Raw genomic sequence first — 47,636 nt, 5'->3', positions numbered from 1 at the left:
CCCCTGAAATCAGAGACGCCGCATGAAATCGGCGGACAACACCTTTGACAAACACTGCCTCCTCTGCACCACTGATGCGCCGCTTATCGACACCCCCGTCGCCGGCGGCCCTGCGGAGGCCAGCATCCAGATTTGTGCTTCCTGCGCTGACCCTGACACCCCCGCCGATCACTTCCGCCCCATCGCCTCGACCATGTGGAGCGAGGACGCCTCGCTGCAAGTCTACGCCATGCGCACGCTCAAGCGGCTCGATACCGACTGGTCGCGCGATCTGGCCCAACAGCTCTACCTCGACGAAGAAACGCAGGCTTGGGCCGATAACGAGGCGGCGCAGACCAACCACAAAGACAGCACCGGCGTCCCCCTCGCCACAGGCGATACCGTGGTCCTGATCAAGGATCTCAAGGTCAAAGGTGCGGGCTTTACCGCCAAGCGTGGTACGGCGGTGCACCGGATATCACTGGTGCACGACAATGACGCCCACATCGAAGGGCGCGTGGAAGGCCAGCGTATTGTCATCCTGACGGAGTTTGTGAAGAAGCGCTGATAGCTTCCGCTGCATTGACCCACATCAAGGTTTCTTACCCACACCAGCGTTATGGTCGCCAAGACCAAACCGGCGTGAAAGGAACGCACCATGCTCCGCCTTGCTTCTATTCTGTATTCGATCATAGCGACGACCCTCAGCGGGATCGGCATTATCGGCGTTCTGACGGCGGGCTATGTCTCGCCCACCGCGATCATTGTCGCTGCGGCGATCGGGGCGGTGCTGGCGGTGCCGGTGTCCTACCTCGTGGCGCGCAAGATCAAGGCGCTGACCGCGGCATAGCGTGACGGTTTTCTGCGGCGGGATGTGCTGCGGTGGTATACGAAGGGCGCAGGCGTGGTATAGACCGGTTAACATGTTCTTCAGCTGATCCGAGGCCCCCCATGACCCCCTGCATCCTATGCGTCGCCATCACCGGCTCTGTGCCGACCAAAGCAGCAAACCCCGCTGTGCCGATCACGATTTCCGAACAGATCGAGAGCACGCATGCCGCCTATGAAGCAGGTGCCAGCATTTGCCACGCCCATGTGCGCAACGCGGATGAGACGCCTTCGTCAGACCCGGAGAAGTTCGCGAGGCTGCAAGAGGGCATCAAGGCGCATTGCCCCGATATGATCATGCAGTTCTCGACCGGTGGCCGGTCGGGCGCGGGGCATGAACGGGGCGGCATGCTGTCGCTGCGCCCCGATATGGCGAGCCTGTCCGTCGGGTCAAACAATTTCCCCACCCGTGTTTACGAGAACCCGCCACAGTTGGTGGACTGGCTTGCGTCCGAAATGCGCACCTATGACGTCAAGCCCGAGATCGAGGCATTTGATCTGAGCCACATCCACAAAGCCGCCGAAATGAACCGTGATGGTCGCATCTCTGGCCAGCTTTATATCCAGTTCGTTATGGGCGTGAAAAACGCCATGCCCGCTGACCGTGAGACGTTTGATTTCTATATCAAAACAGTCGAACGGCTGGTGCCCGATGCGCTATGGTGCGCGGCGGGTGTTGGCCCGAATCAAATCGTGTTGAACGATTGGGCCATTGCGGCAGGCGGTCACGCCCGCGCGGGGCTTGAGGATAACGTTCGTCTGGATAAGGATACGCTCGCACCCTCAAACGCGGCGCTTATCAAACGCGCGGCGGATCTGTGCGAGAAATATGAGCGTCCGGTCGCAACTCCGGCTCAGGCGCGTCAGATGTTGCGGCTGCGTCCTGCATAAAGCGATGCGCGTAGGTCGGCGAGGATTGCTCCGCCGTCCAGAAGCGCCAGCATAACATCGCGGCTAAAATCCCAGACATCGTCTGTGTGAACCAGATGGTGAGTGAGAAGGCCTAAAGGCTCGGTCGCATCAGCACGCCCTTCGCGCCGATCAATCAGAGTGGTGACAAGGTCGGTCAGCAGCTTCTCTGGCGGTACTAGCCCGCGATGGCCGCTCCAGAAAATAGGATCAATGTGCGTATTTATCTGCACCAGATCAGTGGCGGCAAAAGCCGCTTTGCGCGGTCCGTAGGTAGACACGCCGACATAACCCGCATCGGCCAGAACAGGCAGTAGGCTTGGCTCAATGCGGTTCCACGGCGGCACAAACAGCGGCAGTAGGTGTGGACCGAACTGCTCTTTCAGGCGGGCGATGGCATGGCGCAACTCGTCCTCGGCGTCCGTCCGTGGGTGGCCGAACTCGGCATTTTTCTGGCCCGTCGGTGCGTGGCTAAGGTGACGCCAGCCGTGGATCACCGGGATAAGCGAAGGGTTGTCCGCCAGTGCCCTGACTAGAGAGCTTTCGGCCATATGGGGGATCACCGCCAGATGTACGGGCAGGCCGGTCTCTTTGGACAAAGAGCTCAAACGTTCCAACGCAGGGGTGGCAGCAACGGCATCATCGTCGCGCCACCACACAGGCAAGGCAAGGCCAGCGCGGCGCCAAAGCGCCAGCTCTACCGTTAGGGGGGTCCAGTCAATTTCCATTTGTCCTCCGCGCGTGGGTAAAATTAACTGCGCGGGCAGCACCGTCAAACGAGGTTCCGTTGGTTGGACGACGTGGATCAGCGATCACCGCGTCCAAAGTTGCACAAAGGCTTTCAGCCGTAAGCTCCGCGCGTGGTAGCGCGGCAATCCCTGATTGCGTTGCCAATGCAGTTGCACGCAAGCCTTGCTCAACCTCGCCCCCCTCGTCAAATGGCACGAACACGGCGGGCGTTCCCGCCTGCAATATATCGAGCGCGGTGTTGTATCCGCAAAGGGAGACTGAGGCCGATGCATGATAGAGCATTTGCCGGAAGTCGGGACGTGCCGCTTCGACAATGACATGTGCTGGAGCGTGACGGCGTAGGTCTTCAATGCGCGAGTGGGCGAAGGCTCCACCGACGAGCAGGCGCATGGGGCGATCCGTCAACGCTGCAACGGCAATAGCCGCTTCATAGACTGGGCCACCGACATCGCCGCCGCCGGCACTTACGATGATCTCGCCAAGACCCGTCTGGGCGGGGTGGGCCGTGGCAGGGGCGGGGGCCACAAATCCGGTATAACGCAGGAAGGGGCGCAACCGTTCCGAAACGGGCCAGCTGAGATCCAGCGGCGTGAGGTCTTCGTCCGAGTGGACCAGCGCAGCATCGTAGAATTCAGCGATCATGTCGTCGGCAAACACAGCCTTCTTCGGTTTTGACGGAGGCGCAAGGATGTCACGGATCGAGGCACAGACAAGCGGTGGCTGCGGTAAGGCGCGGGCCGCGCTCAGCAGGGCAATAAATTCAGCCTTCAGAATCCGGCGGCCAAAGGGGAAAAGCTCGGTTATAAGGATGTCGGGGGCAAACGCAGCGAAGGCTTGCAGCAGGGCATCTCGCCGCTCCGCCAGATACGTCTCTTGTACCACTGATCCGTCAGCATCCAACAAGCGTGAGAAATCCACCCCGTCCGAGCGTACCGGCGGTAGCTGAACTACGGAGACGTCGCCGCGCAGCAACAGGGGTGCTGGCATCCCGCCGGAGACGACCAGCAAAGTATCACCTGCCGCAATATACGCGCGGGCCAATGTCAGGGCGCGGGCCAGATGGCCTGTCCCGAGTAAATGGGTGACAACGATCATCACCTTCACGATGTTGCCCTCACCAGTCGAACTGGGTCGGGCAGCAAGCGCCAAGCATCCCCGTCTATTTCTATGATGAACAGGCGGTTGCGCTTGACCGTAAAGGGAGCAGGGCAATCAAAATTCCAACCTGAGGCATGGGCCATCAACACCCGCATCACACCGATATGACAAACCGCAACGCTGTCTGTCTTCAGCGCTTGCGCCCAAGGCACCAGCCGTGCGCGCAATGCAGCGGGGCTTTCACCGTTTGGAGGCGTATAGTTCCAACCCCACGTCTCGATATCCCGATGATCGCATGCTGGATCATCGCGCAACTCCTGAGCAAAGCACCCCTCCCAATCGCCCCAGTTCATTTCCGTCAGCGCAGCGTCGGTGCGCGGCGCGCGTAACGCGACCAATTCGGCGGTCTGCGTCGCCCGCTTGAGAGGGCTAGACCACAATGCGGCCCCATCCCATGGCGGGGGCAGGCGGAACGTGCTCAGATCAAATTCTGCGTCATCGTCCAGCGCGATATCACTGCTGCCCTGCACGCGGCCTGCGCGGTTCCAAGGCGTGTGACCGTGGCGCAGCAACGCAAGGCGGATCACAGCACACCTGCCTGTGCCAATCCGGCACGAAGGGTATTGGCTGCAACAGGCAGCAGGTGTTTTGCGCGAATGTAGTCTTGGATATCTTGTGGGGCTGGATGTTGAGAAAGCGCCAAGGCGGCAAGGCCTGCGGCCCCCTCATCAACTCCAGGATAGGTGCGTGGATAAAGTACGTCCCTCACGCCGGGGCGGTCTTGGGCGATCACGGGTAATCCGTGCGCCTGTGCTTCGAGATATGTCATGCCAAACGCCTCATCAACACCGGGCCAGATCAGGGCGCCCGCCCGCCCATAAGCCTGCGCCAAGGTGTTGGAACCCAGTGCGCCAAGAAACTGGACACGCGTACCAAATGGCGCCATCAGCGCCTCGACCTGCGCGCGTGCAGGCCCGTCGCCTGCGATATCTAACTTCGTCTGCGATGGCAGTAACGCGAGCGTCTCGGCTATGAGTTGATAAGACGGTAGCTTTGCTGCGGCGCGCATCATGCCCACTGCCAGAAGATGTGTGCCGCTGGCCATTATGGGCAAGTCCGCGCGGGGCAGAAACGGCGGGAGGTGGACAAGATTTTGACCCGATGGCGCATAGGCCGCTAGCGCTTCGTGATCGCGTTCGGTCAGGTAAAACACAACGGCAGCCGCGTCGCTGGCGGCTTCTGCTGCGCGCGCGAAGGCGTCCCAAGGCCCCCCCAACCGTTTGCGCGCGCGGGTGGCTTCGATCAGCAGATACGGAATGCCAAGTGCGCGGGCAGCGGCAGGACCAATCAGATCGGGGGCCTTGTAGTAGTTGTGATAGGTGATCCAAGCTTGCCAACCGGCAGCGCGCCCTTGATCGACAATGTCGGGCAGTAGATGATCGACCTGATCCAACAGCGATCTCTGAACCGCCACATCCCCGCTCCCATCTCTGCTGCGCAAACTCGCAGCCAGATCGACCTGCGAGCCCATGTGGGTCAACGCCAGCAGCAAAGCACGCGCCATGGCGCGGTCACCTGAAGGGACGGGATGCGCCAGTGGTTTTAGCGGAGCGTAAAAGGCCAGCCGCATCAAACGCTTTTCAGGATGCCGCGCAGGCGGGCAGCCAGATGGGCAATGCCCGGCGCCATGGTGAATTCTGCGTGCAACCGTTTGTGCGCGGCATCGGCAAGGCGGGGACCCAGCGCTGGATCAGCGGCGACCCGCTCCATCGCAGCTGCAAAGGCTTGCGGCGTGTCTTGGGCCAGCAGGCCGTGCTCTCCGTCGGTGATAAATTCGGGGATGGCTGAGACGGGCGTGGACAGGATGGGCAGCTTCTGGCTGGCCGCTTCCATCAGAACATTTGGCAGGCCGTCACGGTCACCGTCTTCGGCGATGCGCGAAGGCAGAACAAACAGATCGGTAGCGCGCATCGCAGCGATCACATCGGGCTGGTCACACGCGCCACGCCATGTGATGCGCCCGTCCACATCGGCAGCCTGCGCCCGTGCCTGCATAGGCTCGTCCAACGGGCCACCCCCGATATGTGTCCAGCTCCAGTCCATGTCAGCAGGCAACAACGCCAGCGCATCAATCAGGGTGTCAAAGCCCTTCTTCTCAACCAGACGACCGACAGACATCATGGCCAAAGGGGCTCCAGCGGTGCTTAGCTTGCGGCTGGGGGCCTCGGGAAAACGGGCAAGGTCCAGTCCATGGTAAACCAGATCAACGCGAGTCGGTGTGTCTGCCAAGGATTGCAGATGTTCTGCGCCAAAACCTGTGCATGTGGCCCCGAAGGCCGCGCCATAAGTGTCTGCCGACAGCTTTTCACACAGTTCCCAATCAGGCGAGGTCCAAATATCCTTAGCATGGGCCGAAAACGACCACGGCAGGCCGCGCAGGATGGCGGCATAGCGTGCAACGGATGAAGGCGTGTGCAGGAAGTGCGCATAGAGCGCTTCGAGCCCCTCTCCGGCCTCATGAGCAAGGACGCAGGCCTGACCCCAGCGGCGGCGGCGGTTGGCGGTGTCGTCACGCTCCAGATCGCGGGCATAGGCTTCGGCGGCGGCGTCAAAGCCGGGTAGGGCGGTTACAGCGCCCATCGCCTCATGCACGCGGCGGGGTTCTTGATGCAGATATTCGGGCAAATAGCGCACCTTCGCTTGCAGGCGGTCATGCAGCGGATGGGTTTTGATATCGGTGGGATGACGTAGGGACCACAGCTCAAACTGCAGCCCTGCTTCTTCCAGCGCGACAAGTTCTTGCGCGATGAAGGTCTCTGACAAGCGTGGCCAGCCTTTCACAACGATGGCGAGGGGGGGCGTGCTCATGTCGGTTCAGTCCTTTTGGTCCATAAGGGCGCGGCCGCGCTGTACCACCACATCAAGGCCATCAAGCAGCCCATCGGCACCTGCATCGGAGGGTTTTTGCTGTGAAGGCAGTGCGTGGATCGCCTTGATCATCGCCTCAACGGTCATGCCGTCACGGCCATCGTCCAGCATTCGTACCAGCCCAAGCTCTTCTGCGCGGCTGGCCCTGATCCACTGCTCAAGCCGCGGCACCGTGCGCGGCACGATCACCGCGCGCTGGTCAAAGCTGAGCACTTCGCAAAATGTATTGTACCCGCCCATGCAGACGACACCCTGCGCGCCGGCAAAGAGCGCTTCGATCCGGCTGTCAAAGCCGGTGGCTGTGACGCGACCGCCCAAGGCCTCGACCCGCGCATCCATCGCATCCCGTATGTCGCCGGACAGGAACGGGCCGTAGACCAGCATGGCGTGCGGCCCCAGATCGGGATCGGCCTCGTAGGCATCTAGCACGAGCGATACCATCGCGGCCCCGTCGCCGCCGCCGCCAGGGGTGATCAGGATGTAAGGCTCATCCGGCACATCAGCGCTGTCGGTCATCGTGCGGCGCAGATAACCGGTGTAGTGCATGCGCGCGCGGGTCGAATCGCTCAGCGGTAGGCCCTTTGTCGGGTCATATACATCTTCTACACCGTAGACCCAGAACTCGTCGTAATAGGCTTCTGCCGCTTCAACGGCGCCTTTACGGGCCCATTCTGCGGCCAGCACTTCCGGTTCGTCCAGCACATCACGGAGGCCCAGAACAATGCGGCAGTGGCCTTGTTCCTGAAGCCATTCAAGCGTGGTCAAAAGCTCTCCGCGAAAGCCCGTGGGTTCCTTGTCCACGATCAACAGATCGGGGCGGTACTGCTCAACCGCTGACTGTATGAGGCCTGCGCGCAGGTTGGTTGTTGCGTCGATGTCCAGCCCGAGGGTCGAGCTGACATAAGACCCGTCAGGTAGTTTGGTCACACCGGGCAGGCGGATATGGTCGACCCGCTCGGGGAAGGTAAATCGCCCTGCAACGGGTGACCCTGTGAGAATGATCGCGGACGCTGAAGGATCACCGGCAGTCAGCGCAGTTGCCAAGGCACGCGAACGGCGCAAATGGCCCAGCCCGAATGTGTCGTGGCTATACAGCATAACACGGCGCGAAGGGGCGCGGGCGTTGGCTTCGGCGATGGCGTTTTGCGGCATAGGATTTCTTTCTGTCGTCACCGGCAAGCTCACAACCTCAGGTCGCTACCTGTTTTGCCGAATATTCCCTTGATGTCGTACAGCACCGCGCCTTGTTTGCCGAAGGCACGCACAGCATCGCTGCCCAGCTCGACATACTCGCGGTGGCCGACAGCGACGATGATCGCGTCATATGCGCCTTGCTCTGGCGTCTCGACCGTGGTCAGGCGATGCTCTGTGTGCAGGCGCTTTGCCCCGACCCAAGGATCGTGCACCACGGCCTCCACAGCATACTCGCCCAGCTCAGCCACAATATCCGCGACGCGGGTGTTGCGGGTATCTTCGCAGTTTTCCTTGAAGGTATAACCAAGGATCAACACCCGCGCTCCGCGCACGCCGATGTTCTTTTTCAGCATCGCCTTGATAAGGGTCTGCGCCACATGCGCGCCCATGGCGTCGTTGATGCGGCGGCCGGCAAGGATGACTTCAGGGTGATAACCCAGCTGCTCGGCGCGGTAGGTGAGGTAATAGGGATCAACGCCGATGCAGTGCCCACCGACAAGGCCGGGCCGGAAAGGCAGGAAGTTCCATTTTGTCCCCGCCGCCTCCAACACCTCAAGCGTATCAAGGCCGAGCCGCTCGAAGATAAGCGCAAATTCGTTGACCAGAGCGATGTTCAGATCGCGCTGTGTATTCTCGATCACCTTGGCCGCTTCTGCTGTGGCGATCGAGGAGGCGCGGTGTAGCCCTGCTTTCACCACCGGGGCATAGATCGCATCCACACGATCAAGAGTTTCGGCATCCTGTGCCGCGATGATCTTGATCACATTCTCCATCGAGTGTTCAGCATCACCGGGGTTCACCCGTTCGGGGCTATAAGCAAGCTTGATCTGCGCGCCTGCGGTCAGCCCGCTGCCAGCGGCAAGCGCGGGGCCGCAGACTTCTTCTGTCACGCCGGGGTAGACCGTGCTTTCCAGCACAACCAACGCGCCATCCGTCAGATGCGGTGCGATCGACGCACATGCGCCAAGGATAGGCCTCAGATCAGGTGCTTTGGCATCAGTGATGGGAGTCGGCACAGCAATGATGAAAGCGGTTCGGCCAGCCAAATCAGCAGGGTCGTGCGAAAAACGCGCTGTGCTGGCAGCAACTTTTTCACCCGCGATTTCGCCGTTAGGGTCGCGGCCTGCGCGCAAGGCGTCAACGACGGGGGCATGGATATCAAAGCCGAGCACGTCAAATCCTGCACGGGCCAGCGCCAGTGTCAGGGGCAGTCCCACATACCCCAGTCCCAAAACGGCGATACGGTCGGTGATTGGGGTCGCGGTCATACACAGGTCCTTGGGCAGCGCATCAGAGGGATGCAAACACCGCAGCCCTGTTTCGCTATGGCACGAAAGCCTAACGCTTGTAAAACATCATGAGGATCGGTGTCCCGCCCCAATTAAGCACACAACCTGTGCACTCCCCGGACAATTGCAATGCATGGCCCGAAGCCGTAGCGTCACAACAAAGTGAGCGCATAGCAATTGCGCGCTGTCGTAAGGGACAAAAAACTATGATGCATCGCCTGCTTTTGGCCGTCTTGGCGCTGATGTTTATTGCGCTTGCTCCTGTGTCAGAAGTTCAGGCTCAAAGTCTGGGGTCCTTGCTGAATACCAGCCCCTCTGCCAGTGAGGGCGCTGCGGACGAAACATTGGCCGACACATTGCGCAACGCAGCCCGTGATGGCGTGGGCATCATCGTGATCGATAGCAACGGCACCGTCATCACCCAAACTGAGCCAACCCCTGATCCGGTAGAAGGGATACCGGCAACGGCTGAGATGTCTGGATTGATGAAAGCGCAGGAGAACGCCGATCTGTTTCGGGACGCTCTGATCGACCGGCTCAGTCAGATGCCAGTTGCGGTGAACGAAGTGCTCTACATTCTGCGCGCGGCATCACCGGACGGCACGATCATGCTCTTCGTTAAAGTCCTGGGGATGAGCCTGATGCTTTTCGGGGTCGGTATCGTTGTCGAACGCGAGGTCTTCGGCAAGCGGATCGCAAAGCGCTTTGTCGTCAGCCGCGTGCTGGAGAACCCTACGGGCTATGCAGAAAAGATGCCGTTTCTGGTGTTTCGCTTTTTCATGGGTGTCATCGGCACCCTTGTTTCCATGGGTGTCGCCTATGTGATCGGGGTGATTTTCTTTCCGCCGCTGGTCGACAGCGCGATTCAGTTCACGGTCACTCTCATCAACATTGCCTATTTCTGTTGTCGCGTGACCGCAGGCCTCTGGCGCATGATACTTTCTCCGTACTTGGCGCAATACCGCATCCCCGCCTTTTCTGACCGCGACGCAACCCGTCTGCACCGCTGGATGTGGATGCTGGGCAGCTTTGACATCTGTGCCATCCTTTTTGGGATCTGGATCGGAGAGCTTGGGCTGAACTATGACGTCTACGCCCTTGTCGCCGCCATGCTGTCGGCGGTGGTTGTTTTGCTGAATGTGTTGCTGGTGTTGGTAAACCGCCGCGCCATTTCCAATGCACTGCGGCAGGGCAAGGACGTGTCCGAGGTCGGCATGTTGATCCGTGTCCTAAGCCGCGCTTGGGCACCCATTGTCATCATCTATGTGTTTTTTGCCTGGTTCGAATTAACCATCGATCTTGTCCTCGAAAAGCCAAGCTCGATTCCGTTGATCGCGGGTGCGTATGGTATTCTGATTTCGATCATCGTGGTTTACGGCGTGGTCAACTATCTGATCGAGCGGGGCTTTGCCCGTGCGCGGGTGGTTCGGCTGATGCGCGAAAAACAGGCCGAGTTCGAAGCATCCGAGCAGGCCCGCCTAGAAGTAGAAGCCCGCGCCCGCCGAGAATTGCGTGAAGAAGGCCTCGATCCCGATGCCCCTGTTGAAACGGGCTTAGAAGCCGACAGCGCCGCAGGCCCGCTCGCAGCACGGATTGAGCCCGCACACGTCATGAAGACCCCGACCCAAGCCGAGTTGACCCAAGCGGAGCATGATATGCTGTCGGCGAACCACGGCCAGCCAGTGCATGTGCTCAACAGTTTTGAGGCGCTTGCACGGCGGGTGGCCGGTATTCTGGCGTTTGTCGCCGGCGCCTATGCGTTTTTCTATATTTGGGACAACGATGGCGCGCGCATGGTGGAATCTGCGCTCGACCGGCTGCTGGACATTATCATCATCATCTTCATTGGCTACGTGGTTTACCATGGCTTCCGTATCTGGATCGACACCAAGATCGCCGAAGAAACCGATGACGAAGATGTAGAGGCAGAGTTAGGCGATGAAGGCAGCGCGGCCTCTTCTGCAACCCGTCTGGCAACGCTGCTACCGTTGTTCCGCAACTTCACGCTGATCGTTGTGGTGGTTACAATCATCCTGATCGTGCTGATGGAAATCGGCATTAATGTGAGCCCGCTGTTTGCCGGTGCTGGCATCGTGGGTGTCGCCGTGGGCTTTGGTTCTCAGGCGCTTGTGCGTGATATCTTTGCTGGTGCGTTTTTCCTGTTCGATGATGCGTTCCGCAAGGGCGAGTATCTGGATGTGGGCGGTGTCAAAGGCACGGTTGAGAAGATCTCGGTCCGGTCCTTCCAACTGCGCCATCACTTGGGCGCGCTGCACACCATTCCGTTTGGTGAATTGCAGGTCATGACCAACTACAGCCGTGATTGGGTCATCATGAAACTGCCTTTGCGGGTGACTTATGACACAGACGTCGAAAAGGTGCGCAAGCTGATCAAAAAGCTGGGCGTTGCTTTGCTGGATGATCCGGTAATCGGGCAGAACTTTATCCAGCCATTGAAATCGCAGGGCGTGATCGAGATGCAAGACAGCGCAATGATCATCCGGGTCAAGTTCATGACCAAGCCGGGCGATCAATGGTTGGTGCGTAAACGTGTCTACGAAGACATCCGCGCCCTGTTTGAGCGCGAAGGGATCAAGTTTGCCCACCGCGAAGTAACGGTCCGTCTGGCTGATGGCAAAGTCAAAGACCTGACAGAAGAACAAAAGCAAGAAGTGGCCGCTGCAGCCCATGCCTCAATTGAGGAATTGACCGAAGAGGCGGAGGGGGCGGACACTGCGGATGACCGTTAGTCCTTGATACTTGGTCGGCTCATTCTACTTATGCAAAGCAATGCTAGTTCCTTAGGAGACATCATGTCCGACTTTGCCATCTCTTCACGCCGCCAGTTTCTGATGACCACCGCCGCCGCCGGTGCAGTGACAATCCTTCCTTACGCAGCGTTTGCCGCAGCGCATGGCGGTGACACATTCGAGACGCCAGCAGGACCGATCACCATCGCGCCAGTGTCTCACGCTTCCTTTGTGGCTCAGACGCCCGTGGGCGTGATTTACGTGGATCCAGTCGGTGGCGCAGACCAGTATGCGGATTTCGATGCGCCTGATCTGGTGTTGATCACCCATGAACATGGCGACCACTACAATCAGGAAACGCTGGACGCGATCGTCGGCGAAGGCACACAGATCATAGCCAACCCTGCTGTTTTTGCGATGCTGCCTGAAGCGATGAAAGCACAGGCAAGTGCCGTTGAGAATGGCGCCGCCGCTCTGTTCAAAGAGCTGAGCATTGATGCGATCCCTGCCTATAATATAACCGAGGAACGCAAGAGTTTTCACCCGCAAGGGCGCGACAACGGATATGTGCTGAACTTTGAAGGTTTCCGCATGTATGTCTCGGGCGATACCGAGGACACGCCAGAGATGCGCGCGCTGCAGAATATTGATCTGGCGTTTGTCTGTATGAACCTGCCGTTCACCATGGACGCCAATGCGGCTGCCTCCGCGGTTGCGGCTTTCAAGCCAACATATGTCTATCCATACCACTACCGTGGCCGTGACAATGGCACACAGGATCCGGCCCAGTTTGCCAAGATGGTCGGCACGGAAGTCGAAGTGAAACTCGGCGGCTGGTACGCAGAAGGCTGATCGGCCTTTCGCGCTTTGCGGGATATTTTAAGCCAGAAGAAAAGGGCGCTGCAGAAATGCCGCGCCCTTTGTTATGTGCGGTAGGGGTCGAGCGAGGCGCGCAGGCCGTCACCAAGGAAGTTGAACGCCAGCACAACCACGATGATCGGCAGCATCGGGATGGCAGTCCATGGGTAAATTTCGATGCTGGCAAGGTTTTGAGCATCGTTGAGCATGACCCCCCAAGAGACAGCAGGGGCGCGCAGGCCGAGGCCCAGAAAGCTAAGGGCCGTTTCGCCCAAGATCATCGCCGGAATGGATAGCGTAGCACTGGCGATCAGGTGGCTCATGAAGTTGGGCAACAAGTGGCGGCGGATCACCCGCGCGGGCTTTGCGCCCATCATCTCAGCGGCGCGGACGTATTCTTCTTCGCGAAGGCTCAGGAATTTGGCGCGGACCGCACGGGCAAGGCCGGGCCAGTCAAGAATGCCAAGGATGATAGAAATGATGAAGAAGACCGATACCGGCCCCCAATTGGACGGCACCGCTGCGGAAAGCGCGAGCCATAGGGGCAACTCCGGTAAGGAGCGGAGGATTTCGATCACGCGGTTGATGAGCCAGTCGGTTTTGCCGCCGATATAGCCGGCGATGGCTCCGAAGAAGATGCCAAGAACAAAGCTGACTGTGATGCCGATGAGGCCCACGGTGAGAGATAGTTGTGCGCCGTAAAGGATGCGGCTGAAGACATCGCGGCCAAGGCGGTCAGATCCCCACAGGAATACGGTTGCGCCGCTGGGGGCACAAAATAGATGGGTGTCCGATGGGATGAGGCCTGCGATCTTGTAGTCGGAGCCTTCGCAGAAAAAGCGCAGCGGCATCGGCTTTGTCGTGTCTACGGTGTAGCGCCAGCGGTAGTTATCAAGATCCGCGACGGCCAACGTAGGGTACACATAGGGGCCGATGAATTCGCCTTCGTGCCACAGATTGATCTCTTGAGGTGGATGATAGAGATAGTCGGCGCTACGTTCATTAGCGGTGTAAGGCGCAACGAAGCCGGCCACTGGCAGGATCAGATAACACAAAAGCAAGAACAGGCCCGAGATCAGGCCAAGCTTGTGGCGCCGAAACTTGCGCCAAACCAGCACATAGCTGGGGGCATCAAATTCCGCACGTTCGGGCGCAGAAAGGTCTGCTTCGTCTGACCATGGGGCTGTGTCGACAAAACGGTTATCAGGTTGGATGCTCATGTGTCGCGCGCCCCCATTCGAATGCGGGGGTCCAGCAGCATCAGCAGCACGTCCGATATCATGGTGCCGATGAGCGTGAGCAGGGCCACAAACATCAGCACGAATGCCGCCAGAAACTGGTCTTGGGATTTAAGTGCGATGAGAAGGTATGGCCCGATGGTCTGCAAACCAAGTACCACCGAGACCAGTACCGAACCCGATACCATGGCAGGCAGCAGGTTGCCGATGTCGGCCACGAAGGGGTTGAACGCCATCCGCAGCGGATATTTACGCAGCATCGCAGCGGGCTTCATGCCTTTGGCGATAGCGGTTTCAACATAGGGTTTGCTTAGTTCATCCAGCATGTTTGCGCGCAGGCGTTGCATCATGGCTGCCGCACCGGATGTGCCAATCACGAAGGTGGGAACGATCAGGTGGACGAGGATGGATTTGACCTTGTCCAACGTCATCGGCTCGCCTTCAAATTCGGGCGCCATCAGTCCGCCGATGGGCAGGTCAAAGTACTTGTGACCGTAGTAGAACAGGATCAGCGCGAGCAGGAAGTTGGGTGTGGCAAGGCCAAGGTAGCCGACAAAGCCTGCTGTGTAGTCCACCCATGTTTCCGACTTTGCTGCGGCAAGAACCCCCAACGGCAATGCCACCATATAGACAAACAACACGGCTGCGAGGTTGACCAGCACTGTCAACCAAAGCGCATCGCCGACAATCTCGGCCACGGGGCGGTCAAATTCGAAAGACCAGCCGAAGTTACCATGGATCAGACCTGAAAAACCTTGCGGCCCCGGCATGAACCCGACCCAGATCATGTATTGCTCCCACACAGGCCGGTCGAGCGCGTATTCGGTGCGCAAGAACTCGGCCTTGGCCACACCTTCGGCCTGTCCGGTGGCGCGCAGCTCTGCGATCTGGTTGCTCAGATAATCGCCGGGCGGCAAATTGATGATTACAAACACGAGGATCGATACGATCCACAGGGTCAGCAGCATCGTCCCAAAACGGCGAATGGCATAGAGCAGTATTCTCATTGGCTAACCTGCATGAACGCATCTTCAAAATAAAACTCGTCAATCCGGTGAATGCCGAAATGCGCACCCGGATCATAGGCCCAAATGCCCATCTCCGGCACGTTGCGCAATTGGTCGGAGACGACAACGGGTTGGGGTGCGCCTGACAAAATCCCGATGCCGAATTGCTGTTGCGCGTGGATGTCCAGCATCTCGGCCCAGATTGCGGTACGTTCATCCGCGTCGTTGGTGTGGGCCCAGTCATATTCCAACTGCAACAACCGCTTGGGCGCCTCCATGTCCGGTGCTTCGCCGGTTTGGCCCCTCGTTTGATAGTATTGACCCCACTTCGGCCAAGCAAAGAAATCCTGCTGGGTGGGTGCGAGGTATTTGGGTGATGTCTCGGCGCGGGGCAGGCCGTTGTCCCAGCCGTACCAGACAGCGGCCATGCCTGTCCCTGCATAGATGCGGCTACGTAGAATGTCGCGGTCTAGCGGGCGCATAATCAGGCGTATTCCAAGCTCGCGCCACGTGTCCGTGATGATGGTGAGTGCGTTTTCTTCTTCCTGTCGCTCACCTGCGGTCTCAATCACGAACTCCATTGGGCGGCCATCGGGCAACAGGCGCAGCCCGTTTGGGGCACGCTCGGTTAAACCCATCTGATCAAGCAGCACATTGGCATAGTCGATGTCCAGGCGCGACCAAGCGGCCAGATTGGCTGAATCGTAAAGTGGGCTGCGGTCCAAAGCGGTCATCCCGCCTTCGTTGGCCAAACCGAAATAAAGAGCGCGGTTGATCATGCGGCGGTCAATGCCAAGGCTTAGCGCACGACGGAAACGAACGTCGCGCATGACCTTGCGCCATACCGGATCGGCGAAGTTCAGATTGGGATAAATAGCGATCTGGCTTGCTGCACCATTTTGCCAAAGGAAGGTGCGGTAATTGCCGCCGTCTACCTGACCTTTTTTGAGAATGGCCACATCGCGGAAACCTAACCCGCGGGCCTGCAAGTCTACTTGCCCGGCGTTCGACTTGGCCGCGATCAGACCGTCACCCACAACTGTCATTTCGACTACGTCAATGTAGGGCAACTGTGTGCCGACAGTGTCGATACGGTGGAAGTAGGGATTGCGTACAAAGACATTGCGCGAGGATGCGTCACCTGAGGCGTTCATCCATGGCTGCAACGTAGGTTGGTCGGGGTTGTCGAACTTGTACATGTTGTCGCGCTTGTTATGGAGCGCGGCCCAACTTCGTACGCGAGCGTCTGCGATTTGTTCTTTCAGAAACTCGGGATCAGCGAAATCGATGTGGAATTGTTTAAGATAGTGCGCCGGTCTGTAGATGAATGGCGGGCTAGCTTGAGCCAGAAGCGGCAGGAAATTCGAGTTTGGCGTTTCCCACTCAAACACAACCGTAAGCGGATCAGGGAAGCTTACCGTCCCAACTTTGCCATCAACGGTCATCCAGTCGGGCAGGCCAGACGGCGATATCTCGTCGTTGTTGGCGACATTGTTCCACCAATAGGCAAAATCGTCCGACGTGAACGGGGTGCCGTCCGACCAACGGTGGCCAGCACGCAGATGCAGGGTAAATCGGCGCTCTCCTTCGATCTCAACATTGCGCAGGATGTCGGGTTGAAGGGTGTAATCTGGTGCAAACCCCACCAGACGCGCATAGCCATAAACAACCATCTGACGGATGTCCTTGCTGCGCGAAACAAGCGTACGCAAGGTGCCTCCCTGCTTCCCAAGAGAGCGGCCCTTGGCCTCCAAATCCACGACCAGCGGTTCTGTCGGGATGCGCATTGCAGCGGGGGGCATGTCACCGCTTCGAACTTCGCTTGCCCAGAAACTACTTTCTTGCACAGGTATTGTTTGTGCAAGGGCAGGGGCCGCCAGCAGCACCGCCGCTGCACACCATGAGATCAATCTACGCATGACAGCGTACCTTATGTCCGGGTTCCAACTCTCGCAGTATCGGCGCGTCTTGCCCCTCAAAGCGGTACATTTCCGGCCAACCTTCGGGGCTGCCGGCACCTTTTGCCACCAAGTCAAGGTCGATGGGGCGGTTGATGTCCGGCTCTGGCTGGGCGGCAATCAGAGCTTTTGTATAGGGGTGTTGCGGGTTGTAAAACAGCGTGTCGGGGGAGGCCTGCTCAACAATTACACCTGCGCGCATCACGGCTACCTCATCCGCGATCCGCGCCACTACGGCCAGATCGTGGCTGATAAACAGATAACTGAGGCCGACACGGTCGCGGATATCCTCAAGTAGGCCAAGAATTTGGTCCTGCACCGAAACGTCCAACGCCGAAGTCGGCTCGTCACAGACAAGCAGTTGCGGATCGAGCGTAAGCGCGCGTGCAATGGACAGGCGTTGGCGTTGGCCACCGGAAAACGCATGCGGGAAACGGGGCAGCATATCGGGGCTAAGCCCGACCAAGCGGATCATCTCGGCGGCCTTTTCGCGCCGTTCTTCTGCGGTGCCGATGCCGTGAATTTCGGCAGGCTCAGTCAATGCATCCTGTACACGCATGCGCGGGGAAAGAGATGAATAGGGATCCTGAAAAACCATTTGCGCATCACGTTGGAAGCTGCTGCGCTGGGCGGAAGTCATGTCGTGAACATTCATCGGCACTTCGCCATTACGGGCGGAAAACAACACTTCCCCACCTGGGTCGGGCCGGATGGCCCCTAACGCGACCCGCGCGCAGGTTGTCTTGCCAGAGCCGCTTTCGCCCACCACTGCCAAGGTCTTGCCGCGCGGCAACTGCAAATCCACATCTCGGCAGGCGGTGATAATACGTGGCGCGCGCCAGCCGCCGGCCCGTAGAGTAAAGGTTTTTGTGACCCCGCGAATATCCAGAATAAGATCACTTTGCGGCGCGGCACGCTTGGGCGCGGCCACTTCAGGGATGATCGGGGCGGCGGCGAAAAGCTTTTTGGTATAGCCGTGCGCGGGGGAGCCTAGCACCTGCTCGGCACTACCGGACTCCATCACCCGGCCCTTGTTCATGACCACAACGTTGTCGGCCATATTGGCGACAACGCCCAAATCGTGGGTCACAAGGATCACGGCCATGCCTGTCTCGGCTTGAAGGTCTTTGATCAACCCCAGCACCTGCGCTTGCGTCGTCACATCCAAGGCTGTCGTCGGTTCATCCGCGATCAGCAGATCGGGTTTCGAAATCATTGCCATGGCGATCATCGCCCGTTGGCGCATGCCGCCAGACATCTCGAACGGATAGCTGCTCCATGCCCGTTCAGGATCGGGGAAGCCTACACGCTCGAACTTGGCAAGCACTTGTTTTTTTGCCTCGGCCTTACTGATGCGCCGGTGCAGGTGCAACACTTCGGCCACCTGATTGCCCAGCTTGTGTAGCGGCGAGAGGGAGCGCATCGGCTCCTGAAAAATCATAGAGATGCGATCACCGCGCAGGCTGCGCAACTCTCGCTTTGGCACGGTGAGAAGGTCGCAACTTGTCTCGTCATGTTCATACCGAATTATGCCGCCGCGCAACTGGGCGCCTGCAGGCAGAATGCGCAGCACAGCGCGACAGGTCAGCGTCTTGCCCGAACCGCTTTCGCCGACCAACGCCAGCGTTTCGCCGGCATCGATGGAAAAGCTGACGCCGTCAACAACAGGCGCGGCTTTGCCGAAACCGATAGTTAGTGCTTTCACATCCAGAAGCGGCATTAGTGATCCTTGTCCATTAAATTAGTGATCCTTGTCCATTAAAATGAGTGAACCTCATTAATTCGACGCCGTCCAGCGCTGTTCCCGTAAGGTAAGGCAGTTGCACGTGAGCCGCGTGGTCAAAGCGCCGCTGGCGCAAAATTCACTGGCGGGCTTTTAGCAGGGCCATCAGCGCAGCATCCCGCTGCCGCTCCAGGGTTGCAATGTCGCGTCCTGCGGCCTCTTCCATCACTCCATCGACAAGCGCACTGCACACGTCCGGCGTCAGCGAAGGCGCCCCGAGCGACGCCCAGCGGCGTTCCTGACTGGGGCCGAGATGCGCCAGATAACCGGCCATCCCGCCTTCACCGCCGCCTAAATGATAGGCCATATGCGCCCCGATCACGGACCAACGAAGGCCCGGGCCATTGACCAGCGCCGCGTCAATGGCTGCAACGTCCGCAATCCCCTCGGCCACCATATGGACAGCCTCGCGCCAAAGCGCGGATGACAGGCGGTTTGCGATATGGCCGGTTGCATCCTTATTCATCCGCACCGGCGCGCGACCCGCGGCGCGGTAGATCGCTTCGGCCCGATCCAGCCGCTCTGCGTCAATGCCAAAGGTCTCAACCAGCGGGACAAGATGAGGTGGATTAAAGGGGTGCGCCGTAATCAGGCAGTCAGGATTGGACAATCCGGGGGCAAGCTCGGACCACGTCAGCGCTGACGTGGAGGAGGCAAGGATCGCGTTCGACGCCAACAACGGCTCAATGCGGGCGTATAGGGCGTGCTTGAGCCCAAGGTTCTCAGGCGCGTTCTCCTGAACAAGAACAGCGCCATCTAGGACCTCGTCGAGTTTATTGTGGCAAGAGACTGTGCCACTGCGCACAGACTGCGGCTCAAGCTCCTGCAACTGGGCCGAGGGGCCAGCCATCCGTTCCGCCAGTTTATCGAGTGCTGTTGGCTCTGGATCCCAGACGCGCACCGTAGCCCCGTGATGTACGAAAAGTGCTGCCCAACAAGCGCCGATCAGGCCTGCGCCCAAGATCGCTATAGGCGTGTCTTTCAAGTCGGCTGTCATCGCATCATCCCATTGGTACTATGGGAGCATGGCCGCATTCGCGTGCCATATCAACACGCGACCCGACAAATGTCAGGCGCGTGGATAACCGCCGGGTAGCCTGAAAAATGAAATCACCCTCTTCGAGATCGTCTTCGGAGAAAACCGTCAGGTTGTAGACATCGCCACTGTCTAGATCAAAGCTGAGCGTACTCTGCCCGTCGCCTGGCCTAAGTGCTTCCAAAAGATCAAGAAGATCGGCAAAGTAATAAGATAATTCGGTTGCGCCGATCCGGTCTGCATCGCCGTTGGCGCCGAAATATTCGATCGTCAATGATCCAGAAGTGGCATCAAGGCCGAACACATCATCGCCGTTGCCGCCGTCCGCGAGGGTGTCGTTTCCCGCGCCGCCAAAGAGCGTGTCGTCCCCGCCAAGCCTCGAAATCACATCCGCTCCCGCGCCGCCGGTGAGCGCCTCGTTTGAAGAGCCGCCAGTGATGATGCTGTCAGGATTGATGCCATTGGCTGAGTTAAGCTGCTCTTCACAGTTAACGATTAGCGAGTTTACTTCGCCGATCAGCGGTGTCGTGCCGGATTCTGCTATGAGGGCAGATGTCAAAAATCGTCTTGAGGCACCTCGCCTTGGCCTTCAGCCAAAAGCACGCCGTCTTTTTCTAACGTCATCATGCCCGTTGCCGACACTGCAATCGTCCAAGTGGCGGTTTCGCCCTCAACAATCGCTTCGTCGGCTGTGATGGAATAGATGATACCCCCACAAGAAGCTCGAATTGAATGTCACCAATCCTGCCGATCTGCCCTAGCCAGAAGCTGTCCTGCCCTGCCAGGTCACCTAAATCGACAACACGTTGACCTACTGCGCCAGTCAGGTCGTCGAACCGGACGGCTCCAGACAGCGCAAATGCGCCCTAGTTGGATGGAATGTTGATAATTGGCAACGGTCACGCTCACAAACAGAGGATCACTACCTCACTTAGACCACTACCTTTTTACCAGAACGCACCCGCCGAAATTGCCATTTTTAATGGGGGCTTGCAGTTTTTTAGGCTTTTCAGGGCTTTGTTGGTCTCCGCTGGCCTCTGGCGCAATTCTAATTATGGAGCAACTGAGTGCATAGCTGCGAGATTTAGCCAATTGTTTCCACTCACCAACTGCAATGAATGCTTCGATTCCAGGATGTAACGCGTTCGCATGGCTGATAAAGCGGACTGGAAGATACCCCCTGTGTGAGGCTGTGAGCCGCTCGGATCAGATCGAATTGAAGGACGTCATCAATGCTACATGCTTTGTTCATCGGGTCGCTGGTGATGATTGTTTTGCTTGCTGTCTCTATCGTGATATTTGCCGTAGCCGCGCGGATGCTGCGGTGGCTGGATGAAACACATGCCTTTGGATATGCCCGTATGCCGCTTGCATATGATCTGGGTATCGCGGCGATGTGGATACTTTTCGCGCTAACCTGTTCGGTCTGGGGTTGGGCGTTTTTGTATATGGCGCTGGGGCTTTTCGACAGTCTTGAGCCTGCGATCTATTTCGCGATCGCTACATTCACGACGGTGGGCTACGGCGATATTGTGCTGGGCGCCGACTGGCGCCTGCTTGCCGGTTTAACAGCCGCCCATGGGTTGCTTACTTTTGGCCTTTTCACCGCATTTCTTGTTGAAATCTTCGACTTTCCAACCCGAAATCGGCGTAGCTGAGCGCGGCCGGATCGACCGCGCCAGTTCTCTATTTCTGGATCGACTCGAGATAATCCAAGAGATCGCTGAAGTCAGCCTCAAGCACTTCACCGTCCGCACCGCCATTTGGATAAACGTGTCTGAGGCCAACTTGCGCAAACTCGGGCATCGCCGCGTCAGGGTCGTCTTTCTCTAGCAGGCCCATCACAAAGCGGCGGACAAATTCGCGCGGGAATGCGCCATCATTGCGTGCGCTCAATCCGGTCAAATCCGGCGGCGGAACGCCGAGCCCTAGAGATTCCGCGCCCGCGCCTTCGCCGTTCGTGCCGTGACATTGGGAACACTCTTTCGCAAATATCACCTGTCCGCGTTTGGCCGCGTGCTTTGTGTCGATGGAGGCCTGCGTGCAGGCTGACAACAAGATGGCGCAAAGGCCACCGGTGAGGATCGAGCGGGCATGCATGTGACTTATGTTCTCCGTTGTCTGGCCGGGCGAGTGTTCGCCATACTTTGTTAGCCTATAGTTATCATGAGGATTAGCATAGGGTGAGCCGTAGTTGTTTGATCTTTATCAAGGTTCATGCGAAATCTAGACACTAGACTGCGTGTGCGTCCTTGTGGGCCATAACGAGTGCACGAACATCACCTGACCCATCCGGCCCAAGCCCAGCACCTGGGAAAGAGTCGCGAAACGGTCTTTCACGGAGCCTTTGATGCGAACTCCCTATGGCAGTGCTGCATGAGCGTGCCCGAATCTTTGCAAGATAAACCGGTCAGCGTCACGTGGGGCGATGGCACAATGGTGCTGTCGGGCCGCTTGCTTATTGACACGGTAGAGCAGTTGATTGCCCGAAATCCGTCGCCAGAGGTGGGCGAATTGACGGACATTGATATCAGCGCGCTGAGCCAGCTGGACACGGCAGGCGCGTGGTTTCTGGTGGATCGGCAAAAGACCGCTGCTGGCCTTGGTCGCGAGGTGGCAATCACCGGAGCAAATGATGCGCAGGAGCAGATGATAGATACTGTGCGGCAGAACATGCCACCTGAAGATTCCGACGCCGCCAAACCGAGCAGCCTCAGCGATCATCTTGAGGCATACGGCCGCAAAGTGGTGGGCGGCTTGCGCATGACGGCAGAGCTTGTCTCGTTTCTGGGGCAGGTCATCGCAACTTTGGGCGTCATCATCCGCCACCCAAGTCGGTTGCGCCTGACGTCTGTCGTGCACCACTGCCAAGAGATCGGCGTGAACGCGGTGCCCATCGTGGCGTTGATGGCGTTTCTGATCGGCGTGGTTCTGGCCTTTCAGGGTTCTGCCCAGTTGCGCCAGTTCGGCGCAGAGGTGTTTGTGGTCGATCTGATCGCTATTTCCATCCTGCGAGAGCTTGGCATCTTGCTCACGGCTATCATCGTGGCGGGCCGATCCGGCTCTGCTTTCACTGCCGCCATTGGGTCGATGAAAATGCGCGAAGAGATCGACGCCATGCGCACGCTTGGCCTTGATCCGGTAACGATCCTGGTTGTTCCACGGGTTCTGGCGCTGATTTTGATGCTGCCGGCGTTGGGGTTTATCGCAGATATCTCGGGATTGATCGGCGGCGCGTTGATGTCGTGGATCGAACTGGGCGTCTCTCCGGCTGTGTTCCAGACGCGACTGGTCAGCAATACGGATGTTTGGCACTTTGGTGTCGGCATGATCAAGGCGCCTTTCTTTGCGCTGATCATTGGCATCATCGGGTGCTATGAAGGCATGAAGGTCGGCGGCAACGCAGAGTCTTTGGGTCGTTTGACCTCTGCTTCGGTCGTCTTGTCCATTTTCATGGTCATCGTGATGGACGCACTATTTTCGGTCTTTTTTGCCGTGGTGGGGGTGTGACGATGACGGAGCAAGACCCCATCATTCGCGTGCGCAATCTGGTGACGCGCTTTGGCAGACATACGGTGCACGACGGTCTGGACCTGGATGTGCGCCGTGGTGAAATCATCGGTGTGGTTGGCGGCTCTGGCACCGGAAAATCGGTTCTGTTGCGTGCCATCGTCGGGCTGCTTGAACCGAACGAGGGCCAGATCGAGGTTTTCGGCGAAAGCGTGCGCTCAACGTCTGAGGCGCAGTATCGCGCGCTGCGCCGCCGTTGGGGCGTGATGTTTCAGGACGGCGCGCTGTTTTCCTCGCTCACAGTGCGCCAGAACGTCGAAGCGCCCATGCGCGAACAGCTCGACCTTTCTGACGATATTCGCGAAACTCTTGCCGGCATCAAAGTCCGGATGGTCGGCTTGCCGGAAAATGCGATGATGAAATACCCCTCGGAGTTGTCGGGCGGCATGCGAAAACGCGCCGGTTTTGCCCGCGCCATCGCGATGGACCCCGAGATTGTGTTTTTGGACGAGCCGACAGCAGGGCTTGACCCGATTGGCGCCGCGGCCTTCGATATCCTGATCAAACAGTTGCAGGCCGCCCTTGGGCTGACCGTGTTTCTGGTGACGCATGATCTGGACAGCCTGCACGCCATATGTGACAGGGTTGCGGTGCTGGCGGATAAAAAGGTTTTGGCGGTGGGCACTATGGACGAAATGCTGCGTGTTGATCACCCTTGGGTGCATGAATACTTTCACGGCCCTCGCGCCCGTGCCGCGCTTTCTTCGTCGGCCAAAAAGGAAGGGGTTGCCTGATGGAAACCCGTGCAAACTATATTCTCATCGGCGTGTTCACGCTTTTGGCCATTTTGGGCACGCTGGGCTTTTTCGTCTGGCTGGCCAGTGTGCAGGTGAACAAGCAATACCAAAGCTACGGCATCTTGTTCGAGGATGTCTCGGGCCTTGATGCGTCTGGAGATGTTTTTTTTAACGGTATTTCGGTGGGCCGCGTCATGGGCTTAAGCATCGACAATAACGATCCCTCCAAAGTGTTCACCTCCATCGAGATCGAAGCGGACGTCCCCGTGAGCTCTGATACCGTAGCGCAGTTGCAGTCCCAAGGGGTGACCGGTGTCGCCTATATCTCGCTTTCAGGCGGGACGCCGCAGGCGGCACCGCTGGTGGCAAACGCAGACGGATGGATGATCATCCCGTCAAAGCGCTCAACAGTGCAGACTTTGGTGCAGGACGCGCCTGATTTGCTGATCGAGGCGACGAAGCTGATGGAGCAGTTCCAGAAACTGGCAGGGCCGGAAAATCAGGAATATGTGACCAACATTTTGCGCAATCTGGACGCGTCCTCGGGACGGCTGGATCAGGCGATCAACGATTTCTCCGATATTACCGGCACCGTTCGTGATGCTACAACCCAGATCACCCTGTTTACTGATCGGCTGGATGCGATCGGTGCGTCTGTATCCGCCACGCTGGAGCAAGCCGATAGCACGTTGGCCACAGCATCCGGCGCGTTCGAGACGGCGGACAAGGCGCTTGCAGGTTCGGTCGGTGCCATTGCCAGTGCGGAAGGGACGTTTGATCAGGCGCGTCAACTTCTGAACGAAGACGTGCCGCGTATTCTTGCGCAACTCTCGGATGCGGCCACATTGACTAATTCCGCCATTGCCGACCTGCAGGCGCGCTCCGGCGCAACGCTTGACGGGTTTTCGGAGACAGCGACGCTGCTTAACGCGCGCTTGTCAGAGTTGGAGCAAATTCTGACCGAAGCGAGCACCGCCTTTGTGGCTGTGACAGAAGCGTCAGATGGATTTGACCAGCTTGTAGAGGGCGACGGTACCGCGATGGTCGCTGAGGCGCGGCTTGTCCTTGATGACGCCAAGCGTGCGATTACAGCGATTGAAGAGGTTGTGCTGAACGATGTCCCCGTCATCAAGACCGACATCCGCGCAGGCGTCGCGCGCGCCAACAAGGCGGTCGAGGACGTAGCCGCGAACCTTACCAATGCAACCGGCCAATTGGATCCAATGGCGGAAGCGGCGCAGGAGGCTATCGCCTCTGCCAATGCGCTGTTCGGCAGGGCGCAAAGCAGTCTTGCAATCCTTGATACTACACTGACGACCGCGCAAGGCACGCTTGGCTCGGCGCAGACCAGCTTTGACGCGGCGACCGATGTGCTGGATACCGACCTTGGACCGATGGTGACGGACATTCGTAAGGCGTCCGACCAGATCAGTCAGGCGGTCACTGAAATGACCCGCGACATGCCTGCCATTACCGCAGAATTACGCGCACTGATCGCCCGTAGCGATGCAGTGGTCCGTCAGATTCAGGGCGCAGTCGCCCAATCCACACCAGCGGTGGACGATTTTGCCACCCGCGGTCTGCCCGAACTCACCCGTCTTGCCGCAGATGCCCGTACCCTCGTGAAGACGCTTTCCGATATCACTCGCAAGATCGACCGTGACCCGGCAAGGTTTATCCTTGATGGCCGCGTGCCCGAATACAGGAGATAGAGATATGAATTATCCAAGCCGCAGAGCGATGCTGCTCGGCAGTATGTGTGCCCTTGGCGGGTGTAGCACACTGTCCTCTCTTAACGCGGCCGCAACACCGCTAGATACTTATGATCTGCTTCCTGTATCGGGATCGAAGAAAGGCGCGCGCAGCGCACGGACGCTTCTGGTCGCTCAACCGCAGGCCTCTGCCGCGCTGACCAGCGACCGGATCATGATCAAGCCCGCGCCGGCTTCCATCACCTATTTGCCTGATGCCCGCTGGAGCGACGAGGTGCCTGCAGTGGTGCGGTCGCTTCTGATCCGCAGCATTTCCGAGACGGGCCGCATCGCCTATGTCGGGCGTAGTGATGCCGGCCCCATTCCCGACAAGGCATTGCTGACGCGCATTGACGCGTTCGAAGTGAACCAGCTGGCCGATACCAGCTTAGAGGCGCGCGTGGATATCAACCTTACCGTCGTCAATGACGCCGACCAGCGCATCGTTGCTTCGCGCAGCTTCACGCAAACCGCCGCTGTGGCAGGCGACACGCCGACGCAGATCGTGGAAATCTTTCAGCGTGTGATGAATGTGCTGCTGCCCGAGATGGCTGATTGGGCGATCCGGCAGGTCTGATATATTGCCGCCGTTTGTGCGGTTGGGATGGCTAGTTTCGCCTGTTAGGCTGCAATTGTCAGCCTGTCCCCTTGACTTCGTAGCCTGCGCGCGGTGTAGCTGCGCGCGATATATTTCTATGCTTGTGGCCGTGGTCACAGAGCATTCACCGCCACAAGAGGAATCGTCATGCACGCTTATCGAAGCCAGACCTGCGCTGAATTGAACGCCAAGGATGTGGGCACTAATGTCCGTCTGTCGGGGTGGGTCCATCGCGTGCGCGATCACGGCGGTATTCTGTTCATCGACCTGCGCGACCACTATGGCATCACACAGCTTATCTGCGATCCGGACTCTGCTGCTTTTGCTGAGGTCGAAAAGGTCCGCTCGGAATGGTGCATCCGCATTGACGGCGAAGTCAAAGCCCGCGCGCCAGAACTGGTGAATGCGAACATCCCCACAGGTCAGGTCGAAGTCTTCATCCGCGAGATCGAAGTGTTGGGCCAAGTGCATGGCGATCTGCCTTTGCAGGTGTTCGGCGAACAGGAATATCCCGAAGAGACGCGCCTGCGCTATCGCTACCTCGATCTGCGCCGCGAGAAGATGCAGCGCAACATGATCCTGCGCTCTGACGTTGTCAGCTCGATCCGTAAGCGCATGTGGGATAAAAGTTTTAAAGAATTCCAGACACCGATCATCACCGCATCTAGCCCTGAAGGCGCGCGTGACTTTCTGGTGCCGTCGCGTCTGCATCCGGGCAAATTCTACGCCCTGCCGCAGGCGCCCCAGCAGTTCAAACAGCTGCTCATGGTGTCCGGCTTTGACAAATACTTCCAGATTGCGCCGTGCTTCCGTGACGAAGACCCGCGCGCCGACCGCTCGCCCACGGATTTCTACCAGCTCGACCTTGAGATGTCCTTTGTTGAGCAGCAGGACGTGTTCGACACAATCCAGCCCGTTCTGACAGGTATCTTCGAGGAATTCGGCGGTGGCCGTCCTGTCGATCAGGAATGGCCGCAGATTTCCTACAAGGACGCGGCGCTTTGGTATGGCTCGGACAAGCCCGATCTGCGTAACCCGATCAAGATGCAGGTGGTTTCCGAGCATTTCGCAGACTCCGGTTTTGCCATCTTCGCCAAACTGCTTGAACAGGAAGGCACCCAAATCCGTGTCATTCCGGCACCCAAAGGCGGCAGCCGCAAGTTCTGTGACCGCATGAATGCTTTCGCGCAAAAAGAAGGTCTGCCCGGTATGGGCTACATCTTCTGGCGCGATCAGGGCGAGGGCATGGAAGCTGCTGGACCACTGGCCAAAAACATCGGGCCAGAGCGTACAGAGGCGATCCGCGAGCAATTGGGCCTGGGTGTCGGCGATGCGGCCTTCTTCCTTGGCGGTAAGCCAAAGGCGTTTGAAGCTGTGGCGGGACGCGCGCGAAACGTCATTGGCGAAGAACTGGGCCTGACTGACAAAGAGCGTTTCGCCTTCGCATGGATCGTGGACTTCCCGATCTACGAGAAGGACGAGACAACTGGCAAGATCGATTTCGAACACAACCCGTTCTCCATGCCACAAGGCGGCATGGAAGCGCTGCATGGTGATCCGCTGCAGGTGTTGGGCTATCAGTACGATCTGGCCTGTAACGGCTATGAGCTGGTGTCAGGTGCGATCCGTAACCACCGTCCCGAGATCATGTTCAAAGCATTCGAGATCGCTGGCTATGGCGAGGACGAGGTGCGCAAGCGCTTTGGCGGTATGGTTAACGCATTCCAATACGGCGCTCCTCCCCACGGTGGTTGCGCGGCCGGTATCGACCGGATCGTGATGCTGCTGGCGGAAGAAAACAACATCCGTGAAGTCATCCTTTTCCCGATGAACCAGCGCGCCGAAGATGTGATGATGAATGCGCCGAACGATCCGATGCCGGACCAGCTGATGGAGCTGGGCCTGCGCGTGATCCCGCAGGACTAATACTATAAAGCGCCGCAGGAGACTGCGGCGCTTTTTCTTTACTGACTAGTCTTCGAGACTATCTTCTCTCTTTTTGGCAATCAGGCCACGCTCTTCTTTTTTACGGGCCTCGAACTCCTTTCCAAAACCTTCGTTGTGCTCTTTGCCGATCACCTTTTTGGCGCGCTCGAACACTTCGGATTCTTCTTCCATATGGTGCTCGTAATCGTGCTTGAGCGTCTTGAAACGGGTAAGCCACCCCGAAGAGGACATATCGGTCTCATTCAGCTCCTCCATCAGGTCATCGAGCTGCTGGTGCTCATGCACAGAGTGGCGCGCGGCGTCTTGGCCCCAGGTCTCTGAAATCAGCTTTGAATAAAATGTTTCTTCTTCAGCGGCAGCGTGGAATTTCACGTCTTCGTAAAAAGCATCCCATGCCTCGCGGCGATCGGAGCTGTCGCCGCTTGTCTGCTCGATTTTATCAAGCAAAGCGCGATGGGAGTCGTGATCTTCTTTGATGGCGTCATAGATAGATGGCATGATTGGTCTCCTTCGGGATATTGCTTGGCTAACGCATAGCAAGATCAAAAGTTCCTCCGCGGAAGGTTTGGGTAACCAATCAACCCTTGGCGCGGGGCGATATGCATCTTATCACTTTATTATGAAAACATCTGCTTTGATACCTGTGGGTACGCCCGTTCCTGGCTGGACCCCGCCTCTGACACCCGATTGGGATTTGCGCGAAGGCCAATACGTGCGCTTGGAGCGCTTGAATGCGGATGCGCATGCCGCGCTTTTGTACCGCGCTTATGCAGGCCACGACGGGGTTTGGGATTACATGGCCTATGGCCCGTTTTCGTCGGCGGCCCAATATCACCGCTGGGTGCGCGATCACGCTGGTCAAGATGACCCGTGCTTTTATGCCATCAAGAACCTGCAGACCGGTAATTGGGAAGGCGTGGCCAGTTATCTGCGCATCGCCCCCGATGCGGGCTCAATCGAGGTCGGGCACATTAGCTATAGCCCCGCGTTGCAGCGCACAGTTGCGGCGACCGAGGCCATGTATCTGATGATGTCATGGGCATTCGAGGCCGGTTATCGACGCTATGAGTGGAAGTGTAACGCGCTTAATCTAGCATCGCGTCGTGCCGCCCAGCGGTTCGGGCTTAGCTATGAGGGGGTGTTCCGGCAGGCGATGGTGGTCAAGGGACACAACCGAGACACAGCTTGGTTCGCGGCGATTGACCAAGAATGGCCAGCGCTGAAAGAGGCCTATGCCGCATGGCTATCGCCCGCGAACTTTGACAGCAACGGGCGTCAGCGCGAAAGCTTGGGCGATATGACCCGCCTTGTACGGGTCACAGAAGACCCAGCGCTTAAATAGTGCTAGATCGCAATTCTCTGGGATAGACGCTGCTGGATCAAGCCAGCGATCTGGGCCGCCTCTGATGCTGTAGCCCCGCCTGCGGCGCGCTTCCCCTCAAGCGCGATAGCCGCTTGTTCCATTCGCCCATCCTCGACCGAGCGGGCAACACCTTTGAGAAACTGCGCAATATAATCCAGTGCCTTGTCGTCTGCGAGGTTTTCCAAAAGCTCCGCCGCATAGTTGATGTCATCATGATACGCGAGTTCATCTGGTGAGACTTGCTCATCCTCAATGACGCGCAGTCCCGGTGGCTGTCGATCGCGGGGCAGGGTTGCAAGGATCATTTGCTGGAAAACGGCCAGTGAGGTGATCGGTTTGCTTAGGAAGCCTTGGGCACCTGCTTCAATTGCCTCTTGCTCCAGCCCGTCATCCCCTGAGGTTGCCAGTACAACACTTTTTTCGGTATCCGCCTGCGCTAGTTCGGCAACCAGATCAGCGCCGTTGCCATCTGGCAGGCCCATGTCCACTACAACAACCGATGGGCGGTACACCTGCAAATGGCGCCGTGCCGAACGGATGCAATCAGCACGCCTGATCCGTGCGCCAGAGCGCAGGCAAAGCAACCGCATCGCTTCGCAGGCGTATCGGCTATCTTCAACCACAAGAACGGTCAGGCCCAGCAATGGGCGCGCAGCAGTGGGGGCCGGGTAGTTGGCCGCAAACGGATCGTTGTTGTCCATGGTGCTCTCCGATTCCATTAAACTTGTCCCAAGGTTACGCAGCCATAGCTAAGAGAGGGTTAACACGCCGCATTGCATGCCCTGTCTTTGCATCGCATAAACACGCCAGATTGATGCTGAAGGAGAAAGCCATGATCGGACGTCTTAACCATGTGGCCATTGCTGTGCCTGATCTGGAGGCGGCGGCGGATCAATACCGCAACGCGCTGGGTGCAAACGTAGGCGCGCCGCAGGACGAGCCTGACCACGGTGTCACGGTCATCTTCATTGAGCTGCCGAACACCAAGATTGAGCTGCTCTACCCTCTGGGCAAACATTCTCCGATCCAAGGGTTTCTGGACAAAAACCCTGCAGGCGGTATCCATCATATCTGCTACGAAGTTGATGATATTATCGCGGCACGAGACCATCTGAAATCAATCGGTGCACGCGTGCTGGGTACTGGCGAGCCGAAGATCGGCGCGCATGGCAAGCCTGTGATCTTCCTGCACCCGAAGGATTTCAGCGGTGCGCTCGTCGAGCTGGAGCAAGTTTAAGCCATGGGTCCTGTATCAGCCATCGTTCTGTATGCCATTGTCTGGTTCATGTTGTTTCTGATCGTTCTGCCCATCCGTGTGCAGACCCAAGGCGATCTGAATGATATCGTGCCGGGCACCCATGCCGGCGCGCCAGAGCATCACCACTTGGGCAAAAAGGCGCTCTGGACCACAGGTATCGCCTTTGTGATCTGGGGCAGCTTTATTGCGATCATCCTGTCAGGCGTAATCAGCGTGGATGATCTGGAAAACTGGGTGGGACGGGGCGCCCCTGCGGCAGCATCTGGAACAAGTGAGTAAACGTCGCGGCCCCCAAAATGGGAATCACGAGGTTTAGAAACGGGATAGACAGCGGCATCGCCATCAGCGTGCCTGCTGCCCAGATTGTCACGAAATGCTTGCGACGTAGTTCCTTGGCGCGCTTGCGCCCGACACGGCGCATGGCCGCAAGGGTATAATATTCCCGCCCCAGCAAGAACCCGTTCACGGCCCAAAAGATAAAAATCGCGATGGGCGCAAAGGCGACGTAAAGAATCAGCGCCAGCGCGTTGACCGCTATGATCACCCCTAGAAAATTCACCGTATCGCGCAGGCCGTCCCAAAAGGGTGTACGTGGCTGTTGCGGGACATTGGGATAGTGTACAGCCTCTACAGCATCGGCGACGTCATCTAGAAACATTGACGTGATCGCAGAGGCCACAGGCACCATCAAAAACACGGACAAGAACAACAGCAAGAACACCGCACCCCAGCTGAATAAATCGTCCAGCCACTGCACCTCGCCCAGCACGGGCAGCCAGATACTATCACCCGCTGCCCAGTTGATCAGCCAGACAAAGCCTGCGGACGCGCCAACCAGCAGCGCTATGGTAAGTGCCACGCCCATCAGCAGCACCCGCTTAAAACGCGGATCGCTCAATTGGCTCAGGGCAAGGCTGAAGGCGGTGATGATCGTGTTCAGAGCCATGTCGTGATTGCATCCAGATCGGGGCGTGGACGGTCAGGTGGAGTACTCGTTTCAGTGCCTATATGGATGATGCCGGCGATGCGCTCATGCGATGCAAGGCCGAAACCCTGCTCCACGAAGGCACGGTCATGGCTGGCCCAACCGCTGAGCCAGTTCGCGCCCCATCCCGCCGCAAGGCTTGCGTTTACCAGCGCCAGACAGACAGCACCGGCTGAGTATGTCTGCTCTAGTACGGGGATTTTTGGCGAATCCTTTTGCACTTCGATCACCGCTACCGCGAGATGGCCCTGATCAAATTGCCCCCGGCCTTTCGCGATCTGTTCGGCGTCTAACCCCAATGCTTCGCCGCGCGCTTGCGCAAGTTCGGCCAGTGGAGCCATAGCCTCACGGTCGATCACGATAAAACGCCACGGTTCAAGCTTACCATGATCAGGCGTGCGCGCGGCGGCTTCCAGCAGCGTTTGCAGCGCTGCGCGATCCGGAACCGGAGTGGTCAGCGTTTTGGCCGGACGGGACCTGCGCGTGAGCAGAAACTCCAGCGCTTGCGGGTTGGGTGTGGGCATAATTTACAGTCCTAATTCTTTTGCCATGTCGTCTATCAGCTCTTTCTGGAAGGCTGCAACGCGCGGGTTTGGCTGTCGGCGGGTGAGTACATGGTCAAGGGGGTCGGCAGCGAGGATGTCGCTGCCTGACAGCGCCTCTACCGCATGACCGCAGAAGGGCACGTATACCTCGGAATAGCCGCCCTCATGCACAACCACCAGCTTCCCGTCACAGATTTCCTCGGCGGTTTGTTTAACCCTCGTCGTCATGTCGGCAAACGTCCGCGCCATCGCCAGCATAGAGCCGAGCGGGTCGGATGCCGCGCAATCATACCCGCAGGCAACGATAATGATATCGGGGGCAAATGCGTTGATCTGCGGGATCACAACAGTGTCGAGCGCGTGTAGATAGGCCTCATGCCCCGTGCCGGGCGGCAAGGGCAGGTTCAGGTTGAAGCCTGCACCGTCTTCCCTCCCTCGGTCATGCAAGGCGCCGGTCTCAAGGGGGTAGTTACCCTCTTGGTGCATTGAGATGGTGAGTACATCCGAACGACTATAATACACCGCTTCGGTCCCGTTGCCGTGGTGCACGTCCCAATCCAGAACGACAGCCCGCTTGATCTGGCCTTCGGCAAAGGCCGCTTCCAGCGCGATGGCGATATTGGCCATCAGGCAGAAACCCATCGGGCTTTCAGGCTCGCAATGGTGACCGGGCGGGCGACTAAGCGAATAGGCATTGGTCAACTCGCCGCTTGCAACGGCGCGCACCGCAGCTGTGGCAAGGCCTGCAGAAAGCGCCGCAATATCATAGCCGCCGCTGGCGAAAGGTGCGTGAAGCCCTATCTCGCCACCACCAGAATCTGAGGTTGCCTTGAACGCGTCGAGGTAGGTGGCTGGATGTACGCGCAACAGTTCTTCGCGGCTGGCCTCTGGCGCGTCACGCATATCCAGATCCCGGGTTATGCCTGTGACATCCATCAAGTTCTTGAGGCGCCGCTTTGTCTCGGGGCTTTCTGGTAGTCCTCCTGCGGCCAGCGGTTGCACCAACCCACCCAGTTGCAGCGTGCCGGCGTAATTACCACCGGCATGCCAAAAAGTGCGTTCGTTCCAGAAAAAACCTGTCGCCATGATCGCCTCCTAAGCTTGGGTCAAGACAAGCAAAGCAGACGCGGATTGTCCACGCCTATCCGGCTTCGTCAATGATAGCTTGCACATCCAGTCGCGCATTGCCCATTTTCAGATTGCCGGTCGCGTCATAGGGCCAGTCCGGGCGGGGCCGGTCGCGGTAAAGCTCTACTCCGTTTCCGTCAGGATCGCGCAGATAAACGGCCTCGCTCACGCCATGATCGGCAGCACCTTCAAGAGAGATGCCTGCGGCTAAGATGCGTTTGATCACAGCTCCCAAAGCGGGGCGATCGGGATACAGAAAAGCGCTGTGATAAAGGCCGGTATGGCCAGCAGGCGGCGGTGTTCCATCGCGGCTTTCCCACGTGTTCAGGCCGATATGGTGGTGGTACCCGCCGGCGCCCAAAAAAGCGGCCTGATCGCCCATGCGCAGGGTCAAATCAAACCCTAGAACATCGCGGTAAAAGGCAATCGCTCGGTCAAGGTTTGCGACGCGCAGATGGATATGGCCGACGGTGGTATGAGACATTGCTGATACTCCAGTTTACTTGGAGTAATAGCTAATCGCGGGAGGCGGGTATTGCGACACCGGCCTGCGCGCAGCATCTGTGCAGCGGCGCGCAGGCTCAAGATGTCAGAGTCGGGTGTCAGGTTTGAGAGGGCGCGCGGCTTAGGCGCCCACCATGCCCACGATCTCATATGTTTTCTTCAGGATAGGTGCCGTGATCTCACGCGCTTGAAGCGCACCTTTTGCCAACAGGCGGTCAATCTCGGCCGGATCGCCCATCAGGCGCGCCATTTCGGTTGAGATCGGGGCAAGCTTGGCCACTGCCAAATCCGCCAACGCAGGCTTGAACGAGCCGAATTGCTGGCCGCCGACATCTGCCAGAACCTGCTCTACGGTCTGTTCGTTCAGCGCGGCGTAGATATTCACCAGATTGCGCGCTTCGGGGCGGTCTTTAAGACCTTCGACCTCCGAAGGAAGCGCATCAGGGTCCGTTTTGGCCTTGCGGATTTTCTTTGCGATGGTGTCTGCATCGTCGGTCATATTGATGCGGCTGGCATCTGACGGATCGGATTTGGACATCTTCTTGGACCCGTCACGCAGGGACATCACACGAGTTGCGGCACCCTCAATCACAGGCTCTGTCAGCGGGAAGAAATCCACGCCGTAGTCATGATTGAACTTGGCGGCGATGTCGCGCGTCAGCTCAAGGTGCTGCTTCTGGTCTTCGCCCACAGGCACGTGAGTGGCGTGATAGATCAGGATGTCAGCAGCCATCAGCGCAGGATAGGCGAACAGCCCCAAGGATGCGGCTTCGGCGTTCTTGCCGGCCTTGTCTTTCCATTGTGTCATGCGGCCCATCCATCCCATGCGGGCGACGCAGTTGAAAATCCACGCCAGCTGCGCGTGCTCGGGCACTTGGCTTTGATTGATGAGGATGGATTTTTCCGGATCGACACCACTCGCAATAAATCCTGCACACAGCTCGCGGGTGCTACGCTTGAGGTCGGCGGGGTCCTGCGGAACCGTAATCGCATGCAGATCCACCATGCAGTAGATCGACTGCACGCCCTTACCCTGAGCATCAGCAAAGCGCTTGAGTGCGCCCAGATAGTTGCCCAGATGCAGATCGCCAGAGGGCTGGATGCCGGAGAAAACGCGGGGGGTGAAGGTGGTCTCGGTCATGGGATGCTCCGATGGGGCTGGATATGCTCTCGCAGAGGGCTTACCCATGGCACAGGTTCCCGTCAACCAGACCTGAAAGCAGTACATATGTCAGACCCCCACGACCCCGAGTTCGAACCCCCCTTCAACAAGCTGCCAGTAGTGGTGGTTATTCTGTTCCTTATCATGGCCGGTATCGAGGCTGTATTGACGCTGGGCGAGGCGGGCCTTGTTGGTGGTCCGCAAGCGATTGGCTGGCGGTTGGCGCTTGTGCGCGACTGGGGCTTTTCGGGTGATATCTTCGATGCCATGCTCGCGCAGGGGTATTGGTCATGGGACAATCTGGCCCGATTTGTGACGTACCCCTTCATCCACCTCAGCTTTACCCACGCGCTGATTGCCGTGGTGCTGATGTTGGCGCTGGGCAAGATGGCCGCCGAAGTGATGGGCCAACTTGCCATGCTCGCGCTGTTTGTCGTCTCTGGCATTGTCGGGGCGCTGACCTATGCGTTGGTGCTGGACGATCCGGTTTGGTTGGTCGGCGGTTACCCCGCAATTTACGGCTTGATAGGCGGCTACAGCTTTTTGCTGTGGCGCAAGCTGGCAGCAAGCGGCGGCCAGCAGGTGCAAGCTTTTACGCTGATAGCCATGCTCATGGGCTTGCAACTTGTCTGGAGCCTGTTTGCCACGGTTGGCAATGGCTGGGTCGCTGAATTGGCAGGCTTCGTCTGTGGCTTCGGGCTTAGTTTTTTGTGCGCACCGGGAGAATGGACGCGTATTCTGGGTCGGCTCCGTCAGCGATAGGTCTAGCGGCCCCGTCGCATGGCGGCTCTGAATTCGGACATCTTGAACGCGCCCAGCATCTGACCTGAGCCGAAATAGGCAACGGCGCCGAGCAGGAGCAAAATCAACAGGCCTAATCCGCGCCACCATGGCAGCACAAGGAGTGCGCTGAGCTGTAGGTTGACGAACCACAGCGCCGCGCCCATCACCAACGAGGCCGCTATGATGCGCCAGATGCGGGTGCGGAAACGAGCGTCTACGCGCGCGGTCTCACCAAATCTGCGCGCGCCAATTGCCAGTAGGGCGTACATAATCCAGCCCGCAGCAGTTGCGGCAATGGCGGGTGCCAGCCAGCCGACCCAAGGCGCAAGCCCAAAGGACAGACCTGCGTTGACCACCATAGCGACAATCGCAAAATAGAACGGGCGCTGGGTGTCACCACGGGCGAAATAAAGCGGCTGAGCGATCTTTTGCAGCACAAAAGCGGGCAGGCCGAAGCCGTAGATCATCACCGCCGTTGCAATCGCTGCCGTATCATCGGTACCGGAGGCCCCCCGCTCGAACAGGACGGAAACCAGCGTAAGCGGGATCACCATCAGTGCCACAGCCGAAGGGATGGTGAGCGCAAGCGAGATTTCGGCGGCGCGGCTAAGAGCCGACTTTGCACCAGCGTCATCACCTGCTTGCAAGCGGCGCGACAGTTCGGGCAACAGAACTACACCCACAGCAATACCGACAACGCCGAGCGGCAGTTGGTAAAGTCGGTCGGCGGCGAAAAGCCAGCTCACCGCGTTTTCATATTGTGAGGCCACCAGTTGCCCCACCACAAGGTTGATTTGCATCACACCGGAGGCAAGTGCTGCAGGCAATGCAATCACCACCAGATCGCGCATGTTCTTGTTCCAGCGCGGGCGTGCCGGTCGCAGTGAGAACCCCGCCTTCGCTGCTGCACGCCACGTCAGTGTCAGTTGTGCAATGCCGGCCAGCGGGATCGCCCAAATAAGCCAGTTAATCACTTCACCTCCGGTCAATGCGGCAAAGGTCAGTGCTGAGATCACAAAGATATTGAGCAACACGGGGGCCGCTGCTGCTTCTGCAAAGCGCCCCGTGGCGTTCAGAATGCCCGAGAAAAGCGCAGAGAGAGACATGAATAGAATATAAGGAAAAACGATCCGGCCGAACCCGACAGTCAGGTCAAAACGTCCGTCGGCAGTGAACCCTTCGGCCGTGAGCCAGACAAGCCCAGGCATGAAGATCATGCCAAGCGCAGTCAAAAGCGTTACGATAAAGAACAGTCCCGAGAAAGCGTTTTGTGCAAAGGTTTCGGCGTCTGTGCCTGCCTCCAGCCGTTTAGAGAACATCGGCACAAAGGCCGCATTAAACGCACCTTCGGCAAAGAAACGGCGGAACATGTTTGGCAGACGGAAGGCGGCCACAAAGGCGTCCATCAGCGGCCCTGGCCCAATCAGCGACAGGATCATTACTTCGCGCACAAATCCCAGCACACGGCTGAGCAGGGTCCAGACACCAACGGTGAAAAAGCCGGACATCAGGCGGATGGGTTTCATGGGGAGGAGCCTTTGTTGCTGGTCTCTCTTGGCCTAGCGATTGGCACGCGACGTTGCAAATGTCTTTTTCTCAGGGGCGCGCTGACGGCGGTTTTTCCTGTGTGGTGCACCGTTTTTGAGGCCTGACTACATGCTTCTGATCGAAGCTAACGACGCGATCACCTTGCCTTTTGCGGCGGTGTGATCTGCACCCAACGCACTGTGATTGCCAAGCCGACAAGCGCAAGCAACCCACCCCCAGCGTACCAGCCCAAAATCCGTTGAAGATCATCTGCGGGCAGCAATCCTGCCTCTTGCGCGCTTGTCGCAGCCAGCAACAGTGTAGAGGCGAAGAATACTTTGCCCCCAAGACTTTTGAGCGAAAGATACGTGGCCCGTGTGTCGCTCTCTAATAGGGGCTGAATGCGGGCAACGATGAAAGGGTACGCCAACGAGTCCGGCACAATCCGCAGCAACAGCACACCGATAACCAACACCGATGTACTGGCAGCCAAAGCACCCACTAGCGCGATTTGCATGCCAAAGGCGCAAAGGAGGAGTAACGGCAACCCCAGCGCGCTGCGCAAGCGCAGGGCAGCAAGCGACGCGAGTACAGAGACAAGCATCATCACGCTGGTCACCGCCCCGCTGACCAGTGGCGCTTCGGCAGCGAGGTTGAATTGATCCAGCGCTGTCAGGATGAAGGGCTGGCCGAAGACAAAGGGTAAATGGCTGAAGCCATACATCAGAACCGTCAGCACAAAGAGCCATGCCAACACCGGATGAAGCAGCGCCGCCTTAAGCTGTTTGATCTGGATGCGCAGGCCGGGGGCATCATCCGTGCTGCGCGGCGGCTCTGTCATATATGCGACCAACACTGCGGCCACGGCAAAAGCAAACGCCGTTGCGTAGAAGGGGGCGACCGGTGACCAAAGGCTCATCGCGCCGCCCAATATCGCTGACAACGCAAACCCCGCGAGGCTGAAGCGCCATGCCCGCAACTCCTGTGCCTCAACCTCATCAGCGCGGCCAGTGGCATCCAACGCCTCGTAAAGGAGCGACGTGTCTGTCCCCGATTTGAACGCGGCCCCTGCGCCAATCAGGCTTTGCCCCAGCGCAAAAACGGCGAAGCCGCCTCCAGCAGCCAGCGCCAGACAGCCAAGCAGACTGCACAGCGTTGATAAAAACAGTGTCACCCTCCGACCAAGCCTGTCCGAGAAGTAGCCCGATGGAACTTCGAGCACCGTGGTGGCGATGTCGTAGACTGAATAGAGGATGATCGCTTCGGCACCGGATAGGTTGGCCTGAAAATACAAAAACCACACCGCCTGCCAGAACAGCAGGGCGTTGAAAAACTGAAACCAAGGGATCAGTTTTATGGTGCGGTGTAGGGTCAAATACAGGGGGCTCTATTGTCGCATGCAGCGGTCAACAACAGCCCATTGTTTTAGATCACTTGTCTGCCCGCGCTACGCCTGCGTCGATCGCTTCGCGAAGACGCTTTTCCAAGGTGCGTTGCTTGGCTTCTGAATAGTACTTTAATCCGAACATATCCTTCACATAGAAGGTATCGACGACCTGCTCGCCGTAGGTGGCGATAACTGCATTGGCGATATAGACGTTAGCCCCCGCCAGCGCGCGCGCCAGATCATAAAGCAGACCGGGACGGTCGCGGGTATCAACCTCGATGATTGTGTAGATTTCAGAGCCGTCGTTGTCGAAGGTGATATGCGTCGGCACGCGGAATGCTCTTTCGCGTTTCTTGACCTTGTCGCGGGCTTTGAGAGCATCGCGCGCGATCACCTCGCCGCGCAGGGTCTTCTCAATCATCTGACGCAGGCGTGGCAGCTTGGACGCTTCATAGGCGTTGCCTTCGCTGTCCTGTATCCAGAAAGCATCAGTGATGTAGCCGTCTTTGGTCGTATAACTGCGCGCGTCCACTACATTGGCGCCGACCAGCGCCAAGGCACCCGCCAGCCGCGAGAAGATGCCGGGATGGTCTGGCATAACGAAACATGCGCGCGTGGCGTCGCGGTCTTCATCTGGGTGCAGGTCAATCAGGACCGAATCAGGCTCGATATCGCGCAACAGGTTGGCAAAGGCGACATGGGCCGTGACGTGCAGGCCCTGCCAGTATGGATCATAGTGCCGGGACGTCTCTGCCTTGAGCGCTTTCTTAGGCCAGTCGGGCAGGGCGGCGCGCAGTGTTTTCTTGGCCTCGGTCCCACGGTTTTGGCGGTTGAGGTCTTCAAGGCCGGTTTCAAGCGCCCGTTCCGTTTGGCGGTAAAGGGCGCGGATCAGCACAGCCTTCCAGTTGTTCCATGTGTCGGGGCCGACGCCGCGAATATCACAAACTGTAAGAACGCAAAGCAGGTCCAGCCGTTTGACCGTCTGCACCGCCTTGGCAAAATCACGCACCGTGCGAGGATCGGCGATGTCGCGTTTTTGCGCCATGTCCGACATCAGCAGGTGATAGCGCACCAGCCATTCGACAGTGTCGACTTCGTCCTGCTTGAGCCCCAGACGCGGAGCCACCTTGCGCACGATCTGGGCGCCGAGGATCGAATGATCTTCCGACCGGCCCTTGCCGATGTCATGCAGCAGTAGTGCCACATATAGCACCTTGCGGTTCACGCCGCGCTTGAGGATCGAGGAGGCAACGGGCAGCTCTTCCTCCAGCTCGTTCTTTTCGATCATTGCGAGGTGGGCGATGGTCTGGATGATGTGTTCGTCCACGGTATAGCTGTGATACATGTTGAACTGCATCATCGCTACGATCGGCTCAAATTCAGGGATGAACGCGGCCAGCACGCCCAGTTCGTTCATGCGGCGCAGGGCGCGTTCGGGATTGCCATGTTTGAGCAGTAAATCAAGGAAGATGCGCTGGGCTTCAGGATCGTTGCGCAGGGTATCGTTGATAAGATGCAGGTTTGCTTTCACGGTGCGCATGGCATCAGGGTGGATCAGCATGCCAGTGCGCAAGGCTTCTTCGAAGACGCGCAGCAGGTTGAGCGGGTCACTCAGAAATACCGCGTCATCCTTAAGCGCAATGCGATTGTGCACGATGATATAGCCGTCCTTGATCCGCGGCCTGCGCCGAAAGATCCGTTCCAGTAAGGGTTCGGATTTCACGTGCATGTCTTCCAGCTTTGTCAGGAAGATGCGGGTCAGATCACCAACCGCGGTGGCGTGGCGGAAGTAGGCTTGCATGAAAACTTCGACGGCACGGCGGCCGGCGCGGTCTTCAAATTGCATGGCCTCGGCCACGCTTACCTGCATGTCAAAAGTCAGCTGTTCGGTGGCGCGGTTGGTCAACAGGTGCAAATGTCCGCGCACCGCCCACAGAAAATTCTCGGCGGCTTTAAAGGTTTCGTATTCATCCTCGCGAAAGACGCCCTCGGCGACCAGATCTGCGGAATGCTCTACTCCGTGGATGAATTTGGCGATCCAGAACAGCGATTGCAGATCGCGTAACCCGCCTTTGCCTTCCTTGACGTTAGGCTCAACCACATAACGTTGGCCCTGTTTCATATGTCGGCTGTCGCGCTCCGCCAGTTTGGCCTCGATAAAATCGCGCCCTGAACCCGAGAACAGATCGCGCTTGAGCGTGACATCCAACTGATGCGCAAGCTCGGTGTCGCCGCAAATGTAACGGTGCTCCAGCAGGGCCGTCTGGATGGTGTAATCTTCGGTGGCTAGCTGCACGCAATCTCGGATGGTCCGGCTGGAATGGCCGACCTTGAGCTTGAGGTCCCACAGCAAATACAGCATCGCTTCGATCACGTTGCTGGCCCACGGGCTGATTTTTCCGGGCAACAGGAACAGAAGGTCCACATCCGAAAACGGCGCCATTTCGCCGCGGCCATAGCCTCCGACCCCTATTACGCTAAGCGCTGGTGCGCCTTTGGGCGCAGGATGTAGAGAATGCGTTGCAACCTTAAGCACCGACTTCACCATCCCGTCCGTCAGGTAGGTGTAGGAAGCTGTCATAGTGGTTGCGTCAAACGGGTTGGCCGCAAATGCCTCTGCTATTGCAGCACGCCCTTTTGTTTGGGCCGTGCGCAGGATTTTGACGACCTCTGCACGTAGTGCGGCATCGTCTACGCCACGCGCTGCAGCGGCCGCAATTTCCGCATCTATGGCATCATGGTCATAAATGTCATTTGGCGGAGCACTCAGGCACGGCTGTAATTCCGCGCCTGAGTCCGGTGTCATTTGGTCTGTCACGGACGCGCTCAGAAGCCCGCGCCGCCAAAGGCCTGTGGGGCGGCTTCCAGCAATACGACCTGATTGTTACGCACTGCTGCCACGGCAAGCCCACGCTCGTTTGTGCCGTCGGCACGCAGACGGAAGATACCGCTTGCACCTTTAAAACCGGCGCCTTGGGTCAATGCTGCGGTGGACAGAGCATTCTTTTTGCCGCTTTTGACAAGTGATCCGATGGCCGCAATGCCGTCGAAGGCTAGACCGGCAATATCCAAAGGCCGCTCGCCGTAAGCCGCGTTGTAGCGAGACGCGAATGCCGCACTTGCACCAGGGTCAGGCAGTGCAAACCAGCCGCCCTGAACGCCCGGCAAAGCCAGTGTTTGTGCTGGAATGTCCCAACGCGACAGGCCGACGAACTGGGTGTTCTGATTGCTGATACCTGCGCTCGGCAACATTTCAGCCAGCAGCGGCAGCGCAGTTGACGAGTTCGCCGTCAGGAACAGAGCGTTCGCACCGGTGCTTTGCATGGCAGCTTTCACTTTTGGAACCGCACCGCGGACGCCTTCCTGACTAAGCGGGTATTCTACGGTACCCGACAGTGTCGCACCATTGGTTGCAATCGCCTTTTGAATGGCATTGCGTCCCAACTGGCCACCGATGTCACTTGCGTGCAGAACCACGATCTTTTCTTTGCCTGCGCGCCTTGCGTAATTCACCAGCCGGTTGGCGGTATTGTCAAAGGTTGGCCCAAGCACAAAGACGTTGCCGCCAGCGATGGTTGTGTTGTTGGAGAACGACAGAACCGTCACGCCGGATTCGGCAACGGCGACACCTGCGGCATTTGCTGCTTCACCGTAGACCGGCCCGATGATGATTTTTGCACCGTCATTCACCGCCTGCGCGGCGGCAGTGGCCGCTGTTCCAGCTTTGCCAGCCGTGCCGTAAACCCGAAGATCAATCTGCACACCGTCAAGATCGCGGATCGCAAGACGTGCTGCGTTCTCAAGGTTCTCGGCCAAAAGGTCGTCAGATGCGGACCCTCCGCGTGGCACCAGAAGCGCAACAGGTACAGGAGCGTTGGGGTCAATGTTGGGCCCGCCAAGACCGCCAAGCGTGGCCGGATCACAGGCCGTTAGCATCATCGCAAAAATCGGCAGTATTAACAGCCGGATCGGCTTTCGGATGGTGCGTAGGATGGCAAACATGGTAACAGTACTCCCCAGTCAATGGCGCAGGAACCCACCCGCGCTGTAATTGGCGCAATCATATCGTGTCACAGGGGCGGGTCCAGCGTTGAATATCCATAAGCAGAAGTTAGCGCCGGGAATTACCTTTGTAGGCGTACCGATCGGGACCGCACGGGACATCACGTTGCGCGCATTGGATGTGCTGGCCAGTGCAGACATGTTGGCCGCCGAGGATACGCGCAGCTTGCTCAAGCTTATGGATATCCACGGTATTCCGCTTGATGGGCGCAGGATCACCGCGCTGCATGACCACTCCAGCGAGGGGGCGGTAACACGGCTGATCAAGGCGGTACAGGACGGCAAATCAGTGGCTTATGCATCCGAGGCGGGAATGCCACTCATAGCTGATCCAGGGTTTGAGCTGTCGCGCGCAGCGGCATTGGCGGGGGTTCCCGTCACATGCGCGCCCGGACCCTCAGCGGTGCTCACCGCATTAGCGCTGGCTGGATTGCCCACGGATTCTTTCCATTTTGCCGGTTTTCTGCCGAATACCAAAGCGGCGCGGTTGAGCGCACTAGAAGGACTGCGCGATGTCCGCGCGACGCTTGTATTCTACGAATCACCCAAACGTCTGGGCGCGATGTTGCGCGACGCGAATACTGCGTTGGGCGGAGTCCGCTCGGCAGCCGTTTGCCGTGAACTGACAAAGAAGTTTGAAGAGGTCCGCCGTGGGACCATCGAAGAGTTGGCAGATTACTACAGCGAGGTTTCTCCAAGAGGGGAGATCGTGGTTTTGGTGGATCGCGGAGTTTTAGAAACTGTTAACTCTGATGATCTAGAGTCGTCCCTGAAGGCTGCTTTGGAAGAGATGTCCATGCGCGATGCAGTGGATCTGGTTTCGAAGGCCCACGCACTGCCGCGCAGGCAAGTGTATCAGGCCGCTTTGGAGCTCAATACGCAAAAAGGTTAAAACCCATGACGCATCCGCACAAACAGGTTCATCGCGGGAACATGTCATTTCACGCCGGTCTAGCCGCCGAAGGGCGTATTGCGCTGGATTACGAGCTGCGCGGTTTTGCTATCGCGCAACAACGCTGGCGCGGCAAAAGCGGTGAGATCGATCTTATCGTTCGGGATGGCGACGGTCTGATATTCATCGAAGTAAAGCAAAGCCGCAGTTTCGAGCGGGCAGCATTGCGTGTCAGTCCGGCACAAATGCGTCGTATCTATAATTGTGCCGTGGAATATCTGGGCACCCAGCCACGTGGAAACCTGACAGATGTCCGCTTTGACGTCGCGCTGGTGAATGGTCACGGTGAGACACAAATCATTGAAAACGCCTTCGGTCACGGCTGAGGGCATTGCGCCGGACGCTTTGCTTTGTCATCAAAGAGACAACAGCAAGGATATGCACATGAAAATCGCCTTTCAAATGGACCCGATCGGGGACGTTAATATTGACGCCGACAGCAGCTTTCGCCTCGCAGAAGAAGCGCAGGCGCGCGGTCACTCGTTGTTTTTCTACACGCCGGATCATCTGGCCTATCAGGAAGGCCGGATAACCGCGCGTGGTCATGATATGACCGTGCAGCGTGTGGCGGGAAACCCTGCCATTTTGGGAGAGATGCGCGAAGTCGACCTCTCCGAATTTGACGTGGTCTGGCTGCGTCAGGATCCACCCTTTGACATGCACTACATCACGTTAACGCACCTGCTGGACCGTATTTCAGAGACAACATTGGTCGTGAATGATCCGTTCTGGGTGCGCAACTACCCTGAAAAACTGTTGGTGCTGAATTTCCCCGATCTCACGCCTCCTACAACTATTGCCCGCGATCTGTCGACGATCAAGGCATTCAAAGAAAAGCACGGTGATGTCATTCTCAAGCCGCTTTATGGCAACGGCGGTGCAGGCGTCTTCAAGCTCACCCATGACGACCGCAACCTCAGCTCCCTGCATGAGTTGTTCACCGGCTTTTCACGTGAGCCACTGATTGTGCAAAAATTCCTGCCGGATGTGTCCAAGGGCGACAAACGCGTGATCTTGGTGGACGGCGAAGCTGTCGGCGCCATCAACCGTGTGCCTGCCGAGGGCGAGACTCGATCCAACATGCATGTGGGCGGACGCCCTGAAAAAGTGGGCCTGACCGCGCGTGACCACGAGATTTGCCAGCGCATCGGTGGCCTGCTCAAGGAAAAAGGCCAGGTTTTTGTCGGGATCGACGTGATCGGAGACTACCTCACAGAGATCAACGTAACATCGCCCACAGGTATTCAGGAACTAGAGCGTTTTGATGGCGTAAACATCGCAGCCAAAATCTGGGAGGTCATCGAGGCCAAGCGCGGATGAGCATCGCGCTAGGACTTCTAAATCCGTGGCTGAGGGCGGTTGAAAAGCGGCGCATGCGCAACGGCTCTGTGCAGGTGTTGCGCAGGGCATTCGAGGTGCAGGCCCGCCTGTTGTTCCGTTTCCCTCGTGGAGTACAGCGCCGCTGGACCGAGTTTGGTGGGGTTCCCTGTCTGGAGGTGACGCCGCGCAACCGCGTCGCCGGGCGGTACTTGCTCTATCTTCACGGAGGCGGGTTTGTGTTCGGCAGCCCGACTACCCACGCGGCTTTGGTCGCTCAGCTAGTTGCACGGCTTGGGGCGCAGGCTGTGATACCGCGCTACCGTCTTGCGCCGGAAGCGCCGTTTCCCGCCGCGCCGCAGGATGTGCGTGCGGCGTGGGATGGCTTAATTGCAGCCGGGATCGCGCCCAAGGATATCGTGCTGGGCGGTGATAGCGCTGGCGGTGCGTTGGCCTTTGGATTGGTGGCCGGCCTTTGCGCTGAAGGGGCTGATGGCCCTGCGGCCGTTTTCGGTTTTTCGCCTCTGACCGACCTGACCTATAGTGGAAAAAGCTTTGGCGAAAATGCGCATTACGATGTCATTCTTCCGGCCGAGCGCGCGGTGGCGATGGCGGAGCTTTTTCTACAAGGTCACGCGGGCAATGATCCCTGTGTCAGCCCGATGTTCGCCGATTTCAACGGCGCACCTCCTGCATGGATCACCGTTGGCGATACTGAAATATTGTTGGATGACGCGCGCAGGCTTGCCGCACGATTGCGTGAGGGCGGTGTCACGGCAAAGCTAGTCGAGCATCACAATCTGCCGCATGTCTGGCCGCTCTTCCACACCATGCTACCCGAAGCGCGGCAAACGCTTGATGAGCTGGCGCTTTGGATCAGGCAACAACAAGGCTGGGCAGTCTAAAACCTACCGCTTCGGCCACATGTGGCTTCCGCACATTGGCCGAGCCGTCGAGGTCTGCAATGGTTCGTGCCACGCGCAAAACGCGGTGATAGCCTCGCGCGGACAGGCCAAACCGTTCGGCTGCGCGAACCAGAAGGGCGCGCCCTTCTGCATCAGGTGATGCCATCTGCTCCAGCATTTCACCTTCGGCATCCGAATTACAACGCACATTCGGAGCAGCAACAAAACGTGCCAACTGTGTTCCTCTCGCCTGTGCCACTCGCGCTGCCACGCTCGCCGAACTCTCGCCCGAGGCAGTTAGATCTAGATCGGTGTAGGTCACGGGCGGGACATCAACGCGCAGATGAAACGGTCCATCAACGGCACCGATATGCGGCCCATATAATCTTCTCCACACTGCGGGACGCGCGCGCAGGCGCGGGCCGGATCGGGCAGATAGCCGCATTTGCACGGATTAGCAGCAGCCACCAACATGAAACGGCCGAGATATTTGACGTGAGCATTGGCGCGGCTGATCATCACTTCGCCTGTTTCGATAGGCTGACGCAAAGTTTCCAAGACATTGCGCGGGAATTCTGGAAATTCATCCATGAACAGCACACCGTTGTGGGCAAGGCTGACCTCGCCGGGTTTCGCGTTGCGCCCGCCGCCGATGATCGCGGCCATGGATGCGGTATGATGGGGCTCCCGAAAGGGCCGTGCGCGGCTGATGCCACCTTTGTCCAGCAATCCGGCAAGCGAATGGATCATCGAGGTTTCCAGCGCTTCGGCGGCTGAAAGCGGAGGTAAAATGCCGGGCAGGCGCGCGGCCAGCATGGATTTCCCTGATCCTGGCGTGCCGACCATGATCAGATGGTGGCGGCCGGCAGCTGCAATCTCTAGCGCGCGTTTGGCGCGCTCTTGTCCTTTGACCTCGCGCAGATCACGGCTGTGATCCAGTGGCGCGACTTCGCCCGGTTCAGACGGAGACAGCGGAACCTGACCTGTGTAATGCCGCACAACATCGCCCAAGCTACGCGCGGCAATCATCTGATAGGCGTTGACCCAAGCCGCTTCGGCCCCTGAGCCTTCTGGGCACAACAGGCTGCGCTCTTCCTGCGCGGCGGCCATTGCGGCGGGAAGGGCGCCCACCACTGGTACCAAAGTGCCGTCTAGCGAAAGCTCCCCCAGCGCCACAACGGTTTCCACCACGTCTTTGGGTAGGATGTCCAACGCAGCGAGCAACGCCAGCGCGATCGGTAAATCAAAGTGGCTGCCTTCTTTTGGCAGGTTGGCGGGGCTTAGGTTGATGGTGATGCGTTTGGAGGGCAACGCAATCGCCATAGAGGTGAGTGCCGTGCGCACGCGGGCTTCAGACACTGCTTTGTCCGGCAAGCCCACGATAGAGATTGTGAACGAGCCGGAAATTTGACGAATTTTGTATGCGCGAATGGCAGCTATGGGCGGCGATTTCAACGGGTCGACGCAACACTTTAATCTTTAGCCAAAGA

At 58.3% G+C, this 47,636-nt stretch carries 44 protein-coding genes and 1 pseudogene; 19 read left to right on the top strand and 26 right to left on the bottom strand.

Annotated elements, in window-relative coordinates; all coding sequences use genetic code 11:
* Nucleotides 1-22: 22 nt before the first annotated feature.
* From V7730_RS12445 to V7730_RS12435, 3 genes are all read left to right on the top strand, one after another.
* A complete protein-coding gene (locus tag V7730_RS12445) occupies nucleotides 23-547 on the top strand; it encodes an alkylphosphonate utilization protein (RefSeq protein ID WP_335747919.1) in 525 nt (174 codons plus the stop codon).
* A 90-nt stretch (nucleotides 548-637) separates the two neighbouring features.
* Nucleotides 638-829, top strand: a complete 192-nt coding sequence (locus tag V7730_RS12440; protein WP_335747918.1) for a hypothetical protein — start codon at nucleotides 638-640, stop codon at nucleotides 827-829.
* A gap of 101 nt (nucleotides 830-930) precedes the next feature.
* Nucleotides 931-1,758 carry a 3-keto-5-aminohexanoate cleavage protein gene (locus V7730_RS12435; RefSeq protein WP_335747917.1) on the top strand — a complete coding sequence of 276 codons (828 nt, stop codon included), beginning with the start codon at nucleotides 931-933 and terminating at the stop codon, nucleotides 1,756-1,758.
* Here the strand turns inward: V7730_RS12435 and V7730_RS12430 are convergent.
* From V7730_RS12430 to V7730_RS12400, 7 genes are read right to left on the bottom strand one after another with little or no spacing between them, the layout of a single operon-like run.
* Complete coding sequence (locus V7730_RS12430) at nucleotides 1,731-2,504, bottom strand: polysaccharide deacetylase family protein (protein WP_335747916.1); 774 nt, start codon at nucleotides 2,502-2,504, stop codon at nucleotides 1,731-1,733. The genes V7730_RS12435 and V7730_RS12430 overlap by 28 nt on opposite strands.
* Complete coding sequence (locus V7730_RS12425) at nucleotides 2,494-3,630, bottom strand: glycosyltransferase family protein (protein ID WP_335747915.1); 1,137 nt, start codon at nucleotides 3,628-3,630, stop codon at nucleotides 2,494-2,496. Before V7730_RS12425 ends, V7730_RS12430 begins: the two co-directional genes overlap by 11 nt.
* A complete protein-coding gene (locus V7730_RS12420; RefSeq protein WP_335747914.1) occupies nucleotides 3,627-4,211 on the bottom strand; it encodes a histidine phosphatase family protein in 585 nt (194 codons plus the stop codon). The genes V7730_RS12425 and V7730_RS12420 overlap by 4 nt, the downstream gene beginning before the upstream one ends.
* Nucleotides 4,208-5,254 carry a glycosyltransferase gene (locus V7730_RS12415; RefSeq protein ID WP_335747913.1) on the bottom strand — a complete coding sequence of 349 codons (1,047 nt, stop codon included), beginning with the start codon at nucleotides 5,252-5,254 and terminating at the stop codon, nucleotides 4,208-4,210. The genes V7730_RS12420 and V7730_RS12415 overlap by 4 nt, the downstream gene beginning before the upstream one ends.
* Nucleotides 5,254-6,492 (bottom strand): glycosyltransferase family 4 protein, encoded by a 1,239-nt coding sequence (locus tag V7730_RS12410; protein WP_335747912.1) that lies wholly within the window; start codon nucleotides 6,490-6,492, stop codon nucleotides 5,254-5,256. Before V7730_RS12410 ends, V7730_RS12415 begins: the two co-directional genes overlap by 1 nt.
* Before the next feature lie 6 nt (nucleotides 6,493-6,498).
* Complete coding sequence (locus V7730_RS12405) at nucleotides 6,499-7,704, bottom strand: glycosyltransferase family protein (RefSeq protein ID WP_335747911.1); 1,206 nt, start codon at nucleotides 7,702-7,704, stop codon at nucleotides 6,499-6,501.
* Between the two features lie 29 nt (nucleotides 7,705-7,733).
* Nucleotides 7,734-9,014, bottom strand: a complete 1,281-nt coding sequence (locus V7730_RS12400; RefSeq protein ID WP_335747910.1) for a nucleotide sugar dehydrogenase — start codon at nucleotides 9,012-9,014, stop codon at nucleotides 7,734-7,736.
* 227 nt (nucleotides 9,015-9,241) lie between these two features.
* On the opposite strand from V7730_RS12400, the gene V7730_RS12395 reads away from it, so the two are divergent.
* Nucleotides 9,242-11,785 carry a mechanosensitive ion channel family protein gene (locus V7730_RS12395; RefSeq protein WP_335747909.1) on the top strand — a complete coding sequence of 848 codons (2,544 nt, stop codon included), beginning with the start codon at nucleotides 9,242-9,244 and terminating at the stop codon, nucleotides 11,783-11,785.
* A 63-nt stretch (nucleotides 11,786-11,848) separates the two neighbouring features.
* Nucleotides 11,849-12,637 (top strand): MBL fold metallo-hydrolase, encoded by a 789-nt coding sequence (locus tag V7730_RS12390; RefSeq protein ID WP_335747908.1) that lies wholly within the window; start codon nucleotides 11,849-11,851, stop codon nucleotides 12,635-12,637.
* Between the two features lie 71 nt (nucleotides 12,638-12,708).
* On the opposite strand, the gene V7730_RS12385 is transcribed toward V7730_RS12390, so the two are convergent.
* The 6 genes from V7730_RS12385 to V7730_RS12360 form a co-directional block, all read right to left on the bottom strand.
* Nucleotides 12,709-13,863: an ABC transporter permease gene (locus V7730_RS12385; protein ID WP_335747907.1), complete on the bottom strand. Its 1,155-nt coding sequence runs from the start codon at nucleotides 13,861-13,863 to the stop codon at nucleotides 12,709-12,711.
* Nucleotides 13,860-14,888 (bottom strand): ABC transporter permease, encoded by a 1,029-nt coding sequence (locus V7730_RS12380; protein ID WP_335747906.1) that lies wholly within the window; start codon nucleotides 14,886-14,888, stop codon nucleotides 13,860-13,862. The genes V7730_RS12385 and V7730_RS12380 overlap by 4 nt, the downstream gene beginning before the upstream one ends.
* On the bottom strand, nucleotides 14,885-16,807 hold the full coding sequence (locus V7730_RS12375) for an ABC transporter substrate-binding protein (RefSeq protein ID WP_335747905.1): 1,923 nt from the start codon (nucleotides 16,805-16,807) through the stop codon (nucleotides 14,885-14,887). The genes V7730_RS12380 and V7730_RS12375 overlap by 4 nt, the downstream gene beginning before the upstream one ends.
* Nucleotides 16,800-18,566 (bottom strand): ABC transporter ATP-binding protein, encoded by a 1,767-nt coding sequence (locus tag V7730_RS12370; protein WP_335747904.1) that lies wholly within the window; start codon nucleotides 18,564-18,566, stop codon nucleotides 16,800-16,802. Before V7730_RS12370 ends, V7730_RS12375 begins: the two co-directional genes overlap by 8 nt.
* 142 nt (nucleotides 18,567-18,708) lie before the next feature.
* Entirely contained in the window at nucleotides 18,709-19,626 is a 918-nt protein-coding gene (locus tag V7730_RS12365; protein ID WP_335747903.1) for a 3-hydroxyacyl-CoA dehydrogenase NAD-binding domain-containing protein, read from the bottom strand.
* A gap of 4 nt (nucleotides 19,627-19,630) precedes the next feature.
* Nucleotides 19,631-20,224 carry a hypothetical protein gene (locus V7730_RS12360; protein ID WP_335747902.1) on the bottom strand — a complete coding sequence of 198 codons (594 nt, stop codon included), beginning with the start codon at nucleotides 20,222-20,224 and terminating at the stop codon, nucleotides 19,631-19,633.
* A gap of 673 nt (nucleotides 20,225-20,897) precedes the next feature.
* Between V7730_RS12360 and V7730_RS12355 the strand changes: the two genes are divergently transcribed.
* Nucleotides 20,898-21,323 carry an ion channel gene (locus V7730_RS12355; protein ID WP_335747901.1) on the top strand — a complete coding sequence of 142 codons (426 nt, stop codon included), beginning with the start codon at nucleotides 20,898-20,900 and terminating at the stop codon, nucleotides 21,321-21,323.
* A gap of 28 nt (nucleotides 21,324-21,351) precedes the next feature.
* On the opposite strand, the gene V7730_RS12350 is transcribed toward V7730_RS12355, so the two are convergent.
* Nucleotides 21,352-21,765, bottom strand: a complete 414-nt coding sequence (locus tag V7730_RS12350; protein WP_335747900.1) for a c-type cytochrome — start codon at nucleotides 21,763-21,765, stop codon at nucleotides 21,352-21,354.
* A gap of 336 nt (nucleotides 21,766-22,101) precedes the next feature.
* Here V7730_RS12350 and V7730_RS12345 point away from each other — a divergent pair, with 336 nt between their 5' ends.
* From V7730_RS12345 to aspS, 5 genes are all read left to right on the top strand, one after another.
* Nucleotides 22,102-23,175, top strand: a complete 1,074-nt coding sequence (locus V7730_RS12345) for an ABC transporter permease (RefSeq protein WP_443070218.1) — start codon at nucleotides 22,102-22,104, stop codon at nucleotides 23,173-23,175.
* A 2-nt stretch (nucleotides 23,176-23,177) separates the two neighbouring features.
* Complete coding sequence (locus V7730_RS12340) at nucleotides 23,178-23,969, top strand: ABC transporter ATP-binding protein (protein ID WP_335747898.1); 792 nt, start codon at nucleotides 23,178-23,180, stop codon at nucleotides 23,967-23,969.
* The gene (locus V7730_RS12335; RefSeq protein ID WP_335747897.1) at nucleotides 23,969-25,684 is read left to right on the top strand and encodes an MlaD family protein; all 1,716 of its coding nucleotides are present in this window, start codon (nucleotides 23,969-23,971) and stop codon (nucleotides 25,682-25,684) included. The genes V7730_RS12340 and V7730_RS12335 overlap by 1 nt, the downstream gene beginning before the upstream one ends.
* 4 nt (nucleotides 25,685-25,688) lie before the next feature.
* Nucleotides 25,689-26,300, top strand: coding sequence for an ABC-type transport auxiliary lipoprotein family protein (locus V7730_RS12330; RefSeq protein WP_335747896.1), 612 nt, complete (start codon nucleotides 25,689-25,691; stop codon nucleotides 26,298-26,300).
* 168 nt (nucleotides 26,301-26,468) lie between these two features.
* Entirely contained in the window at nucleotides 26,469-28,247 is a 1,779-nt protein-coding gene (gene aspS / locus V7730_RS12325) for an aspartate--tRNA ligase (protein ID WP_335747895.1), read from the top strand.
* 45 nt (nucleotides 28,248-28,292) lie between these two features.
* Here aspS and V7730_RS12320 read toward each other — a convergent pair whose 3' ends face one another.
* Nucleotides 28,293-28,766, bottom strand: a complete 474-nt coding sequence (locus V7730_RS12320; RefSeq protein WP_335747894.1) for a hemerythrin domain-containing protein — start codon at nucleotides 28,764-28,766, stop codon at nucleotides 28,293-28,295.
* A 121-nt stretch (nucleotides 28,767-28,887) separates the two neighbouring features.
* Between V7730_RS12320 and V7730_RS12315 the strand changes: the two genes are divergently transcribed.
* Nucleotides 28,888-29,610: a GNAT family N-acetyltransferase gene (locus V7730_RS12315; RefSeq protein ID WP_335747893.1), complete on the top strand. Its 723-nt coding sequence runs from the start codon at nucleotides 28,888-28,890 to the stop codon at nucleotides 29,608-29,610.
* 2 nt (nucleotides 29,611-29,612) lie between these two features.
* Here the strand turns inward: V7730_RS12315 and V7730_RS12310 are convergent, their stop codons facing one another.
* Complete coding sequence (locus V7730_RS12310) at nucleotides 29,613-30,332, bottom strand: response regulator (protein ID WP_335747892.1); 720 nt, start codon at nucleotides 30,330-30,332, stop codon at nucleotides 29,613-29,615.
* A gap of 131 nt (nucleotides 30,333-30,463) precedes the next feature.
* Here V7730_RS12310 and mce point away from each other — a divergent pair, with 131 nt between their 5' ends.
* Nucleotides 30,464-30,868: a methylmalonyl-CoA epimerase gene (gene mce / locus V7730_RS12305; RefSeq protein ID WP_335747891.1), complete on the top strand. Its 405-nt coding sequence runs from the start codon at nucleotides 30,464-30,466 to the stop codon at nucleotides 30,866-30,868.
* 3 nt (nucleotides 30,869-30,871) lie between these two features.
* The gene (locus tag V7730_RS12300; RefSeq protein ID WP_335747890.1) at nucleotides 30,872-31,168 is read left to right on the top strand and encodes a DUF1467 family protein; all 297 of its coding nucleotides are present in this window, start codon (nucleotides 30,872-30,874) and stop codon (nucleotides 31,166-31,168) included.
* On the opposite strand, the gene V7730_RS12295 is transcribed toward V7730_RS12300, so the two are convergent.
* The 5 genes from V7730_RS12295 to trpS all read right to left on the bottom strand — a co-directional run bounded on the left by V7730_RS12295 (nucleotide 31,098) and on the right by trpS (nucleotide 35,192).
* On the bottom strand, nucleotides 31,098-31,835 hold the full coding sequence (locus V7730_RS12295; protein WP_335747889.1) for an EI24 domain-containing protein: 738 nt from the start codon (nucleotides 31,833-31,835) through the stop codon (nucleotides 31,098-31,100). The genes V7730_RS12300 and V7730_RS12295 overlap by 71 nt on opposite strands.
* The gene (locus V7730_RS12290) at nucleotides 31,826-32,398 is read right to left on the bottom strand and encodes a nitroreductase family protein (RefSeq protein ID WP_335747888.1); all 573 of its coding nucleotides are present in this window, start codon (nucleotides 32,396-32,398) and stop codon (nucleotides 31,826-31,828) included. Before V7730_RS12290 ends, V7730_RS12295 begins: the two co-directional genes overlap by 10 nt.
* Nucleotides 32,399-32,401: 3 nt before the next feature.
* The gene (locus V7730_RS12285) at nucleotides 32,402-33,505 is read right to left on the bottom strand and encodes a class II histone deacetylase (RefSeq protein WP_335747887.1); all 1,104 of its coding nucleotides are present in this window, start codon (nucleotides 33,503-33,505) and stop codon (nucleotides 32,402-32,404) included.
* A gap of 55 nt (nucleotides 33,506-33,560) precedes the next feature.
* Nucleotides 33,561-34,031 carry a VOC family protein gene (locus V7730_RS12280; protein ID WP_335747886.1) on the bottom strand — a complete coding sequence of 157 codons (471 nt, stop codon included), beginning with the start codon at nucleotides 34,029-34,031 and terminating at the stop codon, nucleotides 33,561-33,563.
* 141 nt (nucleotides 34,032-34,172) lie between these two features.
* The gene (trpS, locus tag V7730_RS12275; RefSeq protein ID WP_335747885.1) at nucleotides 34,173-35,192 is read right to left on the bottom strand and encodes a tryptophan--tRNA ligase; all 1,020 of its coding nucleotides are present in this window, start codon (nucleotides 35,190-35,192) and stop codon (nucleotides 34,173-34,175) included.
* A gap of 87 nt (nucleotides 35,193-35,279) precedes the next feature.
* Between trpS and V7730_RS12270 the strand changes: the two genes are divergently transcribed.
* Nucleotides 35,280-35,975 (top strand): rhomboid family intramembrane serine protease, encoded by a 696-nt coding sequence (locus V7730_RS12270; RefSeq protein ID WP_335747884.1) that lies wholly within the window; start codon nucleotides 35,280-35,282, stop codon nucleotides 35,973-35,975.
* Nucleotides 35,976-35,977: 2 nt separating this feature from the next.
* On the opposite strand, the gene murJ is transcribed toward V7730_RS12270, so the two are convergent.
* The 4 genes from murJ to V7730_RS12250 form a co-directional block, all read right to left on the bottom strand.
* Nucleotides 35,978-37,522 (bottom strand): murein biosynthesis integral membrane protein MurJ, encoded by a 1,545-nt coding sequence (murJ, locus tag V7730_RS12265; RefSeq protein WP_335747883.1) that lies wholly within the window; start codon nucleotides 37,520-37,522, stop codon nucleotides 35,978-35,980.
* Between the two features lie 158 nt (nucleotides 37,523-37,680).
* On the bottom strand, nucleotides 37,681-38,898 hold the full coding sequence (locus tag V7730_RS12260; protein ID WP_335747882.1) for an MFS transporter: 1,218 nt from the start codon (nucleotides 38,896-38,898) through the stop codon (nucleotides 37,681-37,683).
* Between the two features lie 55 nt (nucleotides 38,899-38,953).
* On the bottom strand, nucleotides 38,954-41,716 hold the full coding sequence (locus V7730_RS12255; protein ID WP_335747920.1) for a [protein-PII] uridylyltransferase: 2,763 nt from the start codon (nucleotides 41,714-41,716) through the stop codon (nucleotides 38,954-38,956).
* Nucleotides 41,717-41,736: 20 nt separating this feature from the next.
* Nucleotides 41,737-42,912 carry a penicillin-binding protein activator gene (locus tag V7730_RS12250; RefSeq protein WP_335747881.1) on the bottom strand — a complete coding sequence of 392 codons (1,176 nt, stop codon included), beginning with the start codon at nucleotides 42,910-42,912 and terminating at the stop codon, nucleotides 41,737-41,739.
* An 88-nt stretch (nucleotides 42,913-43,000) separates the two neighbouring features.
* On the opposite strand from V7730_RS12250, the gene rsmI reads away from it, so the two are divergent.
* Genes rsmI through V7730_RS12230 form a run of 4 tightly spaced genes read left to right on the top strand, consistent with a single transcriptional unit; the run spans nucleotide 43,001 to nucleotide 46,146 of the window.
* Complete coding sequence (gene rsmI / locus V7730_RS12245) at nucleotides 43,001-43,864, top strand: 16S rRNA (cytidine(1402)-2'-O)-methyltransferase (RefSeq protein ID WP_335747880.1); 864 nt, start codon at nucleotides 43,001-43,003, stop codon at nucleotides 43,862-43,864.
* Between the two features lie 5 nt (nucleotides 43,865-43,869).
* Entirely contained in the window at nucleotides 43,870-44,250 is a 381-nt protein-coding gene (locus tag V7730_RS12240) for a YraN family protein (protein WP_335747879.1), read from the top strand.
* Between the two features lie 58 nt (nucleotides 44,251-44,308).
* Nucleotides 44,309-45,244, top strand: a complete 936-nt coding sequence (gshB, locus tag V7730_RS12235; protein WP_335747878.1) for a glutathione synthase — start codon at nucleotides 44,309-44,311, stop codon at nucleotides 45,242-45,244.
* Complete coding sequence (locus tag V7730_RS12230; protein WP_335747877.1) at nucleotides 45,241-46,146, top strand: alpha/beta hydrolase; 906 nt, start codon at nucleotides 45,241-45,243, stop codon at nucleotides 46,144-46,146. Before gshB ends, V7730_RS12230 begins: the two co-directional genes overlap by 4 nt.
* Here V7730_RS12230 and V7730_RS12225 read toward each other — a convergent pair.
* Nucleotides 46,118-47,532, bottom strand: a pseudogene (locus V7730_RS12225) (YifB family Mg chelatase-like AAA ATPase); the annotation flags it as partial. The gene V7730_RS12230 and the pseudogene V7730_RS12225 sit on opposite strands and share 29 nt — an antisense overlap.
* Between the last annotated feature and the right edge of the window lie 104 nt (nucleotides 47,533-47,636).

The organism is Sulfitobacter sp. (genome assembly GCF_036961165.1).
GTDB lineage: Bacteria > Pseudomonadota > Alphaproteobacteria > Rhodobacterales > Rhodobacteraceae > Sulfitobacter.
The sequence above is the reverse complement of the archived record's forward strand: the minus strand, read 5'-3'. Positions and strand labels throughout refer to the sequence as shown.

Coding starts and splice junctions, on each gene's coding strand:
- V7730_RS12445 (WP_335747919.1), top strand. CDS start 23: ATGAAATCGGCGGACAACACCTTTGACAAACACTGCCTCCTCTGCACC.
- V7730_RS12440 (WP_335747918.1), top strand. CDS start 638: ATGCTCCGCCTTGCTTCTATTCTGTATTCGATCATAGCGACGACCCTC.
- V7730_RS12435 (WP_335747917.1), top strand. CDS start 931: ATGACCCCCTGCATCCTATGCGTCGCCATCACCGGCTCTGTGCCGACC.
- V7730_RS12430 (WP_335747916.1), bottom strand. CDS start 2,504: ATGGAAATTGACTGGACCCCCCTAACGGTAGAGCTGGCGCTTTGGCGC.
- V7730_RS12415 (WP_335747913.1), bottom strand. CDS start 5,254: ATGCGGCTGGCCTTTTACGCTCCGCTAAAACCACTGGCGCATCCCGTC.
- V7730_RS12410 (WP_335747912.1), bottom strand. CDS start 6,492: ATGAGCACGCCCCCCCTCGCCATCGTTGTGAAAGGCTGGCCACGCTTG.
- V7730_RS12405 (WP_335747911.1), bottom strand. CDS start 7,704: ATGCCGCAAAACGCCATCGCCGAAGCCAACGCCCGCGCCCCTTCGCGC.
- V7730_RS12400 (WP_335747910.1), bottom strand. CDS start 9,014: ATGACCGCGACCCCAATCACCGACCGTATCGCCGTTTTGGGACTGGGG.
- V7730_RS12395 (WP_335747909.1), top strand. CDS start 9,242: ATGATGCATCGCCTGCTTTTGGCCGTCTTGGCGCTGATGTTTATTGCG.
- V7730_RS12390 (WP_335747908.1), top strand. CDS start 11,849: ATGTCCGACTTTGCCATCTCTTCACGCCGCCAGTTTCTGATGACCACC.
- V7730_RS12385 (WP_335747907.1), bottom strand. CDS start 13,863: ATGAGCATCCAACCTGATAACCGTTTTGTCGACACAGCCCCATGGTCA.
- V7730_RS12380 (WP_335747906.1), bottom strand. CDS start 14,888: ATGAGAATACTGCTCTATGCCATTCGCCGTTTTGGGACGATGCTGCTG.
- V7730_RS12375 (WP_335747905.1), bottom strand. CDS start 16,807: ATGCGTAGATTGATCTCATGGTGTGCAGCGGCGGTGCTGCTGGCGGCC.
- V7730_RS12370 (WP_335747904.1), bottom strand. CDS start 18,566: ATGCCGCTTCTGGATGTGAAAGCACTAACTATCGGTTTCGGCAAAGCC.
- V7730_RS12365 (WP_335747903.1), bottom strand. CDS start 19,626: ATGACAGCCGACTTGAAAGACACGCCTATAGCGATCTTGGGCGCAGGC.
- V7730_RS12355 (WP_335747901.1), top strand. CDS start 20,898: ATGCTACATGCTTTGTTCATCGGGTCGCTGGTGATGATTGTTTTGCTT.
- V7730_RS12350 (WP_335747900.1), bottom strand. CDS start 21,765: ATGCATGCCCGCTCGATCCTCACCGGTGGCCTTTGCGCCATCTTGTTG.
- V7730_RS12345 (WP_443070218.1), top strand. CDS start 22,102: ATGGTGCTGTCGGGCCGCTTGCTTATTGACACGGTAGAGCAGTTGATT.
- V7730_RS12340 (WP_335747898.1), top strand. CDS start 23,178: ATGACGGAGCAAGACCCCATCATTCGCGTGCGCAATCTGGTGACGCGC.
- V7730_RS12335 (WP_335747897.1), top strand. CDS start 23,969: ATGGAAACCCGTGCAAACTATATTCTCATCGGCGTGTTCACGCTTTTG.
- V7730_RS12330 (WP_335747896.1), top strand. CDS start 25,689: ATGAATTATCCAAGCCGCAGAGCGATGCTGCTCGGCAGTATGTGTGCC.
- aspS (WP_335747895.1), top strand. CDS start 26,469: ATGCACGCTTATCGAAGCCAGACCTGCGCTGAATTGAACGCCAAGGAT.
- V7730_RS12320 (WP_335747894.1), bottom strand. CDS start 28,766: ATGCCATCTATCTATGACGCCATCAAAGAAGATCACGACTCCCATCGC.
- V7730_RS12315 (WP_335747893.1), top strand. CDS start 28,888: ATGAAAACATCTGCTTTGATACCTGTGGGTACGCCCGTTCCTGGCTGG.
- V7730_RS12310 (WP_335747892.1), bottom strand. CDS start 30,332: ATGGACAACAACGATCCGTTTGCGGCCAACTACCCGGCCCCCACTGCT.
- mce (WP_335747891.1), top strand. CDS start 30,464: ATGATCGGACGTCTTAACCATGTGGCCATTGCTGTGCCTGATCTGGAG.
- V7730_RS12300 (WP_335747890.1), top strand. CDS start 30,872: ATGGGTCCTGTATCAGCCATCGTTCTGTATGCCATTGTCTGGTTCATG.
- V7730_RS12295 (WP_335747889.1), bottom strand. CDS start 31,835: ATGGCTCTGAACACGATCATCACCGCCTTCAGCCTTGCCCTGAGCCAA.
- V7730_RS12290 (WP_335747888.1), bottom strand. CDS start 32,398: ATGCCCACACCCAACCCGCAAGCGCTGGAGTTTCTGCTCACGCGCAGG.
- V7730_RS12285 (WP_335747887.1), bottom strand. CDS start 33,505: ATGGCGACAGGTTTTTTCTGGAACGAACGCACTTTTTGGCATGCCGGT.
- V7730_RS12280 (WP_335747886.1), bottom strand. CDS start 34,031: ATGTCTCATACCACCGTCGGCCATATCCATCTGCGCGTCGCAAACCTT.
- trpS (WP_335747885.1), bottom strand. CDS start 35,192: ATGACCGAGACCACCTTCACCCCCCGCGTTTTCTCCGGCATCCAGCCC.
- V7730_RS12270 (WP_335747884.1), top strand. CDS start 35,280: ATGTCAGACCCCCACGACCCCGAGTTCGAACCCCCCTTCAACAAGCTG.
- murJ (WP_335747883.1), bottom strand. CDS start 37,522: ATGAAACCCATCCGCCTGATGTCCGGCTTTTTCACCGTTGGTGTCTGG.
- V7730_RS12255 (WP_335747920.1), bottom strand. CDS start 41,716: ATGACACCGGACTCAGGCGCGGAATTACAGCCGTGCCTGAGTGCTCCG.
- V7730_RS12250 (WP_335747881.1), bottom strand. CDS start 42,912: ATGTTTGCCATCCTACGCACCATCCGAAAGCCGATCCGGCTGTTAATA.
- V7730_RS12240 (WP_335747879.1), top strand. CDS start 43,870: ATGACGCATCCGCACAAACAGGTTCATCGCGGGAACATGTCATTTCAC.
- gshB (WP_335747878.1), top strand. CDS start 44,309: ATGAAAATCGCCTTTCAAATGGACCCGATCGGGGACGTTAATATTGAC.
- V7730_RS12230 (WP_335747877.1), top strand. CDS start 45,241: ATGAGCATCGCGCTAGGACTTCTAAATCCGTGGCTGAGGGCGGTTGAA.